This window comes from Vibrio sp. 10N.247.311.13 (assembly GCF_041467595.1).
Taxonomy (GTDB): domain Bacteria; phylum Pseudomonadota; class Gammaproteobacteria; order Enterobacterales; family Vibrionaceae; genus Vibrio; species Vibrio crassostreae_C.
The window spans coordinates 1-42,998 of record NZ_JBFSUX010000041.1; the positions used below are offsets into that span (position 1 = coordinate 1).

At 43.7% G+C, this 42,998-nt stretch carries 39 protein-coding genes, 1 tRNA gene and 1 pseudogene; 17 read left to right on the plus strand and 24 right to left on the minus strand.

Annotation, left to right across the window (positions count from 1 at the left end; translation table 11 throughout):
* Nucleotides 1–334 precede the first annotated feature (334 nt).
* The 5 genes from ychF to lolB form a co-directional block, all read right to left on the minus strand.
* Nucleotides 335–1,426 carry a redox-regulated ATPase YchF gene (gene ychF, locus AB6E52_RS15835; protein ID WP_010439159.1) on the minus strand — a complete coding sequence of 364 codons (1,092 nt, stop codon included), beginning with the start codon at nt 1,424–1,426 and terminating at the stop codon, nt 335–337.
* 10 nt (nt 1,427–1,436) lie between these two features.
* Nucleotides 1,437–2,027, minus strand: coding sequence for an aminoacyl-tRNA hydrolase (gene pth, locus AB6E52_RS15840; protein WP_004739815.1), 591 nt, complete (start codon nt 2,025–2,027; stop codon nt 1,437–1,439).
* Between the two features lie 223 nt (nt 2,028–2,250).
* On the minus strand, nt 2,251–3,195 hold the full coding sequence (locus tag AB6E52_RS15845; protein ID WP_004739814.1) for a ribose-phosphate pyrophosphokinase: 945 nt from the start codon (nt 3,193–3,195) through the stop codon (nt 2,251–2,253).
* Nucleotides 3,196–3,222: 27 nt separating this feature from the next.
* Entirely contained in the window at nt 3,223–4,098 is an 876-nt protein-coding gene (gene ispE / locus AB6E52_RS15850) for a 4-(cytidine 5'-diphospho)-2-C-methyl-D-erythritol kinase (RefSeq protein ID WP_198594335.1), read from the minus strand.
* Entirely contained in the window at nt 4,095–4,742 is a 648-nt protein-coding gene (gene lolB / locus AB6E52_RS15855; RefSeq protein WP_102321513.1) for a lipoprotein insertase outer membrane protein LolB, read from the minus strand. The genes ispE and lolB overlap by 4 nt, the downstream gene beginning before the upstream one ends.
* Nucleotides 4,743–4,902: 160 nt before the next feature.
* Here lolB and hemA point away from each other — a divergent pair, with 160 nt between their 5' ends.
* The 8 genes from hemA (at nt 4,903) to ybaK (ending at nt 13,125) form a co-directional block, all read left to right on the plus strand.
* Nucleotides 4,903–6,162, plus strand: coding sequence for a glutamyl-tRNA reductase (gene hemA, locus AB6E52_RS15860; protein ID WP_017062312.1), 1,260 nt, complete (start codon nt 4,903–4,905; stop codon nt 6,160–6,162).
* A 28-nt stretch (nt 6,163–6,190) separates the two neighbouring features.
* Nucleotides 6,191–7,279, plus strand: a complete 1,089-nt coding sequence (gene prfA, locus AB6E52_RS15865; protein WP_017062313.1) for a peptide chain release factor 1 — start codon at nt 6,191–6,193, stop codon at nt 7,277–7,279.
* Between the two features lie 5 nt (nt 7,280–7,284).
* Entirely contained in the window at nt 7,285–8,145 is an 861-nt protein-coding gene (prmC, locus tag AB6E52_RS15870) for a peptide chain release factor N(5)-glutamine methyltransferase (RefSeq protein WP_017062314.1), read from the plus strand.
* A 194-nt stretch (nt 8,146–8,339) separates the two neighbouring features.
* Nucleotides 8,340–8,723, plus strand: coding sequence for a SirB2 family protein (locus AB6E52_RS15875; RefSeq protein ID WP_009848726.1), 384 nt, complete (start codon nt 8,340–8,342; stop codon nt 8,721–8,723).
* Between the two features lie 6 nt (nt 8,724–8,729).
* Nucleotides 8,730–9,539 (plus strand): SirB1 family protein, encoded by an 810-nt coding sequence (locus tag AB6E52_RS15880; protein ID WP_017064164.1) that lies wholly within the window; start codon nt 8,730–8,732, stop codon nt 9,537–9,539.
* A 22-nt stretch (nt 9,540–9,561) separates the two neighbouring features.
* Nucleotides 9,562–10,416 carry a 3-deoxy-8-phosphooctulonate synthase gene (gene kdsA, locus AB6E52_RS15885; RefSeq protein ID WP_017069619.1) on the plus strand — a complete coding sequence of 285 codons (855 nt, stop codon included), beginning with the start codon at nt 9,562–9,564 and terminating at the stop codon, nt 10,414–10,416.
* 455 nt (nt 10,417–10,871) lie between these two features.
* The gene (gene ushA, locus AB6E52_RS15890; RefSeq protein WP_102321512.1) at nt 10,872–12,533 is read left to right on the plus strand and encodes a bifunctional UDP-sugar hydrolase/5'-nucleotidase UshA; all 1,662 of its coding nucleotides are present in this window, start codon (nt 10,872–10,874) and stop codon (nt 12,531–12,533) included.
* Between the two features lie 118 nt (nt 12,534–12,651).
* Nucleotides 12,652–13,125, plus strand: a complete 474-nt coding sequence (ybaK, locus tag AB6E52_RS15895) for a Cys-tRNA(Pro) deacylase (protein ID WP_102321511.1) — start codon at nt 12,652–12,654, stop codon at nt 13,123–13,125.
* 106 nt (nt 13,126–13,231) lie between these two features.
* Here the strand turns inward: ybaK and rluF are convergent, their stop codons facing one another.
* The 3 genes from rluF to AB6E52_RS15910 all read right to left on the minus strand — a co-directional run bounded on the left by rluF (nt 13,232) and on the right by AB6E52_RS15910 (nt 15,434).
* Nucleotides 13,232–14,365, minus strand: coding sequence for a 23S rRNA pseudouridine(2604) synthase RluF (gene rluF, locus AB6E52_RS15900; RefSeq protein WP_102321510.1), 1,134 nt, complete (start codon nt 14,363–14,365; stop codon nt 13,232–13,234).
* 176 nt (nt 14,366–14,541) lie between these two features.
* Nucleotides 14,542–15,123, minus strand: coding sequence for a DNA endonuclease SmrA (smrA, locus tag AB6E52_RS15905; protein ID WP_102321509.1), 582 nt, complete (start codon nt 15,121–15,123; stop codon nt 14,542–14,544).
* Between the two features lie 170 nt (nt 15,124–15,293).
* Nucleotides 15,294–15,434: a DUF3149 domain-containing protein gene (locus AB6E52_RS15910; protein ID WP_017062321.1), complete on the minus strand. Its 141-nt coding sequence runs from the start codon at nt 15,432–15,434 to the stop codon at nt 15,294–15,296.
* 255 nt (nt 15,435–15,689) lie between these two features.
* Between AB6E52_RS15910 and AB6E52_RS15915 the strand changes: the two genes are divergently transcribed.
* A tRNA-Pro gene (locus tag AB6E52_RS15915) sits at nt 15,690–15,766 on the plus strand.
* A 102-nt stretch (nt 15,767–15,868) separates the two neighbouring features.
* On the opposite strand, the gene AB6E52_RS15920 is transcribed toward AB6E52_RS15915, so the two are convergent.
* The 3 genes from AB6E52_RS15920 to AB6E52_RS15930 form a co-directional block, all read right to left on the minus strand.
* Nucleotides 15,869–16,537, minus strand: coding sequence for a LuxR C-terminal-related transcriptional regulator (locus AB6E52_RS15920; RefSeq protein ID WP_102321508.1), 669 nt, complete (start codon nt 16,535–16,537; stop codon nt 15,869–15,871).
* 494 nt (nt 16,538–17,031) lie between these two features.
* A complete protein-coding gene (locus tag AB6E52_RS15925) occupies nt 17,032–17,889 on the minus strand; it encodes a curlin (protein WP_102321506.1) in 858 nt (285 codons plus the stop codon).
* Nucleotides 17,890–17,974: 85 nt separating this feature from the next.
* Nucleotides 17,975–18,586: a curlin subunit CsgB gene (locus AB6E52_RS15930; RefSeq protein ID WP_102321505.1), complete on the minus strand. Its 612-nt coding sequence runs from the start codon at nt 18,584–18,586 to the stop codon at nt 17,975–17,977.
* 313 nt (nt 18,587–18,899) lie between these two features.
* Here AB6E52_RS15930 and AB6E52_RS15935 point away from each other — a divergent pair, with 313 nt between their 5' ends.
* From AB6E52_RS15935 to AB6E52_RS15945, 3 genes are read left to right on the plus strand one after another with little or no spacing between them, the layout of a single operon-like run.
* The gene (locus AB6E52_RS15935; RefSeq protein WP_017064155.1) at nt 18,900–19,376 is read left to right on the plus strand and encodes a curli production assembly/transport protein CsgE; all 477 of its coding nucleotides are present in this window, start codon (nt 18,900–18,902) and stop codon (nt 19,374–19,376) included.
* A 10-nt stretch (nt 19,377–19,386) separates the two neighbouring features.
* Nucleotides 19,387–19,797: a curli assembly protein CsgF gene (locus AB6E52_RS15940; protein ID WP_102321504.1), complete on the plus strand. Its 411-nt coding sequence runs from the start codon at nt 19,387–19,389 to the stop codon at nt 19,795–19,797.
* A 16-nt stretch (nt 19,798–19,813) separates the two neighbouring features.
* The gene (locus tag AB6E52_RS15945; protein ID WP_050646260.1) at nt 19,814–20,650 is read left to right on the plus strand and encodes a CsgG/HfaB family protein; all 837 of its coding nucleotides are present in this window, start codon (nt 19,814–19,816) and stop codon (nt 20,648–20,650) included.
* A gap of 84 nt (nt 20,651–20,734) precedes the next feature.
* Here the strand turns inward: AB6E52_RS15945 and AB6E52_RS15950 are convergent, their stop codons facing one another.
* Together AB6E52_RS15950 and AB6E52_RS15955 are read right to left on the minus strand one after the other, a co-directional pair.
* Entirely contained in the window at nt 20,735–21,157 is a 423-nt protein-coding gene (locus tag AB6E52_RS15950) for a hypothetical protein (protein WP_102321503.1), read from the minus strand.
* A gap of 131 nt (nt 21,158–21,288) precedes the next feature.
* Nucleotides 21,289–22,167, minus strand: coding sequence for a TraB/GumN family protein (locus AB6E52_RS15955; protein ID WP_102321502.1), 879 nt, complete (start codon nt 22,165–22,167; stop codon nt 21,289–21,291).
* 404 nt (nt 22,168–22,571) lie between these two features.
* Here AB6E52_RS15955 and AB6E52_RS15960 point away from each other — a divergent pair, with 404 nt between their 5' ends.
* Nucleotides 22,572–25,223 carry a beta-N-acetylhexosaminidase gene (locus tag AB6E52_RS15960; protein ID WP_102321501.1) on the plus strand — a complete coding sequence of 884 codons (2,652 nt, stop codon included), beginning with the start codon at nt 22,572–22,574 and terminating at the stop codon, nt 25,221–25,223.
* A gap of 533 nt (nt 25,224–25,756) precedes the next feature.
* On the plus strand, nt 25,757–26,449 hold the full coding sequence (locus AB6E52_RS15965; protein WP_102321500.1) for an oligogalacturonate-specific porin KdgM family protein: 693 nt from the start codon (nt 25,757–25,759) through the stop codon (nt 26,447–26,449).
* A 261-nt stretch (nt 26,450–26,710) separates the two neighbouring features.
* Here AB6E52_RS15965 and AB6E52_RS15970 read toward each other — a convergent pair whose 3' ends face one another.
* Together AB6E52_RS15970 and AB6E52_RS15975 are read right to left on the minus strand one after the other, a co-directional pair.
* On the minus strand, nt 26,711–27,151 hold the full coding sequence (locus tag AB6E52_RS15970) for a DUF411 domain-containing protein (RefSeq protein WP_017060536.1): 441 nt from the start codon (nt 27,149–27,151) through the stop codon (nt 26,711–26,713).
* Nucleotides 27,141–29,945: a heavy metal translocating P-type ATPase gene (locus AB6E52_RS15975; RefSeq protein WP_102321499.1), complete on the minus strand. Its 2,805-nt coding sequence runs from the start codon at nt 29,943–29,945 to the stop codon at nt 27,141–27,143. The genes AB6E52_RS15970 and AB6E52_RS15975 overlap by 11 nt, the downstream gene beginning before the upstream one ends.
* 300 nt (nt 29,946–30,245) lie before the next feature.
* On the opposite strand from AB6E52_RS15975, the gene gltX reads away from it, so the two are divergent.
* Nucleotides 30,246–31,673 carry a glutamate--tRNA ligase gene (gltX, locus tag AB6E52_RS15980; protein ID WP_102321498.1) on the plus strand — a complete coding sequence of 476 codons (1,428 nt, stop codon included), beginning with the start codon at nt 30,246–30,248 and terminating at the stop codon, nt 31,671–31,673.
* A gap of 125 nt (nt 31,674–31,798) precedes the next feature.
* Here gltX and AB6E52_RS15985 read toward each other — a convergent pair whose 3' ends face one another.
* The 5 genes from AB6E52_RS15985 to AB6E52_RS16005 form a co-directional block, all read right to left on the minus strand.
* Nucleotides 31,799–32,338 (minus strand): isochorismatase family cysteine hydrolase, encoded by a 540-nt coding sequence (locus AB6E52_RS15985; RefSeq protein WP_017060533.1) that lies wholly within the window; start codon nt 32,336–32,338, stop codon nt 31,799–31,801.
* A gap of 40 nt (nt 32,339–32,378) precedes the next feature.
* Nucleotides 32,379–33,776, minus strand: coding sequence for an FUSC family protein (locus AB6E52_RS15990; protein ID WP_102321497.1), 1,398 nt, complete (start codon nt 33,774–33,776; stop codon nt 32,379–32,381).
* 269 nt (nt 33,777–34,045) lie between these two features.
* Nucleotides 34,046–35,239, minus strand: a complete 1,194-nt coding sequence (locus AB6E52_RS15995) for an ISL3 family transposase (protein ID WP_372189961.1) — start codon at nt 35,237–35,239, stop codon at nt 34,046–34,048.
* A gap of 195 nt (nt 35,240–35,434) precedes the next feature.
* Nucleotides 35,435–37,117: an alkaline phosphatase family protein gene (locus AB6E52_RS16000; protein ID WP_102319814.1), complete on the minus strand. Its 1,683-nt coding sequence runs from the start codon at nt 37,115–37,117 to the stop codon at nt 35,435–35,437.
* 165 nt (nt 37,118–37,282) lie between these two features.
* The gene (locus tag AB6E52_RS16005; RefSeq protein WP_102319815.1) at nt 37,283–38,071 is read right to left on the minus strand and encodes an SUMF1/EgtB/PvdO family nonheme iron enzyme; all 789 of its coding nucleotides are present in this window, start codon (nt 38,069–38,071) and stop codon (nt 37,283–37,285) included.
* 137 nt (nt 38,072–38,208) lie between these two features.
* Here AB6E52_RS16005 and AB6E52_RS16010 point away from each other — a divergent pair, with 137 nt between their 5' ends.
* Both AB6E52_RS16010 and AB6E52_RS16015 read left to right on the plus strand, forming a co-directional pair.
* Nucleotides 38,209–39,540 carry an anaerobic sulfatase maturase gene (locus tag AB6E52_RS16010; RefSeq protein WP_102319816.1) on the plus strand — a complete coding sequence of 444 codons (1,332 nt, stop codon included), beginning with the start codon at nt 38,209–38,211 and terminating at the stop codon, nt 39,538–39,540.
* 87 nt (nt 39,541–39,627) lie between these two features.
* Complete coding sequence (locus AB6E52_RS16015; protein WP_102319817.1) at nt 39,628–40,686, plus strand: HEAT repeat domain-containing protein; 1,059 nt, start codon at nt 39,628–39,630, stop codon at nt 40,684–40,686.
* A gap of 147 nt (nt 40,687–40,833) precedes the next feature.
* Here AB6E52_RS16015 and AB6E52_RS16020 read toward each other — a convergent pair whose 3' ends face one another.
* From AB6E52_RS16020 to AB6E52_RS16035, 4 genes and pseudogenes are all read right to left on the minus strand, one after another.
* Complete coding sequence (locus tag AB6E52_RS16020; RefSeq protein ID WP_133151358.1) at nt 40,834–41,073, minus strand: hypothetical protein; 240 nt, start codon at nt 41,071–41,073, stop codon at nt 40,834–40,836.
* A pseudogene (locus AB6E52_RS16025) lies at nt 41,042–41,320 on the minus strand (gamma-glutamyltransferase); the annotation flags it as partial. The gene AB6E52_RS16020 and the pseudogene AB6E52_RS16025, both read right to left, overlap by 32 nt.
* Before the next feature lie 253 nt (nt 41,321–41,573).
* Nucleotides 41,574–42,416, minus strand: a complete 843-nt coding sequence (locus tag AB6E52_RS16030; protein ID WP_106427119.1) for an IS3 family transposase — start codon at nt 42,414–42,416, stop codon at nt 41,574–41,576.
* A complete protein-coding gene (locus AB6E52_RS16035; RefSeq protein WP_102319818.1) occupies nt 42,413–42,922 on the minus strand; it encodes a helix-turn-helix domain-containing protein in 510 nt (169 codons plus the stop codon). Before AB6E52_RS16035 ends, AB6E52_RS16030 begins: the two co-directional genes overlap by 4 nt.
* Nucleotides 42,923–42,998: the final 76 nt, after the last annotated feature.

Sequence of the window (42,998 nt, forward strand, 5' to 3'; positions counted from 1 at the left end):
CCTGCGACCCCATCATTATGAGTGATGTGCTCTAACCAACTGAGCTAAGTAGCCATTTCCATATTGTTGCTCATTTCGAAACGTTGCCGCTTCGCTGTGAACGGGGCGCATTATGCGGAGTTGAGTGAAACCCGTCAACTTTTTTTTTGAATAAATCGCGAATAAACATCTGTTCGGTTTCTTTTTAGGCAAAGAGGCGTATTTGTCGACAAAAAACAGGTCTAAAAGGCGATATATATAGGAAGTTAAGTTTCTGGTGAGGGACAATTTAGAAAGGGGAAAAACAAAAAGGCCAGTGAATTCACTGGCCTTTTTTCTAGATGTTTAATCAGAATTATACATTGAAGCGGAAGTGAACAACGTCACCATCTTTAACGATGTATTCTTTACCTTCAAGGCGCCATTTACCTGCGTCTTTCGCACCGCTCTCACCGTTAAATTCGATGAAGTGATCGAATCCAACAACTTCAGCACGGATGAAACCTTTCTCGAAGTCTGTGTGGATCTTACCCGCTGCTTGTGGCGCAGTTGCACCTACAGGGATTGTCCAAGCACGAACTTCTTTAACACCAGCTGTGAAGTAAGTCTGAAGAGTCAGTAGTTCGTAACCAGAGCGGATCACTCGGTTAAGACCTGGTTCTTCGATACCCATATCCGCAAGGAACTCTTCGCGATCTTCGTCATCAAGCTCAGAAAGCTCTGATTCGATTGCTGCACAAACAGCAACAACAACGTTGTTTTCGTTTTCTGCGTATTCACGAACAGCGTCTAGGTATGGGTTATTTTCAAAACCATCTTCTGCAACGTTTGCGATGTACATTGTTGGCTTAAGCGTTAGGAAGTTTAGGTAGCCGATTGCTGCCGCTTCTTCTTTGCCAAGTTCAACAGTACGTGCCATACCACCTTCAGTTAGAACTGGAAGTAGCTTTTCTAGTACAGTGATTTCGAATTTAGCGTCTTTGTCGCCGCCTTTCGCTTTCTTTGCGTTACGTTGAATTGCACGCTCACAGCTGTCTAAGTCAGCCAGTGCAAGTTCTAGGTTGATCACTTCGATATCTTCAATTGGAGATACTTTGCCAGCAACGTGAACAATGTTTTCATTTTCAAAGCAGCGTACAACGTGACCGATAGCGTCAGTTTCACGGATGTTAGCTAGGAATTTGTTACCAAGACCTTCACCTTTAGATGCGCCAGCAACTAGGCCCGCGATATCTACGAATTCCATTGTCGTTGGAAGGATCTTCTGTGGATTAACAATTTTTGCTAATGCATCTAAGCGTAGATCTGGAACCGGAACGATACCTGTGTTTGGTTCGATCGTACAAAATGGAAAGTTTGCTGCTTCGATGCCTGCTTTAGTCAGTGCGTTAAACAGAGTTGACTTACCAACGTTTGGTAGACCAACGATGCCACATTTAAAACCCATGATATAAACCTTATTCTGCTTTGAACGTATGTAAGCGATTTTGTGCTTTTGGTAGGCCATCTTTTAATAAGATGTCTAGGCTGCGAACCGATTCGTCAACGACGGCCTCGATACACTCTTGCTCTTTTTGAGGAGCTTTGCCTAATACATAACCTGCAACTTTATCTTTGTGTCCTGGATGGCCGATGCCTAATCTAAGACGATAGAATTCTTTATTGTTACCCTGCTTGCTGATGATGTCTTTCAGACCATTATGTCCGCCATGACCACCACCTTTTTTAAACTTTCCAATACCAGGAGGCAGATCTAACTCATCGTGAGCGACCATGATCTCTTCTGGTTTAATTTGGTAGAACTTTGCTAAGGCTGCAACTGCTTTGCCTGACAAGTTCATAAAAGTCGTTGGGATCAGCAAACGAAGATCTTCACCGTGAACCATGATACGACCCGTTAGGCCAAAGAACTTTGGTTCGTTCTTTAGTGTCACGTTATGTACACGCGCTAATTCTTCAACTACCCAAGCGCCCGCGTTGTGGCGAGTTTTGGCGTATTCTGGACCTGGATTAGCCAGTCCAACGAGAAGTTTTATTTGTTGGCTCAAGGTATGGATCTCTCTTGGGATTTCAAAAAGCGCCGTATGATATCACAGTTTATGAAAAAGGTGCGAGCTAGCTGATAGCTGCGCGATTATTCCTGTTTGTGATAACTAGCAGTGCAATATTACTCAGACATAAAAAAAGCACTTCATTGACTGAAGTGCTTAATATCTTTCTCTCGCGTGTTTCTAAAACCAAGCTTTTGTAAAAAAAGCTATTGGGCTTTGATTAGTTGAACATCGCTGAGATTGATTCTTCGTTGCTGATACGACGAATCGCTTCAGCAAGCATGCGAGAAAGGCTAAGTGTTGTCACTTTACCCGTCGCAGCCATCTCTGGAGATAGAGAGATAGAATCCGTTACGATAACTTGGTCTAGAACAGAGTTCTTGATGTTGTTCGCAGCAGTACCAGAGAAAACAGCGTGAGTTGCGTAAGCGAATACACGCTTAGCACCGCGCTCTTTTAGCGCTTCAGCTGCTTTACATAGTGTGCCACCCGTATCGATCATGTCATCAACGATCACACAGTCACGGCCTTCAACATCACCGATTAGGTTCATTACTTCAGAAACGTTAGCACGTGGACGACGCTTATCAACGATAGCGATGTCAACATCACCTAGCGCTTTAGCAGTAGCACGAGCACGTACAACACCACCAAGGTCTGGAGAAACCACAACTGGGTTTTCTAAGCCACGGTTCGCCATGTCTTCTAGAAGAACTGGAGTGCCGAAGATGTTATCAACAGGTACATCGAAGAAGCCTTGGATTTGCTCTGCGTGTAGGTCGATAGTAAGAACGCGGTCAACGCCAACGTTAGAAAGGAAATCTGCAACAACTTTTGCAGTAATTGGCACACGAGCAGAACGTACACGACGATCTTGACGGGCATAACCGAAGTAAGGGATTACAGCAGTAATACGGCCAGCAGAAGCACGGCGCATTGCGTCAATCATTACCACCAATTCCATTAGGTTGTCATTGGTTGGTGCACAAGTTGATTGAATCAGGAATACATCGCTACCACGAACGTTTTCATTGATTTGAACAGCGACTTCGCCATCAGAAAAACGGTCTACAGTAGCATCGCCAAGAGAGATGTATAGACGATCAGCAATACGTTGGGCTAGTTCAGGTGTTGCGTTACCAGCAAATAGCTTCATATCAGGCACGGTGGAAACCTCGGGTTGCGTCCAGTTTTAAATAGATTGTGGGTGGGCTGAGTGGTATTCAGCCAAAGTTTCTTTTAAAGGAGAAATGTTTCGTCCTTTCGCTACAAAAGCGGAAACTGTGTCAGGCAGTTGTTCCAACACCAATTCGGCTTCTTTTTTGCTGCTAAATTCAGCAAAAACGCACGAACCAGTGCCAGTCAATCTCGACGGCGCGTATTGTAGCAGCCATGAAAGTTGCTTATCAACCTCTGGGTACAGCATTCGCACAATTTTTTCGCAATCGTTTACGTATTCTTGCTCTAGAAGCGTTGATAGCGCTCGCTTCGGCGTATTTCGAGTTAATTCTGAATGCGTGAATATGTCTACAGTTGCTATGCTCACTTGAGGCTTAACAACAAGATACCATTTTTCATCCGGATTAGCGGGCTGAAGCTGTTCTCCAACCCCTTCCGCAAAGGCGGCATGGCCTCGAACGAACACAGGAACGTCAGCACCAAGCTTCAAACCGATCTCGGCGAGTTGATCGTCTGACAGGTTGAGTTGCCATAAATAATTCAGGGCGACCAACACGGTTGCTGCGTTTGAAGAGCCTCCACCAATACCACCACCCATAGGCAGCACTTTCTTGAGTTCAATATCCGCACCGAAAGATGTCGATGTGTATTGTTGAAGGGCAGTAGCCGCTTTCCAAATAAGGTTGTCTTCTGTAGCAACGCCCGGAATTGCAGGGGTTATTGTGATCGCACTTGTTTTTTTATTTGCAGTGACCGTCAGTTCATCACCAAAATCGACAAACTGAAATAAGGTTTGAAGTTCGTGATAGCCATTGTCACGTCGACCAGTGATATAGAGAAATAAATTCAGTTTAGCCGGAGAGGGCCAATGAGTTGGCGTTGTTATCATTTTTTCAGTGTCCACTTCGAAACTACAATGTTGATTTTGTTCTCGTTTTGCTTGAATGACAATCGAGTAGGGAGTGGGATTGTCTCTACTTTTGCGTTGTCTTCATCCGATAGTTGCTTACTCGGCATTTCTGTATTGCGATAGTTAGCAAAATTCAGTGTCCATAATTGACTGCTGACTTGTTTGGACAGAGATTCAAGAGTGTTGGTACTGCTGAGTTGATAGGAATCGGCTTGGTCTGGAATGCCAAGGAACCATTGTGGCAGGTGATCAATAGGGATCTGTAAACCTGTCAGCTGCTCAACCAAGACTGAAGCGCTCGCATGAGTAAATACTTGATCGCCATAGGTCACGACTTTTGCACCCGATGGATCTATGGTTAGGTTCAGTGCAGTTTGACCGAGAAAAGTAGTGAGCCTTAATTGACTTTGATTTGGTGAATGTTTCCAAATGAAATTTAGGCTTTGGCGCTGCTCTGGAGAAATGTAGGCGAGCTTGCCCGAGGCTTGGTAGTTTTCTATCTGTAGAAGTCGGTTTTGGTGACTTTGCCACTCAACACTGGTCGGTTGTTCAGGTATAGACGAGCAACCCACCATAATTATGGTCATAAAAATAAGAGACGTGATTCTACGAAGTTTGCTCATATTTGCTCACAACTTGTTCAAATTTATCTAAAAAACGCTTCAACTATAGCATTGAATTCACGAACTCAGGAAAACAAATCCCGCTTGCTCTTTAAATAGAGCCATGCATCAAGTAAAATTCGCCCCTTGTTTCCATTCCCTGATCGAGAACTTCTGATACATGTCTTTGCTTGCCGTAGGTATCAATCACAATACAGCGTCGGTTGAATTGCGAGAAAAAGTCGCTTTTGGTCCAGATAAATTATCTGAGGCACTCAAGCAACTTAACGCAAATGCACACGTGAATGGAAGTGTCATACTTTCTACCTGTAATCGAACTGAAGTGTATTGCGACGTTAAAGGCGTGGCTAAAAACAAACTCATCGATTGGTTGTCGGTTTTCCATCAAGTTAGCCCAGAAGAGCTAAAGCCAAGCCTTTATATCCATGAAGAGCAGGCGGCGATTAAACACTTAATGCGCGTTGCTTGTGGTTTGGACTCTTTAGTCTTGGGTGAACCGCAGATCTTAGGTCAGGTGAAGCAAGCGTATACGGACTCGCGAGAGAACAAATCCGTTGATGCTTCAATGGAAAAACTATTCCAGAAATCATTTTCTGTTGCGAAGCGTGTTCGAACTGAAACTGAAATCGGCGGAAGCGCGGTTTCTGTAGCTTACGCAGCCTGTACCTTAGCCAAGCATATTTTTGAATCCATCGCAGATTCAACCGTGTTACTGGTTGGTGCGGGTGAAACCATTGAGCTGGTGGCTAAGCACCTTTCGGCGAATGGCTGTACAAAAATGATTGTGGCGAACCGAACTCGAGAACGTGCTCTAGGGCTAGCAGAAGAATTTGGTGCTGAAGTGATCAGCTTGAATGAGATCCCTGATCATCTTCATCGAGCGGACATCGTAATTAGCTCAACCGCAAGTCCATTGCCTATTATCGGTAAGGGTATGGTTGAGACTGCTCTAAAAACAAGAAAGCATCAGCCGATGTTATTGGTTGATATTGCCGTTCCACGTGATGTGGAATCGCAGGTTGGTGATCTAAATGATGCCTACCTTTATTCGGTTGATGATTTGCAGTCGATTGTTGATGGCAATATCGAACAACGTAAAGTTGAAGCGATTCAAGCTGAAGCGATCGTCAGTGAAGAAAGTGCCGCGTTCATGAGTTGGATGCGCTCTTTACAAGCGGTAGACAGTATTCGAGATTACCGTAAATCGGCTAACGAAATCCGCGAAGAATTATTAAGTAAAAGTTTACAATCGCTTGCCGCTGGCGGTGACCCTGAAAAAGTTTTACTCGAGCTCAGCAATAAGCTCACAAACAAATTGATCCATGCTCCAACGCGCGCACTTCAAAGTGCAGCTGAGCAAGGAGAACCTGCAAAATTAATGGTCATTAGACAGAGTTTGGGCTTAGAAAACCCTCAATAATATTAGACCTCCAACAAGATAAGACATTATGAAAGCCTCGATTCTAGTAAAGCTTGAAACACTTGTTGAACGCTATGAAGAAGTTCAACACCTACTTGGTGATCCAGATGTAATCGGGAATCAAGACAAATTCCGTGCACTTTCGAAAGAATACTCTCAACTTGAAGAAGTGACAGCTTGCTTCCAGTCATACCAGCAAGCGAAAGAAGATCTAGAAGCTGCTGAAGAGATGGCAAACGAAGACGACGCAGAAATGCGTGAAATGGCTCAAGATGAAATCAAAGATGCGAAAGCAGCAATTGAGCGTCTGACTGATGAGCTACAGATTCTTCTTATTCCAAAAGATCCAAACGATGAGCGTAACTGTTTCCTAGAAATCCGCGCAGGTGCGGGTGGTGATGAAGCAGGTATCTTCGCGGGCAACCTGTTCCGTATGTACTCTAAGTTTGCTGAGAAGAAAGGTTGGCGCGTTGAAATTATGAGCAGCAATGCTTCTGAACAAGGCGGCTACAAAGAGATGATCGCTAAGGTTAGTGGCGACGCTGTTTACGGCACCATGAAGTTTGAGTCAGGCGGTCACCGTGTACAACGTGTACCTGAAACCGAATCTCAAGGCCGTGTTCACACGTCAGCATGTACGGTTGCGGTTATGCCTGAGATCCCAGAAGCGGATCTTCCAGAAATCAAAGCGGGCGACCTTAAAATTGATACTTTCCGTGCATCAGGCGCGGGTGGTCAGCACGTTAACACCACGGATTCAGCAATCCGTATTACTCACTTACCAACGGGTACAGTAGTAGAGTGTCAGGACGAGCGTTCTCAGCATAAAAACAAAGCGAAAGCGATGGCTGTTCTTGCTGCTCGTATTGTTCAAGCAGAAGAAGAGCGCCGCGCGGCAGCGGTTTCTGATACACGTCGTAACCTACTAGGTTCGGGTGACCGTAGTGACCGTATTCGTACGTACAACTACCCACAAGGCCGTGTTTCGGATCACCGTATCAACCTTACAATTTACCGTCTTAACGAAGTACTTGAAGGTGACATGCAAAGCTTGCTTGATCCTGTACTTCAAGAGCACCAAGCCGATCAGCTTGCTGCACTTGCAGAGAACAACTAACCAGTATGCAGTCAGCATATACGGTTGAAAGTGCTTTAAAAGCAGCAATCGTAAAGCTTCAAGAGGGTGATAACACATCACCCTCTATTGATGCCGCGGTACTGCTTTGTCACGCCTTAGATAAACCAAGATCTTACCTACTGACTTGGCCTGAGAAGCATCTCACCTCTGAGCAAGAGTCTGAATTCAATGCCCTTCTAAAACGTCGCTTAACCGGTGAGCCTGTGGCTTACATTATCGGTGAGCGTGAGTTTTGGTCACTGCCGTTAAAAGTTTCCCCTTCTACATTAATCCCACGCCCAGATACCGAGCGTTTGGTTGAAGTAGCGTTGGATAAAACCTTTGGCAAGCAAGGCGCGATTCTCGATTTAGGGACAGGTACAGGTGCTATCGCGTTAGCATTGGCGTCTGAGATGCCGAATCGACAGGTGACGGGTATTGATCTTCGCCCTGAAGCGCAGCAGCTTGCGACAGAGAATGCACAGCGTCTCAACATCACCAATGCGACTTTTTTGCATGGTAGTTGGTTTGAGCCTTTGAGCTCTGAAGGCGTTGTGAAATTCTCTCTGATTGTTTCTAACCCGCCATACATTGAGAAGAATGATCCTCATTTGTCTCAAGGCGATGTGCGTTTTGAGCCGATCACAGCACTGGTTGCTGAAGAGAAAGGGCTTGCAGATATTCGATACATTTCTGAAAACGCACGTGGCTTTTTGGAAAATGAAGGTTGGTTAGCATTTGAACACGGCTATGACCAAGGTTTGGCAGTTCGTGAGATTATGCAGGCGCTCGGTTATCTCGATGTTGTCACAGAGAAAGATTACGGTGGTAATGACCGAGTGACATTGGGTCGTTACTGTTCATAGTTAGTGATTGTTAATCGTCTTGTGAGCAATGGATGATGAACTTGCTAAATTGATACCTTTAACTCGACAATACATTTAACCCGATAATGCATTTAACGCAGAAATACAGAGATTTTATGCAGAACTACAGAGCATTAACGGGTATTGTGAGGCTCGTGTTAACGAAAGCACATATAAAAATATAAAGGAATACCATGTACGAAGGTCTAAAACATTTTCACCTATTAACGATTGCTATAAGTGCGCTACTTCTCTCGATTCGTTTCGCTCTTATGATGGCTAACTCACCTAAGCTTAAGCATCCTTTCTTGCAGCGTTTCCCTCATATCAATGACTCGTTGCTATTGCTATCGGGTATTGGTTTGATTTTCATCACTGGCTTTATTCCATTTACACCAGCAGCACCATGGTTAACCGAAAAACTAACTTGTGTTATGGCTTACATCGCATTAGGTTTCTTTGCGCTTAAGCTAGGTAAAAACAAGCTACTGAGAGTATTCTCTTTCTTTGGTGCGCTTGGCTGGTTAGCGATGGCAGGCAAAATCGCAATGACCAAGACACCAACATTTTTCGGTTAACTATCTATGTACGAATTTTTTGATGAAGACTTTGACCAGCTAGAGTTAGCTGAAGGTGCATTGATCTTAAATAAAGCGATTAACCCAGAAACTCAAGACAGTTGGGCAGAGCAAGAGCTGGCGAGATTGTTAAAAGACGCCGAGTTTGCTTTGGTTAATGAAACCGATGAACAGCAGAAGTTTGAATCTTTTATTCGACTATTCTTTTATGAATGGGGTTTTGCTGGCGATAAAGATGCGTATTTCTCTTCGGAAAACGCGTTCATCGATAAAGTGCTTGAGAGAAAGAAAGGCATTCCAGTGAGTCTGGGGGCGATCTTTCTTTTTCTAGGTCGCAAGCTAGGCTTTCCTGTAGAGGGCGTCTCTTTCCCGACTCAATTCTTACTTAAAGTAAGTTGGTACGGGCAAGCTGCAGCCTATATTAACCCTTATAACGGTGAGTATGTTGGCGAACAAACGCTGCGAGCATGGTTAATTGGACATGACGGCCCATTAGCTAAGGTGAAACCTGAGCACCTAGAAGTCGCCGACCACCCAACAATTATTGGTAAGTGGTTAGCCCTGCTCAAGAGTGCACTGCTGCGAGAAGAGCGTTATACGCTTGCATTGAAGTGTACTGACCTTGCTTTGACGTTTGTACCTGATGACCCATATGAAATCCGTGACCGCGGTTTTATCTATCAGCAGCTAGACTGTCACCAAGTAGCCGCAACCGATTATCAATATTTTATCGACCAATGCCCAGATGACCCTGCATCTGAGTTACTGAAATCTCAAGTGAACGTCATGAACGAAAAGACAGTGGTAGTTCACTAATTAATAATTACTTAGAGAGAATATGATGGAACAAAAAACAGTTCACATTGGCGATATGCCAATTGCAAACGACAAGCCATTTACGCTATTTGCAGGCATGAACGTTCTTGAATCTCGCGATCTTGCTATGCAGATCTGTGAGCACTATGTAAAAGTAACCGAAAAGCTAGGCATCCCTTACGTATTTAAGGCGTCTTTTGATAAAGCGAACCGCAGCTCAGTTCATTCATACCGTGGTCCAGGAATGGAAGAAGGTCTTAAAATCTTCCAAGAGCTGAAAGATACTTTCGGCGTGAAGATCATTACTGATATCCACACAGAAGCTCAAGCTCAGCCTGTTGCGGATGTGGTTGATGTAATCCAACTACCTGCATTCCTAGCTCGTCAAACTGATCTTGTTGAAGCAATGGCTAAGACTGGCGCGGTAATCAACGTGAAGAAGCCTCAGTTCATGAGCCCGAATCAAGTTGGCAACATCGTTGATAAGTTCGCTGAGTGCGGTAATGACAACATCATCCTTTGTGAGCGTGGCGCTTGCATGGGTTACGATAACCTTGTTGTGGATATGCTTGGCTTTGGCGTAATGAAGAAGTCTTCAAACGGTAGCCCAATCATCTTCGACGTGACGCACTCTCTACAAATGCGTGACCCATCAGGTGCTGCATCTGGCGGTCGTCGTGAGCAAACGGTTGAACTTGCTAAAGCGGGTCTTGCTACGGGTATTGCGGGTCTGTTCATTGAAGCTCACCCAAACCCAGACCAAGCTCGTTGTGATGGCCCATCTGCGCTACCTCTAGACAAACTAGAGCCGTTCTTGAAGCAGATGAAAGCACTTGATGACCTTATCAAAGGCTTTGAGCATATTGATATTAAATAATTGAGATGGATGTGAAGTAACGGAAACGTTATTTAACAAAGTTGATCTAAGAAAGCCCAGTTCTCTGAATTGGGCTTTTTTTTTATCTCGTAAAATCAGCCGAACATAAACCGTTCATTTAGAGAGTTGTTAACGTGGCGGGTTATTATCTAAGAAACTCTTATATGAGTGTGAGGTCAGTCCTGTTTGCAGTAAATTACTGATATTCATCACACTTTGTAAGTAAACGATTGCTTGTGATGCAGGGGAAGTTTGAGTGTAATCTCATAATTTTGTTACACTTAACTGTTGACCTATGCGTGACCAATTCGACATAAATATGAAATCGTCGTGTTACATCTAGAATGTTAATTTAAGATTAGTCATGTTGAAGTCTTATTGTTCGAACTCCAGGAAAGGGGTCGCAATAGATTATAAAAAGCAGTGGATTCCCTAAAAAGTTCAAAGGTATGACAATGAAGCAACGCCTTATTCTAAAGACAGCACTAAGTGCTGCAATTCTAGCTACTCTAGCTGGGTGTGCGTCTCAATCAGCTCATGATTGGAACCAAGACGAAACTTACAAGCTAACGATTCTTCACACAAACGATAACCATGGTCGTTTCTGGCAGAGTAAATATGGCGAATACGGCATGTCTGCACGTAAAACGCTAGTTGACCAACTTCGTTCAGAAGTTGAAGCAGAAGGCGGTAGCGTGTTGCTTCTATCTGGCGGTGACATCAACACGGGTGTTCCAGAGTCAGACCTTCAGGACGCAGAACCTGATTTTAAAGGTATGAACAAAATTGGTTACGATGCCATGGCATTGGGTAACCACGAGTTTGATAACTCTTTAGACGTATTACAAAAGCAGATCGACTGGGCTAACTTCCCAATGCTATCTGCAAACATCTACGATAAAGCGACAGGTGAACGTAAGTTCCAAGCTTACGAGATGTTCGAAAAGCAAGGCATCAAGATTGCGGTTATTGGTTTAACAACTGAAGATACCCAAAAGATTGGTAACCCTGAATTTATCGCAGGCATCGACTTCCGTGATCCTAAAGAAGAAGCGAAGAAGCTAATCGCTGAACTTAAAGAAACAGAAAAACCGGATCTAATCTTTGCTGTGACTCATATGGGTCACTACGAAAATGGCCAACGTGGTGTTAATGCTCCGGGTGATGTCGCACTTGCTCGTTACCTAAACGAAGGCGATCTAGACATGATCGTTGGTGGTCACTCTCAAGAGCCTGTATGTATGGAAGGCCCTAACGTTGCGAAGAAAAACTTCAAGCCGGGTGATGAGTGTAAGCCTGACGTACAGAACGGTACTTACATCGTTCAAGCTCACGAGTGGGGCAAGTACGTAGGTCGTGCTGATTACGAATTCCGTAATGGCGAGCTAGAGATGGTGAGCTACGACCTGATTCCAGTTAACCTTAAGAAGAAAGTTAAGATCGACGGTAAGAAGCAACGTGTTCTTATTCAAGATGAAATCGCACAAGACCCAGAGCTACTTGAATTCCTACGTCCTTTCCAAGAGCAAGGTCAGGCACAGCTAGAAGTTCAAATCGCTGAGACAAATGGCAAGCTTGAAGGTGACCGTAACGTGGTTCGTTTCCAACAGACTAACCTAGGTCGTTTGATTGCGACTTCTCATATGGAGCGTGCAAAAGCAGACTTCGCTGTGATGAACTCTGGTGGTGTTCGTGACTCAATTGAAGCCGGTAATGTTACTTACAAAGATGTACTGAAGGTACAGCCTTTTGCAAACATCCTGACTTACACAGACATGACGGGTAAAGAAGTTCTGGATTACCTAAATGTAGTGGCGACTAAACCAATCGATTCTGGTGCTTACGCTCAGTTTGCTGGTATCTCTATGACAGTAGCGAATGGTGAAGTATCGAATGTATTCATCGGTGGCAAACAGCTTCGTCTAGACGAAACTTATCGTTTCACAGTACCAAGCTTTAACGCTGCTGGTGGTGACGGTTACCCTAAACTGTCCGATCACCCAGGTTACGTAAATACTGGTTTTGTTGATGCTGAAGTACTGAAAGAGTACCTAGAAGCAAACAGCCCGGTTGACGTGAACAAGTACGCGCCTTCAGGCCAAATGGTTTACAAGTAATTGAATCCAAGCAATTGTATCAATAGGTGCTAAATTAGATTGACTCTAGCACCATGATAAATTTAACTAAAGCGACGCCTCGGCGTCGCTTTTTGTTTATCTATCGTTTGGATTTGTTATGACCCCTGCAATCAATCTCGCCAAGAAAAAGAAAATCGCTCATAGTGTGCACCAGTATCATCATGATGCGAATAATACGAACTATGGTTTAGAAGCCGTTGAAGCGCTTGGTCAAGATCCCAAACGTGTATTCAAAACGCTGTTGTTCTGCTTGAATGGTGTGGCGAAAGATTTGGCGGTTGCCGTTATTCCTGTCGACCAGAAGCTAAATCTAAAGCTTGCCGCTAAAGCAGCGAAAGGCAAAAAAGCAGAGATGGCCAATCCTGAGATTGCTCAGAAAACCACGGGCTATGTTGTTGGTGGCATTAGTCCGCTTGGACAGAAGAAAGCACTGCCTACCTTCGTTCATTCCAGTGCGACAGATTTTGACACGATATGTGTGAGTGCAGGTAAGCGTGGGCTAGAGATTGAGTTAGATCCAAAAGACTTAGCATTGCTCACTCGCGGCCAGTTTGCCGATCTATGTTTATAGATTGTCGTTGTCATGATGATAAAACTATCGAATGACAAACAAAAACGCCCGCTAGACTAATCTAGCGGGCGTTTTTATATCGAGTGTCTCGTCTTACTGATTCTGACTACTTCTTCAGACCTAAAGTACCACCAACACGCTTTGGTGCAGGTTTATTCGGTCTGTTTGAATCTTGGCTGCGGTTTGCCGGTTTACCGCTTCTACGATCATTATTGTCGCGATCGGTACGATTACGATCCGAACGGTTTCTATCTGAATTAGAACGCTCTGAACGAGAGTTCGATTTCCAGTTTTCGGTATTACCACCGCTTTCACTGTTCGATGAATTGCGGCCACGCTTTGAGTTAGGTGCATGACGGAATTCATCCGCATTGTTACCGCGGTAAGTGCGAGTACGGTTCTCGTTTTGATTACGGCGCGCTGTTGAAGCTTGGTTCTCTTCACGGCTATCAAAAAGTTTCGCGTCAGTCGCTTTACGAATGCGTTGACCTTTCGCGTTCATTTTTGACGCATCTTCCGTACTTACTGAGCCTTCACACATCGCTAAGATCTCAGTGATCTCTTCTTCGCTCAGGTAGCGCCATTTTCCGTTAGGAATACCGTCTAATGAGATGTTCATAATACGAACACGGCGTAGCTTAAATACTTCATAACCGAGTGCTTCACACATACGGCGAATTTGGCGGTTAAGGCCTTGTGTTAGCGTAATTCGGAATGAGAATTTTGTCTCTTTCTCTACTTTACATGGCAAAGTGACTGTATCGAGAATGTGAACGCCAGCGCCCATTTGCTTCAAGAATTCCGTCGTAATCGGCTTATCTACACGCACCACGTATTCTTTCTCGTGGTTGTTACCTGCACGTAGGATTTTGTTTACGATATCGCCGTCATTGGTTAGGAAGATAAGGCCATCAGAAGGCTTATCTAGACGACCAATCGGGAAAATACGTTTGTGGTGGCCGATAAAGTCGACGATGTTGCCAGGAATATCACGCTCAGTCGTACAGGTGATACCTGTTGGTTTATTAAGAGCAATGTAAATCGGCTTCTCTTTTGAGCGAACAGGCTTATTGTCGATCTCAACATCATCACCTGGCAAGACTTTAGTACCCATTTCAGGGATCTTACCGTTAATAGTAACTCGGCCTGCATCAATGAGCTTATCGGCTTCGCGGCGTGAGCAAAAACCAGTTTCACTGATGTATTTATTAAGGCGTTTAGCTTGGGATTCTTGTGACATGATATTCTCTTAGCGTTTCACAACGGAAATATAGATAAACAAAAAGCAACCTTTGGATAGTTGCTTTGAGTTGGAATTCGTTAACTGACGCAATTTTAGCACTTGGTGTGAGTCTAGGCACGAAATATCGATCTTGATGCAAAATCGTTACTAGCTCATTTATCTATCTCAACCGATTAACTGGTGCGCTTTTGATGGCGCTCTCTGTTCTCTAGCTTTTTCTCATTACTCTTTCTGAGCATGACATAGACTGCGCCCGTACCGCCATGAAATTGCTGAGCAGAATGAACACATTGAACATCGTTGATTTGCGTAAGCCAATTTGCCAAGTAACTTTTCATCATTGCAGGTGGATTCGAACGCTCACCCTTACCGTGAACAATGATGACGGTACGAACATCCATTCTTAAACATTGACGCAAAAATGAAAGCACTTCGTTACGTGCGTCTTTCAGTGTTTTCCTATGAAGGTCGAGCTTGGCTTGAATAGGGTATTTTCCTAGGCGCAGCTTTTTGTATACGCCTTCTTGTACACCGTCTTTTTTATAAGCAACAACATCGTCTGGCTTGATCATTGGCGAATAGTCTAATGATAAGTAGTCTTTCTCGTCGTCAGACAGCCACATAGCGGCTTCACGCTTAGCAAGGTGAGATTCGGTGACTCGGTGTACTTTCTGGTGTTCAGCGGTGTCATGGTCGATACGTTTAACATCGCCCATCATTTCTTGGAATAGATCTAAGTCATCATCATGAGACATAGTGTGTATCTCAAGTTGGAGAAGGATAGGGTAAGTATACCTAAGTTGAGGTTAGGTTTAAAAATGAAAAAACCGGAGAAGACAATAAGTCTGCTCCGGTGCAAAGCGTTTTGACATTTACTTATAAAGTAAAAGAATACTTAAAAGTAAATGATTTAGGCAGAGCGATTCTAGTGAGGAGATTTTTCAGTCATAACTTTGTATATGAAGAAGCCTCCATAAAACATCATGAGACCCAGAGCCCCGAAGATTACTATCATTGAAGATAGTCCCACCGCATTACCAAATAGGAGATCTAGCCAAAAGTCCATGTGTATACCTCAAAGTTATATGACATGGCTTAGTGTATTAACAAGCATTATCAATTCACTGATCTGGATCAATTATGTTTCATAAGTTAAATACTTGTTGGTAACTGTGTGTTTTTCGTCACATCATGCTCGTTGTTGTATGTCTTTTGTTCGAACGATTCAAAATCGCAATAAATATGAGAAAAAGCCCTTGCGGATAAATTCAGAACCCGTATTATACGCTCCATCGACAGGCAATGAGCCAGTTAGATATCTCGGTGAATAGCGCAGCTTGGTAGCGCATCTGGTTTGGGACCAGAGGGTCGGGGGTTCGAATCCCTCTTCACCGACCACATTAGAAAAAGCCGTAGCAGAAATGCTACGGCTTTTTTGTATTTGGGATTTCTACATTCTAACTGCATTGACTGTTTATGGTTGAGGGCAGAGAGTTAGGTCTATTGGACAAACTCATTTGTCGCAACGTTGTTCTTAACCCAGATCAAAGCTTGTAAGCGATTCTTCACCTTGATTTTTTTAAACGTGTTGTGAAGGTGTGCTTTGACCGTATTCTCACTGACATAGAGGGTATCTGCTATCTGAGTGTTAGATGCTCCATCACCGAGTAACTTAATGATCTGCTGCTCGCGTTTGGTCAGCTTGAGGTAATAAGGACTGGTTTTCGCGCACTGCCTCTCTCTGTAGAAGCTAATGTACTGGTAAATGAGCTTTCTACTCATCCACATCTCGCCTTGCAAAATGCAGTTAAAGCCGGCCACGAGCTTTTCAAGCGTGTCCGACGTATAAAAAATGCCGACAAGATACTGCCATTTAAGCATTTCAGAGTGCGGGAAATCGCCTGGTGTATTGAGTAGCACTTCATGGACATCACTTGCTACGTCATCTCTGAGCTCCTGGTATTTCTCAATGTATTGCTTACTCATTGTCGGGAAATCAATAATAATCAGAACTAAGTCATCGTTTTTTAGGGATTTAGCACTGAGCCTTTCCGGTGATATGAGTTTTATGTTCAGGTTAACTTTCTGTTCTATAGACTCTTTTAGTAGTATCGATTGTAAATTGTTCTCCGCAAGTAAAATGGTGTTATGAGCCTCCAGTTTAGCCATGTGGAACTCCTTTTCTTAACTCATTACTTGAACTTTAGGTGTTTTAGTTTAAAGCACGTATTGTTATTTTGCTAATTTTTAAAGCTAATTATTCATCAAATTTATGAAATTAATTTAATAGTATTGTCGAAGGTAAAATAATACTTAAGTAGAAAGAGGGAATTACCGAGATTTATGGTTTTATTTTATTGATTGTACAGTCTTTATGAATTTTCCAGATCCCCTTGTTTGGGTGAAGTTTTATAGTGGCAGGAAACTGATTTATATTAATAATCAACGTTGTAATACCACTATTCGTATTCTGGTTGAAATTAGAGTTGGTGTTCGTACTCAACGTTAATGAAGATGCCACACTGTTATTTATGGTCAGAATAAGACTTTTATTTTTTATCAGGCACTGTACTGAATTTAAATCAGAAGAAAATCCATTAAAATGGAAAGAAATAAATAAAACGGCGATCAACGCCGTTTTAATATATGCACTCTTTATCATATTAATTCTGATAAATTATACCGACATTACCAATTGCGCCATTACCTGAAACGAGAGCAGTATCATAAGAGGTTTGTTCAATCATAAATTGGTTTGAACTGCTGTTTGTTAAGCTAACAATGGCATCTGAATGAGATCCTGTTTGTAACGTGAATACTCGGTTATCGCTACTGCTCACGAGATCGATATCGACATAGTTATCGTCGCCACCACCAACATCGGTGTTGACTATCGTTTGAACATAGTTATTATCGCCGCTGATATCGATGTCTACATCATTATTATCAACACTCGCGTTACTAAACTCGGTATAGGTTGTATTGGAGTTACCAGAGACATTCACATCAGCTTCATTGTAGTCAGCACCACCTAGAGCATTGACGACAGAGATGTTCTCGTTACCCACTTGTGTAACTCGTAAATCATTGCTTCGACCATAAGGTTGAACTGTAATTTGGGCTTGGTTACTAACACCATCTTGATCAACCCAGGCGTTGTTGTTTACATAGCGTAACTTAACGTGAGCTTCATTGAGATTGCCATCTTGTTGAACCACTACGTCAGAGTTATAGCTAGCATGTGTGTCAACTAGTGCAACATGCCCATCAGTAACACCAGACGTGTTCTGGTTAATGGTGACATTGGCATTATCGCCACTACCCATTTGCCAAACGGCAGTATTATCCATCGCTAAAGGTTGAATACCGGCTACTGTCGATGATATGCCAAGATCGGTTGTTCCTTCTATTGTCCCCAACGCTGGCTCAGAGGCTGGAAAAGGAGCAGGTAAATTATCTGCGTATGCTGCATTAAAGCTCAGAATAGCACCGACTATAATTCCAATTTGTGTAACTTTCATAAGTTGTATCCTTATACATTTCCATGTCGACTATGTTGTTACTTCATCGAGAAGCAACGGTGAATCAAGCTTTCCATACTGCGCGCTAATTGGCTTGATTGATGTGAATTCTCATTGAGCTAGACGCTTTCACTAAAGCAAAGTCGTTGCCGTCTTGAGAAATTCCTAAATTACTTCTTCCAGAACCAACCAAATAAGCAGTATTGCCATTGCCTTTTTGGTCAATGCTCAGCTGACTACTCTGTCTTGAGAAGTTAGCTTGTCCGATAACTGCTAAATTGTTATTCCCGTCTTGGGAAATAAGCGCTTCAGAATTTACTCCGAGTTGCCCAATTGCGGCATCGTTATTTGAACCATTCTGGTCTATTAAGGCGGTATTATTGCGCCCTGTTTGACCAATGTATGCGGAGTTAGAACTTCCGCTTTGCGTTATCTTCGCTCTGTTGTTCGCGGTAATACCAGGACTGCGTTGCTTTATTATTGCTATTGAATCAGTAGCATTAGATATATTTAATTCTGAATAATTATCTAAATCTCCAGAAGAGAAGCTTTCTAAATAATTATAATCATTGACTATATCTTGATTAACATTATGTAAAAAATCCCCTTCTATATCTGACGCGATAGCATTATTAAAACCTCCTGATAAAAAATATAAACAAGTTAAGCTGATAAGTGATGTTTTCCCAATTACCATCATCTTTACCTTAAAGTGTTCGTGATTATGATCCCTACGAAAATAAACTGCGTAGGGAATGAGTGAACCTTTGTCTTATCGAAATCCTAGGCCTTGAATTTACGAACAGCTATAAACTTAAAGTTGAAAATATTTAGTTGTTCATATGAAATTTAATTAGTATTTGACCGAATCCTACCAACCTTAGTTAATCAATTCCCTTCAGTAATTAATTCGAAAGTTTATATATGCCACTGTAAGCATGAATTACGCTTTATTCAGTTTCAACGAATCACATTCTCATTTTGTAAATAGACTTTGAATGGGAGCACATATGAAAATCAAGCTGCTTACAATAACTCTGCTTTCCTTTGCTCTTCATGCAGAAGAAAAGAGTCATGGTCTTGAAAATGCTGCTCCTTTAGAAAATGGACAAAAACTTGAGGACTCGACAAATAATCTTAAGGAAAAATTCAATGACTTCAGTGAAGTCGATGGAATCATTGTGGACAGAACCATTACGCGGTTGGGAGAGGATTTCTATTTTTTCTTCTCGCAATCGCTCAATGATAGTTATCCCGACCTTAAGGAAAATTTGACGGTAAAAGAAAGGCCAACGGCGTTATCAGGAAGCATCATAGAGGTTCAACACTCTAGAAAACCGATCTTCCGTACGGCGTTGTCCCCTGGTCGTAGACAAGCGAAAGAACGCGCTGCCGATGCAACACGAGTGGTTGGGAATTACATCATCCGATGGCAAGCGGAACGGATCTTTCAGGACACTTACGATCTAGACCATGATGAATTTTAAGGAGCCAAGGATGTCGATATGTTTCAGAAAGGCTGTGCTTATTGTGTTGCTCGCTTCGCCTTCGGTTTACTCGAGCGAGTTAGTTTACACGCCCGTAAACCCAAGTTTTGGCGGAAATGCTTTAAACAGCTCTCACCTTTTTAATCACGCTAATGCCATCAATGATTTTGAAGACCCTAATGCTAGGGATATTTTTGATGAACAAGAGTCTGCGTTAGATCGCCTAGCTTCGAGTTTAGAGTCCCGTTTAATTAGCCAATTGCTTGCTGACGTGGGTAATGGAAATACAGGGCAGTTAGAAACAGATGACTTTTTCCTCAATATTGTTGACGACTCCGGGACCTTACTCGTTCAAATCGTCGATAAAGCGACAGGGGAATCAACAGAAATCAGTGTTTCGGGACTAAACCCAGACCTCTAATCACAAGGATTGTGTTATGAAATCGATCATTATCGTCTTCTTGACCTTTGTGTTGGGAGGGTGCACTTACTCTATGCAAATTCCAGAGACTTCTGAAACGCCAAAACTGATGCCGAGAGGATCGACTTATACCGATCTCATCTCATTACCTCAGCCTCGCGGCAAAATATTGGTCTCAGTTTATGACTTTAGAGATCAAACAGGCCAATACAAGCCTCAGCCAAACAGTAACTTTTCCACAGCAGTGCCACAGGGTGGGACGTCTTTATTGACGACAGCACTTATCGACTCTCAGTGGTTTGTACCTCTGGAGCGTGAAGGGCTCCAAAACTTATTGACTGAACGTAAGATCATTCGAGCGGCTCAGAAAAAAGATAAGGTCGTAAATAATCATGGGGCAGACTTGTCGTCTTTGAGTTCCGCTAACATCGTCATCGAAGGCGGGATTGTGGCTTATGACTCGAATATCGTGACAGGCGGTGCGGGTGCTAAGTATCTTGGGATCGGTGGTTCTGGACAATATAGAACGGATCAAGTCACTGTGAATTTAAGAGCGGTTGACGTTAGAACCGGGCAAGTTCTATTGAGTGTCACCACCACTAAAACTATCTCTTCACACGAGATTGGGTTCGGCGCATTTCGATTTGTTGATTACAAAGAACTGTTGGAAGTTGAAATGGGCTATAGCCAAAATGAACCGGTCAATATTGCTGTGATGTCTGCTATTGATGCCGCGGTGATTCATTTGATTGTGAAAGGAATGAAGCGTGGAATGTGGTCGCCGGGCGATCCGAATGCATTAGAAAATCCGATTATCGCACGTTATTCCGAAGCGAGTACAGACATACTTTAAGCTACCGAGTAAGCAGCAAAATAGGGCTATGCGGAAAACGGACCTTTCCCTTAGCCCTGTTTTTTTCTTCAAGCAACTCAATGATCAATTCACATCACACGTAATATCTTTTATCGGTGTTTCCGAGGTAACAAAACAAACATACGCTTCCGCTGGCTTATTCGGGCCTATTCGAATGTAACCTGCCTTTATTTCATCTTCATCAAACGTCACCGAGTGAGAGCTTCCCGTTTGGTTGTCGTAAAAGTTTGCTTCAAAATTGTTGTTCATTTGGCTTGCGATACGGTTTCGTGTTGTAGATGTTGTGAACGTAATATTGGCGCAGCGCATCGGTGGTTTCTCTGTAATCAAAAACTGTCCGCTTTCTTTATCTAATACACCGCCTTTGGTATCCGGTTGTATGTCTATCGCCTGAAACTGTTCGATGGTGCATGTTTCTTTGGCTGAGGCTATTGAGGGCATCAGCATCGTGAGGGCTAAAGGGAAAGCAAAAAGTACTGGTTTCATTAGAACAACGCCATAGGTAAAAAGAGCGAAAGATAATAGCACTGCAATGGTGCTATTAAATGTAAAGATTCTGTTATTAAGGAAATGCTTTTATAACGAAAACAAAATGAGGTTGAGCATCGTTAGCTTTTTTAGCTAGTCTCAAATTGACATTGGGCTGATTGGCTTTGTGATTGCTGAATGACACTGAAGCCTTTCTTTTCTAATAACTGTATAAGGTTACCTTCTCCAATTAGGTGCAAGGTACCAACTACTATCATGTAGTTCCCTTTAGTCTTAAGCTTCCAATCATTGGAGGATAGTTTGTTTGCCCAGTCTATGTTGCGATCGGTTAAGAATGCTTTCTCAAGTTCAGGCGACATCTCTGACAGTTCTGAGAAGGCTTCCAGCTTCGCTAAATCACCCGCTTTCCAGCTTTCAATGAGGCAATGTACAACACGGTCCGTTTGGTCAAATTCTTCTAGGCTACTGACTAACCATTCCTTACCGTCGTCCTTTTGTTTTGTCATCAGGTCTATTTGGAATTGCAGAGGCTCCAAACTGATAACCGGAACATCTTGGGTAGTCGCTTTGTTCGCTAGCGTCGCATCAACGCCGCTGGCGGAGCCATAACCAAGGTTTTTTAACTGCTGCATTTGTATGGAGAGAGAAGTTGCCCAAGGCGGTGAACTAAGCAGCTGTTGCGTCGGCATGCCCAATGATTTTGATATGTCGGTTAATAATTGCAGCTGTTCTGTATTGAGTACATCGGCAGTCGTTAGTTTGTTGCGGGGATATAAAACGCCATCAGACTTTCTGATATCCGTTTCGATAATTAAGCCATCACTGTTTTTTAGCGCGTCGGTGATCGCCGAAGGAAGGGGGTACATACTCTCGTCTCCAACGTGCACTGAACCTAAGATAGTGAGTGTCAGATCATCCTTTTGTGCTTGCCAATAAAGGGGCTCGGCGACCGCTTGCCTAGCTGAAAAAGCGAGAACGAATAAAACCATGTACCAGAGTGGACGCAAAGGGAGCTCCTTAAGGAAGTATTAAACTCGTTAAAATCGATTTTGACGGTGTTTTTTAACGGTTTTTTTTGAGAACAATGTCACGTTGTTTGTACGAAAAGTATAATAATACGCTGAAACTCTAAATCCTTTCTGACTACCAATGACACGATTTTATGAAATCGGTAAAAAAGATTGTGATTCATTTCTCAAATTTTACGTCAAAATTAAAATGACGGAAGTGCCGTTGCTTGTAACTTGATGATTTTATTTAAATTAAATTTATAAAAATTTTTGAGATTTGAAGCCGATCACTTTATTAGCTCGATTTAATTCACGGTAAAAAATAAGCCCATATAGTTTATCTAACTTTCGAAGCGCTCCATTTTGCTTCTTACTCAATTTTTAATTTATGGGTGAATACGATGTTGAAGAGAAACTTACTATCTGTAGCGGTATTGGCTGGCCTAACAGGTTGTGCAGTAACGCAAGCACCAGAACAAAAAGTAGTGAATGCACTGGCTGATAATCTTGATGTTCAGTACGAAATTCTAACTAATCATGGTGCGAATGAAGGCTTGGCTTGTCAGGACCTAGGTGCTGAATGGGCGTCATGTAATAAAGTGAACATGACGCTAACCAATGACGGTGAAGCGATTGACTCTAAAGATTGGAGCATCTACTTCCACAGTATTCGTCTTATTTTAGATGTTGATAATGAGCAATTTAAGATCACTCGCGTTACTGGTGACCTTCACAAGCTAGAACCTACTGAAAAATTTGACGGCTTTGCGGCTGGTGAAGAAGTGGTTCTTCCGTTAACGAGTGAATACTGGCAACTGTTTGAAACTGACTTTATGCCAGGTGCATTCGTGACGGCGCCAAACGCAGAACCTAAGATGATTGCATCATTGAATACAGAAGATGTTGCATCGTTCGTAACTGGTCTAAAGGGTAATAACCTTAAGCGTACGCCTGATGATAATAACGTAATGGCGACAGCGGTGACGCGTTTTGAAAAGAATGCTGATCTAGCAACGCAAGACGTATCAACTACTTTACTACCAACGCCAATGTCGGTAGAAGCCGGTGAAGGTTCAGTTAGCATTGCTGGTGGTATTGCCCTACCTAAAGACGCATTCGACGCTGAGCAATTCGCAGCAATTGAAGAACGTGCAGATGTGGTAAACGTAGATGTGAGTGGCGACCTACCTGTGAGTGTCGCTGTTGTTCCTACTCAGTTTACGGGTGATTTAGCGAAATCTGGCGCTTATGAACTAAGCATCTCGGAAGAGGGGATTGCAATTAAAGCGTTTGATAAAACGGGTGCTTTCTACGCAGTTCAGTCTATTTTTGGCCTAATAGATAGTCAGAACGCTGAATCATTACCACAACTGTCAATTAAAGATGCGCCGCGCTTTGATTATCGTGGTGTGATGGTGGACGTTGCTCGAAACTTCCACTCAAAAGATGCCATCCTAGCAACGCTAGATCAAATGGCGGCATACAAGATGAATAAACTGCACCTTCACCTAACGGATGATGAAGGTTGGCGTTTAGAAATTCCAGGTTTACCAGAGCTAACGGATGTAGGGTCTAATCGTTGTTTTGATTTGGATGAACAAAGCTGCTTACTGCCTCAGCTAGGTTCTGGTCCAACAACAGACAACTTTGGCTCTGGTTTCTTTAGTAAAGCGGATTACGTCGAGATCCTAAGCTACGCTAAAGCGCGCAGCATCGAAGTTATCCCTGAAATTGATATGCCAGCACACGCTCGTTCAGCTGTGGTATCAATGGAAGCGCGTTACACTCGTCTCATGGCGGAAGGCAAAGAAGCAGAAGCGAACGAATACCGCTTGATGGATCCGCAAGATACATCGAATGTAACCACGGTTCAGTTCTACGATAAGCAAAGCTTCATTAACCCATGTATGGAGTCATCAACTCACTTCGTCGATAAAGTAATCTCTGAAGTGGCGGCAATGCACCAAGAAGCGGGCGTACCGCTAACGACTTGGCACTTCGGCGGCGATGAAGCGAAAAACATCAAGTTAGGCGCAGGCTTACAAGATATTAATGCAGAAGATAAAGTGGCTTGGAAAGGCAACATCGATTTGTCTAAGCAAGATAAGCCGTTCCAACAATCACCACAATGTCAGTCATTGATCGCTGATGGTACTGTAAGCGATTTCGGTCATCTACCAAGCCACTTCGCAGAACAGGTTTCTAAGATTGTTGCTGAGAAGGGTATTCCCCACTTCCAAGCATGGCAAGATGGTCTGAAATACAGCGAAGGCGAGGAAGCATTTGCGACCGAAAGTACACGCGTGAACTTCTGGGACGTTCTTTACTGGGGCGGAACTTCATCAGTATACGATTGGTCAGCAAAAGGGTATGACGTGATTGTCTCTAACCCAGACTACGTATACATGGATATGCCATACGAAGTTGATGCAGCTGAGCGTGGTTACTACTGGGCAACACGTGCAACCGATACTCGTAAGATGTTTGGCTTCGCACCAGAAAACATGCCACAAAACGCAGAAACATCATTAGACCGTGATGGCAATGGTTTTACTGGTAAAGGTGAGGTTGAAGCGAAACCTTTCTACGGTCTGTCAGCTCAACTTTGGTCAGAAACAGTACGTACTGACGAGCAATATGAATACATGGTGTTCCCTCGCGTATTGGCAGCAGCAGAGCGCGCATGGCACCGAGCAGATTGGGAAAACGACTACAAGGTTGGTGTTGAATACTCTCAAGAAACTAACTTAGTGAATAAGCAAGCGTTGAACAGCGACTTTAATCGCTTCGCGAATATTCTTGGTCAACGTGAGCTAGCTAAGCTAGAAAAAGCGGGTATTGATTACCGACTACCAGTTCCAGGTGCGAAGGTTGTTGACGGTAAGCTAGCGATGAACGTTCAATTCCCAGGTGTAGAGCTGCAATACTCTGCTGATGGCGAAAACTGGCTAACATACGATGAGCAACAACGTCCATCAGTTTCTGGTGAGACTTACATCCGCTCTATTTCAGAAAGTGGTGAGAAAGTAAGTCGAGTGACCTCAGTTAAATAATCGATAAGCACTATTAGTAGAAGAGCTCCTGACCTTTATCTTATTCAAGATAAAACGGGAGCTCTTTTTGTTTACTGCGAATTAGGTGCATATCCAAAACTGAAACATATAGAAATCGCCTTTGGTCATATCATCAACAATGCACATAAGGTGACTTTAATCCCAAAAGTGACGCGCTTCTCATTATTCTCTTCAAAAAAAAAGCCCCCTGTAAAAAACTCTAAATCAGATGTGATTCAACTATCTAGATTTAATTTTTCTTCGTGAAATAACGTGATCCCGATCTGTATATTTTTCCATCTTAAGTTTTTTATCAATTTTTATGTTTTTAAGTTGTTGATTTTAAGGTTTTAAATAACTTGTCTTTTTTTGATAGTGAGAGGGATCACTCTGCTGTCCCTTTTATTTTTAAACGCGAATTAATTCGAGCAACATAGATTTCATGCCAGGGAGGCTACCAACTACTCAAGCGGTGAAGGTGAATGATGTACCGAAGATGTGCCGCTGAAAAAATTAAACTAAGGCAGTTTACTATGAAAAAAATTATCGCTCTAAGTGCTCTTTCTCTTGCTTTCGCTTCTAGTGCTTTTGCTGGTTCTTCTTACGTAACGGGTAACATCCAAATTCATGACGATGGCCGTATCCACGGTTCTGACATGACTTCTACGCTAGAAGCTGGTCACACGTTTGATAACACTCTAGGCGGTTTCACGGTTTATTCTGAGTTTGATGGTATCCAACTGGGCAAACTTGAATCTGAAAATGGCGGTGCAGGTAATACTACTCCAGGCATCACTGTAGGTGGTGAGCAATCTTTCAACATCACTGACAACCTATGGGTTGCTGCGGGTTACCAACATCTATTCTCTGCGGGTGAAAGCATTCAGTTCCGTCCACTAGTTAAGATCGGTTACAACTTCGACAACGGCATCTCTATTAGTAACCGTACTCGTGCACACATCGATGATACTTCAGCTAATGCTGACACAGACTACCGCATGGATAACCGCATTGCTTACACAGTGAATGCTGACCTAGCGCTTAGCTACAACAACGTATACATGATTGATGCTGAAGCGATGGACCACGAGTTACGTGCAACATGGACTCGTCAAGGTGTTCAACCTTACTTTGAATTCCGTAGCCAAGCTAACGGTGTAGATTTCGCAAACGGCGATTCTAAGCAGAACAACGCATTCGTATTCGGTGCTTCTTACGGCTTCTAAGCTGATTCGCTTGGTTGCTTAGTCTATTAGATTATTAGCCGAGTGAGCTTCTTCGCTAAATAGCTTTTTGCTAAATAGCTTGCTAGCTAATTAGCGAGGGGAACATAGCGGTACTAACAGCCCGGTTGGTGCCGCGACAAGATTTGCTTTACTGTCCAAAAGCAAAGAGCCTAGCAAGTAAACCACAGTCTTGGGTTTACTGAATGCTAGGCTCTATTTTTATGACTTCTTTTTATTGCTGTGTGTTGGTCTGTTTAGGTTCTATTTTCCGTTGTAGTGACGGTATTCAAACACCTGACCTTTTTCATTAAACGCATACACAGAATACTCGTCTTTCTTATCGCCATACTCCATGCCTGGCGAACCCATTGGCATACCCGGAACCGCTAAACCAATCGCATTACGTGGTGGGTTTTCTAGAAAGGCTTTAATGTCATCTGCTGGAATGTGTCCTTCAAATACGTAACCGTCGATCTCTGCAGTGTGGCAAGAGGCTAACTCCTGTGTTACCCCTAACTTCTGCTTGATTGGGTTCATATCATCGTGGAGCTTCTCAGTAACATCGAACCCAGCATCTCGCATATGTTCTGTCCATTCAGTGCAGCAGCCGCAATATGGAGATTTATGGTTTAGCACATCAGTAGCCAAAGCCTGTCCTGAAATTGCAGCGAGTGCAGTAAGAGTCATAATTTTACGAATCATGGTTAACCTCATGAATATGGTTTTTGTTGATATTAGAATGAGTGGGTTTGAACAGTCTTAATCTGTTGGCATTGCTGACTACGGTGATTGATGACATCGCCATCGCAGCGCCTGCAACGACAGGGCTAAGTAAAAATCCAAAGAATGGGTAGAGCACACCAGCCGCAATTGGAATACCAAGTGAATTATAGATAAAGGCACCAAACAGGTTTTGCTTCATGTTTCTCACGGTCGCTTGGGAAAGCTCAATCGCGTTACTGACAGACAGTGGCGACGAGTTGAGTAGCGTCATTTGCGCACTTTCAATCGCGACATCACTGCCACTGCCCATTGCTATGCCTATATCTGCTTGAGCAAGTGCAGGCGCGTCGTTAATACCGTCTCCGACCATGGCAACACTCTTATATTGCTGTTGCAGCTGAACAATGTGTTGAGCTTTCTGCTCTGGAAGCACTTCTGAAATCACTTCGTCGATACCGACGTTTTTACCTATCGCTTGAGCTACAGAGTCGTTGTCGCCCGTTAATAGCACAGTGTGAATTCCGGCGGATTTTAGTTGAGCAATAGCTTGTTTGCTATCTATTTTTAATGCGTCTGAAATGCCTAATATGCCTTCCAGTTTTTGGTCGATGACGACGAAGATTGGCGTCCATGCTTGTGCGCGGCAAAGTTCAATAAAGTCACTACCTATTTGAGTATCAACACCGAGTTGGGTTAGGTATTTAAGAGAGCCGACTTGGATGTGTTTTCCGTTAATGTTGGCTTGTACGCCAAGGCCGCGGCGGTTTTCAAATTCGCTGTGTGGGAGTACTGAAACTTCCAAGCTCTCTGCATATTGGCAAACGGCTTTGGCGAGTGGGTGCTCAGATCCTACTTCCACTGAATAAGCGTAAGCCAGTAATTCCCGTTCCGTTAGATTAGGGTAAAAGGCCTGTTGAACGGTTGGTTTTCCTTGGGTCAATGTGCCTGTTTTATCAAACACAACAGCATCGATTTTGCTAGCTGATTGCAATACATCGGCGTCTTTGATTAGAACGCCAAACTCAGCCGCTTTACCGACACCGACAGTAATAGAGAGTGGGGTCGCGAGACCTAATGCACATGGGCAAGCGATGATCAGCACGGTCGTCGATACGACAAGCATGTAGCTTGCACTTGGTTGTGGGCCAACAAAAAACCAAACTAAGGCGGCAATGGCAGCGATCGCGACTACAACAGGAACGAAAACAGCAGAGATAGAGTCGGCAAGCTTGGCAATTGCAGGTTTACTGCTTTGTGCTTGGCGAACCATCTGGATAATGCGAGCCAACATAGTGCTTGAGCCAATTCCTGTCGCTTCAATAATTAAGCTGCCGTCACCATTAATGGTACCTGCAGAAACGCCATCATTAACTGATTTTACGTTGGGAAGCGGCTCACCAGTCAGCATCGATTCATCGATATAAGATTCACCCGAAACCACGACACCATCGACAGGGACTTTTTCTCCCGGCTTTACTCGAACTTGCATGCCAACTTGGATGGCCTCTACGGCGATGGTTTGCTCTTTGCCATCGACGATAACCATCGCTTTTTGAGGCTGTAAATTAATCAGTGCCTGTAGCGATTTTGTAGTGCGAGCTTTGGCTTTGGCCTCGATGTAGTGACCCAAAGAAATAAGGCCAATGATCATCGCGCTCGCCTCAAAGTAGACGTGGCGAGAAGCTTCAGGGAACCATGATGGAATGAGCACAACCAACATTGAGTAGAACCATGCTGCGCCTGTACCCAAAGCTACTAGCGTGTCCATGGTCGCGCGTTTATGCATCAAGGATTGCCAAGCATTGGTGAAGAAGCTGCGTCCAGAAGTGGCTAACAACACTAAACAAACCACACCAATGAATCCCCAAGCCAGTTGGTCGTTAAATGTAGTAATGGTCATGCTGCCGCCGAACACGCCCCATGCCATTAGCGGTGCACCGATTACCAACGCGCTTACTGAGTTTCTAAGGAAGGCTTGTTGAGTACGAAGTTGTTGCTCTTGCTGTTTTTGTTGTTGTGTTGCCGCATCATCAACAAACTCGGCGCCATACCCCGCAGCTTTGACTGATTCGATGAGCTTGTTTTCAATGAGATCACGTGTTTTGGAGGTGAAAACCAAGGCAGTTTGTTCGGCAAGGTTGATCTGAGCTTGGTCGACAAACTCATTCTTTTTCAGTGCTTTCTCTACCGAAGAGACACAACTCGCACAAGTCATCCCCTCAAGAACAAGGTGATAGGTATATTGGCTAGCTGCGGTTTTATCTTCACTCTTTTTATCTGCTTGTTCGTCTTCTAAATCTGAACTCGATGAAAGGTCATTCGTTTCTGAGTAGGGAGCTGCGTGGTAACCCAGGCTTTCGACCAGCTTAATCACCTCAGACTCAGAAAGCAGAGTAACCAGTGATAATTCCTGTTTGCTGACTTCTAGGTTTAAGGCTTGCTCAGTTTGTTCAAGCGCTTTAGTCAGTTTGCTCACACACTTGCCGCAACTCAGACCGGATAGCGAAAGGTGCAGCTGATTACCCATAGAATAGCCAAGCGTTGCTAACTGTTCGTTGAGCTGAATGTAACTAAATGGAGTCGAAATATCGATGTAGGTCGGCGATATGTCATTAATCATCGTGCTGTCGAGATCGCTAAACAGTGTGCGAACTTTCTTCGCGCAACCCATGCAATTTAGGCCGTTGAGCGCCGTTGTGTAGTAGTTCATATCGATACTCCAATTCTCATCTACGCCTAACATAAACCTTCCCGTAAGGGTAAGGTCAAACATAAATTCAAGAATTTGATCTTGGTGGAGTGCTAGCTGGTGGTTTCAGTTTGGAATGGAAGAGGGAAATTAAGAATGTGCGGCTATAATCTACTTGCTAAGACTATCTATTTACGACTTTAAGGGCGTAATTGGCCTTTCAATAACGGCTTTCGTACAACAACAGCGCATTAATCATTCACTACTGATTGTAGATTTAAGCGGTGGTGATAAAATAGCGCCCAAAATTTAGTGATGTTTGACTATTGCAGGCCTTGTAATGGCGAGCACTAAAAGAATCACCTACATAATCAAGGTATTTAAATGACGGTTAAAACTCGTTTTGCTCCTAGCCCAACTGGCTATCTTCACGTTGGTGGTGCACGTACTGCACTTTACTCTTGGCTATTCGCTAAAAACCAAGGCGGTGAATTCGTTCTACGTATCGAAGACACAGACCTTGAGCGTAACTCTCAAGAAGCGGTTGATGCAATTCTAGAAGGCATGCAATGGATGGGTATGGAATGGGACGAAGGTCCTTACTACCAATCTAAGCGTTTTGACCGTTACAACGAAATGGTTGATAAGCTACTTGCTGAAGACAAAGCATTCAAATGCTACGCGTCTAAAGAACTGCTTGATGAAATTCGTGCAGAGCAAGAAGAAAACAAAGAGATGGCTCGTTACGATGCTAACCACCCTAAAATTGTTGCAGCAAACGAAGCAGCAAAAGAAGGTGATGCATGCGTTATCCGTTTCCGTAACCCTAAAGAAGGCAGCGTAGTATTTGATGACCAAATCCGTGGTCGCATTGAAATTTCTAACAGCCAACTTGATGACCTAATCATTCGTCGTACAGACGGCGCTCCAACTTACAACTTCGTAGTTGTAGTGGATGACTGGGATATGGGTATCACACACGTTGTTCGTGGTGAAGACCACATCAACAACACACCTCGTCAAATCAACATCTATGAAGCACTAGGCGCGCCAGTTCCAACGTTCGCTCACTGTGCAATGATTCTTGGTGATGACGGTGCGAAACTTTCTAAGCGTCACGGTGCTGTTTCTGTAATGCAATACCGCGATGAAGGTTACCTACCAAATGCATTAAACAACTATCTAGTTCGTTTAGGCTGGTCTCACGGTGACCAAGAGATCTTCTCTCAAGAAGAGATGATTGAATTCTTCAGCCTGAAGGCTATCAGCAAGTCTGCTTCTGCATTCAACACTGATAAGCTACTTTGGTTGAACAACCACTACATCAAGACATCTGAGCCTGAGTACGTTGCAAAATACCTGCAATGGCACCTAGACGCACAGAAGATCGATACAACAAACGGTCCAGCTATCACTGAAGTGATCAAGCTAGTTGGCGAGCGTTGTAACACGCTTATCGAACTTGCTGAGCAATCTCGTTACTTCTACGAAGATTTCTCTGAGTTTGAAGCTGGCGCAGCGAAGAAGCACCTACGTGGTGTTGCTAAAGGCCCACTAGAGCTTGCGCTTGCTAAGGTTGAAGCGCTTGAAGATTTCACGACTGCAAACATCAAAGACGGTGTTATCGCAGCAGTATGTGAAGAGCTAGAGATCGGCATGGGTAAAATCGGTATGCCACTTCGCGTAGCAGTAACAGGCGGCGGTCAGTCTCCTTCTGTTGATGCAGTGATGGAGCTTGTTGGTAAAGAGCGCGTAATCGCTCGCATCAAGATGGCTCTTGAGTTCATTGCTGAGCGTGAAGCTAACGCTTAATCCTATTTCTCTTGTTTGAGATAGAATGTACTTGAGATAGAACGATCATCAGCCGACAGCTTAATTCGCTGTCGGCTTTTTATTGTTTAATGAAAATACGGTCAACGTATTTTAGGACGAGACAGTTATAGCAAGTCTTGAGCTTTTGCTAAAACACTGAGTTTTGGGAATATATTTTGGCAGCTGTGCTGGTGGTTCATCGGGTTCATATCTGCAATCGCATCTTCGACAATCACCACGTTATAACCCAGTTCAAATGCTTGTCTAGCCGTTGATTCGACCCCAATACTTGTTGCTACCCCGGTCAGATAAATATCCGTAATACCTTGCTCACAAAGCTGCTTCTGCAAATCTGTGTTGGTAAATGCACCCCAGGAATATTTGGTTAGATAGCGATAATTAGGGTTTAGGCGCAGGCTTTCGATGACCTCTCCCCATACGATCTTTGATGCGTCAGGCTGAGCCGCTTTATTTTGCAGTTCCGTTCGGCCTTGTGGACGACCGGCTACATTAACAATAATTACGGGTAAATCAGCATCATCAAATGCATCGCAGAGAGCAAGGCTGTTCTCTATGATCGGTCGGGACACGGTTTCCGGTAATTGATCAACGATACCTTGTTGCAGGTCGATAACGACAAGCGCAGAGCATTTACTCATTTTCATTACTTTATGCCTTAGTGGTCTTTGTGTGAGGTTATAGTGGTTAACTTTTACGGTGTATTAAGCGGGTGTAAAAGCGGATGAAAGCCAGTGCAACCATCATATAAATGAGTAGGTTCAAAGGGGTAGTGACGTCATAAACAGGCACAAGTTGCGTTGCGCTCATGGTAATCATTACTAATAGGTTGCCCCCGAGAACTCGATAGACCATCCACTGATTACCAGCGAACAGGCGATACACCGTAAAGACATTAACAAAGTAAAATGCCATTAATTGCCATACTTCGGTCATCGAAGGTAACAGCATAACATACTGAATGAGGAACAGTGACCCAAAGGCTAAGTAGCCAATGGTCCAGTGCTTTATCATTTGCCTAGGCATGTTGCTTAATATCAAGGCGCAAATGGCACTGTTAATGATGAACAGACTTCCCGATGATATTGGTAGATATATCCAGACTAGAATTGCTGAGATGAAGCTCATTGTGCCGACTAACGTATTGCTTAATCGTTGCTGGCTGTTGTCAAGTAATCGGGCAAATAAGCGCTTTTTCTTAAAGTTACCCTGGTAGAATTGTTTGACTGTCTCTGGAAAAGGGGGCTTGTAATCGACATTAACCGATGATGCTTCAATAAAAGCCATAGCCTGGTTAAGTATCGAAAAATCATTGTGATCAACCCCTTGATCATGGGCGTTTTGCAGTAACTGTTTGGCAACCCAGATTGCTTGAGTTTGCTGTTGATGCTTCCACTGCTTTCTGGCAGGCATACGGCCATGCAAATCGGGCAGGCGCATCAGATCGTTTAGCGCTTTGAAGGTCGGGCTTTCAATATTTAACTCGCAGCTCGTGTGTAACTGGAAACGCTGCGCTGAGTCATTGTAAGCGAGTGAATGAATGAGGGGAGACATCGCCTCTAAAACAACACTGACTTCGTTGTTAAAGCGTGTGTCATCATCCTCAGGCCAAACCACGCTATAGATGGTCGTATAGACCACGAAGCCAAGCAGGGTTTCTTGCAGCCTTAGTACCGCAATATTAAATGTAGCTACACCATCAAAGCTGCCAGATATCGCCAGCAGGATGCAGACAATAAATGCCGTAATGTAAGCATAGCCGATGACCGGATCGGAACCCATGTATATACAAATTGCGAGTAACAGTGCGATGTTTGCTAAAAAATAATATCGATCTTGCCCAAAAACAGCGATTAACCAAAGCCCGACAAACGCGCCACAAAGCGTCCCCAACAATCTGAGAATGCCTTTTTTCTTGCCAGCAGTAATAGTATCAGTGATGGCCAATATATTGACCACGATAGCCGCCCAGTAAGGCTTCTCAAGGTTAAAATACAACGCAAGGTAGATAGCTAAACAAAATGCTAGGGCAACCTTTATGGCATTCTTGGCTGGAGTGCTCAGTGACTTTATAATGAGTAGCATAGTGGGGTTTAGCGGCAGAGGGATCGAATACGAGGATATTGCCTGATCTTTTGGTCAGCCTAAACTCTAGTTTGAAGGCCTTGATCCATCAAATATAGCAACTCTATTGCATCGTTTAACATTCAGGGGGAGGGGGGCGATCAGTCACTCTACTTATACGATATTGTTCGATGCTGATAATGATCGATAGATCTTCTAATAGTTAATAGCGATAGAACATCAGGTTTATCGTTCTTCTAAGCTGGCTAGTTGTTCCGATTATTTTAGGTTCATCGCGGCTTTCCGGGGAAAGCCGCTTTTATCTTCAAGAAGAAGTAGTCGGTATCTCGATACCCATACCCCATTCGCTTGATTAGCTTTATCTTGTTGTTTATCCCTTCTAGGGTGCAGGTGTTTAGCGGATAACTTGCCGATGCGATAATACCGTGAAGATAAGGACTCAGTTTTCGTGCGAACTCTTTCAATGGCTTAATTCCACTCTCTTGTACTTGTGCCCACCACGCCTCCCAGAGCCCTTTAGCATGTGCTTCTGATTCACAATACCAAAGCTCTTTGAGCTGTGCCCCGAGTATATAAGTGGTCATTAAGTCCTTATTGATATTCAATATTTCTGTAAGATAGCTGTCTTGCCGTGGATTTAAGTTGCCTCTATTTTTCAACAACCCCCAGCGTGAGCGCTTGACCCATTGCCTCGCTTTTTTATCTTGCTTGAGCTTGTTGGCTTGGTCGACTCTGACTCTATCCATGACCTCACGACCGAACTTAGCTACAACATGGAATAAGTCGTAAACGATTTTTGCATTCGGGCAGTGCGCTTGAACTTCAAGGTCAAAAGCCGTATTCATGTCCATTGCGACCGCTTCGATATTGTTGCCATGCTTGCCTAACAGCTCGAAGAACGGTCGTATGTCCTTGCGGCTACGGCCTAACCCTATCCAAATGACTTGGTGAGTCTTAGCGTCAGCAATGACCGTGGCATACCGATGTCCTTTAAAGATAGCGAACTCGTCCATGACGAGTTGCCTTAGCCCCTCCCATTTCACTGACGGCACCACTTGTCGAAGTCGGCGTTTATCTATCTCTTTAATGGTGTGCCAATGTACGCTCGTTAACTGGGAGATATGCTTAATGGGAAGAAGAGGCAGCAGTTGTTCTATATAACTTTTTAGGCGCTTCGTTATACGAGCATAAGGCTCTAACCAAGATAGAGACTCTGTTTTTATGCCGCATTCACGACACTTAATTCTTCGAGTTTGAACGGAAAGTTCAACAGGAACACCGAGCAACATGGCTTCTTTCACATGACGCCATTGATACTCATGGATAGCTTCGGCTTCAAGACCACAAAGGCACTTAGCCTCAGAGTTAGGTTTAAGAGTCAGGGTAATAAGTGATGCTGTCTGGTGAGACTTTACTATTTGAAAGCCTTCCCAGAATGAAGATAGGAAAGTATGATTCGGCATGAAAACGGTAGTTTGTGTATGATTTTTGTTTGGCGACTAAACCATATCACTTACTACCGTTTTTGTTTTTAGTTCCCGCTAATCCGCGATGAACCTTATTTGTTTCGACCTAGTGAGTCAGAAACAGATAAACGGCTCTTTTATTGAGTGGGTGCTGGATTCGAAATCTAGCTCACGAAACCTTAGAGATTGAGTCTACTCAGTGATCTCTTGCAGCACTTCTCCGATTGACCCGCTTGGTTGGGTGATACCCAGTTTGTTCGAAAGCGTTGGCGCAATGTCATATGGCGTCACTGCTCGCGATACCTTCTTAGCTTCAACGTCGTAGCCTGCAAAGATCACAGGCACATGAGTGTCGTATTTCCACGGAGAACCATGTGTAGAGGCAATTTGGAGGCCTTCCATGTCGTTAATGTAGCTGCGCGGTGCAAATACTACGTACACGTCGCCAGAACGAGCAGGGTGGTAGTTGTTTTTAATTAGCTGCATCACATGCGTATCCGGTACTCGGTTAGCCGCAATGTCACTACTTGATACAGCAAACGCAACACCTTTCACTTTTGCAATTTCATCCGCAATAGCTTCTTGGACCTTAGCCAGATCAAGCTTCTTCTCAGCGATCAGATCATGATTCAGATAGATGTAAGGTTGTGCGTACAAGCGAATCGCGTCTTTGGTTAAACCAAATTCATCCTTCAATCGTTTCTCAACACCACTCGAGAGTAGTGTGTCTTTATTGAAGTATTGAGCTTGATTGAAACCAAGCGCATTTGCCGCAGGTGAAGATTCAGGTACACCGTGGTCGGCAGACAGCACAATCAATGTGTTTTCTAGCCCGACTTGGTTATCCACGGTTTTGAAAAGCTTAGCGAGAGTCTTATCAAGTCGGATAAGGTTGTCTTCTGTTTCTAGGCTTTCAGGGCCGTAAAGGTGCACCACGTAGTCATTTGATGAGAAACTCACTGACAGATAATCGGTTACGTCGCCTTGGCCAAGCTTCTCTTGCATCAACAAGGTGCTAGCGAAGTTTTCCGTGATTTCGTCACCAGCAGGGCTGACGGTTAGCGTTGTGCTGTAGTACTTGTAACTTGCCGGGCCATAAGGATGAGGGAAGGTGCGTTGGAAGTCACCGAGTTTCACTTTGTGTTCGGTATCGTGTTCTTGCAACGTGTACTTATCACGCGGTAATGAGAGCTCCCATTTCTGTTTGGAATACTGAGCAGCAATCGCTTTCTCGTTCCAGCGTGATACCCAATCTGGATTCTCGTCATAGTAATAGTTACTGGTGACAAACTCCGATTGTGCTTTGGAGAACCAGAAGGCTTTACCACTGTGTCCTGCCAATGAGATTGCGCCGCGGTCTTTCACTGATACACCGAATACTTTTGATTTGCCACTATTGGAAATCGTCAGTTCGTCACCAAACGTGGTGGAGAGTATTGGCTCTGGAGAGCGGCCATCGCCTTGTGCTGTCTTCTGCGTTGGGTCGATCTCTGTTGCTTTATCGACACCTGCACCAGAGGTCAGCATTTGGTAGTTACCGTCTTCTACGTTATACACCAAACGTTCTTCGCTACGGTCATACCAAACATTACCTACCATGCCGTGTACGCTCGGTGGAGCACCTGTTGCAAGCGACACATGGCCCACGATCGTTTCCGTGTTGCCATGTTGGTAGTTTGCGTTGGTGTAGTAGGTACCATCATCCATTAAGTACCGGAAACCGCCTTCACCGAAGTTGTGCTTATATCGTTCGATTAGATCTGCGCGCAGGCCATCTACCGTGATTTGAAGGACTAGATTTGGCTTTTCCTCAGCTGAAGCTGGGAGAGCGCAGAGTAACGCGAGGGTTAGTCCTGAAAGCTTGGTGTATTGCATAGAGTTTCCTTATTCACTGTTGCCGCTGAGTTCTAATGTTTGGTCAGGTTTCCAACGTTTGGCCAGATTTGTAACGTGTGTGCATTGCGAATCGTATTTTTAGTATTGTTGGTGACGATTAGTGAACCATAACCTTCGGCATCTTTAGTTAGTTCGCTTCGTTAGCTAGTTCACATCCTTAACTAAACGCAGCCCCATATCTGACATAGTGATCGATTGGCTTGCGAAGTCACGACGGTAACTTTCAGATTCATTTTCGTCATAAGCAAAGCTGCCACCGCGAACCGATTTGTGTGATAAACCGACGTCGCTGTGTTTTGCGTTGTTAGGGTTGTCTGTTGGACCGAATCGGTAGAAGGTGTCATCGAAGGCATCGATAACAAACTCGCCCACGTTTCCTGTCATGTCATATAAGCCTAGTTCATTTGGTTTCTTTAGCCCGACTGGATGTGCGCTATTTTTAGAATTTGCTGAGTACCACGCAACATCATCTAAGTTATTGGAACCACTGTAAGTATAGCCTTTACTGTTATTGCCACCTTTGGCTGCAAATTCCCATTCAGCTTCAGTAGGCAGACGGTATTCTTCACCCGTTAATTCATTCAACTGCTCAACAAAATAGTTTGCTTGCTGCCAACTAAGGTTATTGACCGGAACTTGTGGGTTTTGGAAATAACTGAGAGATGAACCCATCACCGATTCGAACAATTCTTGAGTCACCTCAAACTTCGCAATATAGAAACTATCTACAGTTACATTACGTGCAGGACGCTCTGCTTTGGTCGCTTCTGGACCGTTCGACCCCATGGTGAATGTGCCGCCTTCAACCAACACCATCTCTTGGTCAATTTGTTGGGCGATGGGGTGTGTAGGCACGCTTGCACAGCCACTCAGAAGGATAGTCATGGTGACGCTGCTAATTGTTGCTAACTGTTTGTAATTAAGAAATTTCATCACGTGCCTCAGATGTTCGAAATAGGGTCTAATTCTAACGTTTAAGGTCATTCCTATTGGTTATAAAGGGTATAACATGTCACCTGATCGAATAGGAATTATGATGGGTCCAGAATACTAAAATAGGTAGGTAAATCATGCATATTACTCAAGGTCCACAATATAACGGTAAAGCGTCTAAGCGCTTGCATGTCATGGCTAAGCCGATTGGCGCAGCATGCAACATTGACTGTAAATATTGTTACTACCTAAGTAAGCAAGATTTGTTGAAGTACAAGAAAGGCAGTTCTCCAAGAATGGATGATGAGACGTTAGAAACCTACATCCGACAATACATCGAAGGTCAAAACACGCCAGAAATTATCTTCTCATGGCAGGGTGGTGAACCTACCATGCTTGGTTTGGCCTATTTTGAACGTGTGGTTGAACTACAGAAGAAGTACCAACCTGAAGGTGTATTGATTTCAAACGACTTACAAACCAATGGCACGTTACTGAATGACGATTGGGGACAGTTCTTAGCAAAGAATAACTTCTTGGTCGGCTTAAGTATTGATGGCCCAGAGATGCTGCATAACGCCTACCGTACTAACCGAGCCGGTCGTGGTACGTTCAAACAAGTGATGGCGGCTGTTGAGCTGTTGCACAAGCACCAAGTGAAATTCGCGACGTTAACCTGCGTGAACAACCTGACCAGTCAAAATGCACTAGAAGTGTACCGATTCTTACGTGATGTGGTGAAGTCGCCACAAATGCAGTTTATCCCTATCGTTGAGCAAAAAACCTTTAGAACGGTTGCACCACAAACATCCCAAGTAAGCGAGCAGCTTAAACAAGGCGACAAACGCCTGATCCCCGGCCATAAAGATTCAATCATGGAATCGTGGTGTGTGTCGGACTTGGCTTGGGGTAACTTCTTGATTTCTGTGTTTGACGAGTGGGCCAAGAACGACATCGGCAAGGTGTTTGTTCAGTATTATGAAGCAAGTTTAGAAACATGGATTGGGCGTCCGAACCCACTGTGTACCTTGAATGAGATATGCGGAAAGGGCTTGGCAATGGAGCCAAATGGCGACGTATTTTCATGCGACCATTATGTTTACCCTGAATACAAGATTGGCAATATTCATCACGAGAAACTTGATGATTTGGCGTACAGCGCACCACAGCAAAAGTTTGGTTTTGCTAAATCCCGTACACTGACCAGTCAATGTCAGCAGTGTGATTACAAGTTCGCTTGTCATGGTGAGTGCCCTAAGAACCGCTTTATCAAAACTCGTGTAGGTGAACCGGGTTTGAATTACTTATGTGCTGGTTGGCATAAGTTCTTTTCTCATGTCGATAAGTCGATGGCGTACATCGCTCGCGCGATGGGGCATCCGGTTGCTCATGGTAAATTCAGCGACTCAGTATTGATGGCGCATCGAGCAAAACAGGCGCAACAAGCTACGTTCGAGACCAAGTTTTAACTCGTTCTTTGGATCAACAGGTCCAAGAAAAATTTAATCAGATACGAGTCTAAGGACAGGCTAAGTTCTCCAGTTTAAGGTAATACTATGATGAAGAAGAGTTTAGCGACGGCTGTTGCTTTATTGATTTCAACGTCCGCATTAATTTCAACGTCTGCGATGGCTGCGAATAGCGTTCAACAAACGGTTGACGCGCCAGCACAAAATATCAATCAAGTGCTTGAAATGACGGACACTCAAACCCGCATTCAACAGTTGTCTTACATGGCACAAGATCAGAATCAATCTGTTGAAAATCGTACTGGTGCACTGCAAGAGCTTGCTTCATATCCAAGCCAAAATGCGCTGGTGGCGGTGGCAAGAGGCTTAAAAGATCAAAACCCTGAAGTTCGTGAAGCGGCGGTTATCGGTTCTGAACCTTACCAACTTGAACATCGCTGGGCGTTAGTTTCACCCTTGCTAAAAGACAGCGATACCATGGTTCGCCATACGGCAACGTCAAACCTAGTCCGTGACTTCAATGCATTGGATGACGAGCAGAAAGCACAAATTGAACCACCAGTCACAGAGCTTATTAGCTTCTTGGAAACGCAAGAATCTGAAAAGTACCAATTACTGTTTGCTGATGTGCTTCGTTGGCACAATGACTGGGATAAGGCGGAAACGGTTTATCTAGAGCTGATCAATACGCATCCAAAAGAAGCGCAAGTTTGGTTGAGCTACGCAGATAATTTTCGAGCTCAGAACAAAGATAAGCAAGCAGTCGAAGTATTAGATCGTGGTTTGGAGAGCGTGCCAAACAACGCCGCTCTGCATTATTCGAAATCGTTGACTCTGGTTCGCCTTGAAGACAAAACTGCGGCAGCCAAAGAGATTGAAGTGGCTGCGAAGCTAGCGAAAGATAACAGCTACTACTGGTACCTAAATGGGGTATTACAAGAAGAGTTGGATATCGACAAGTCGACTAAATCGTTCGAGAAAGCATATTTGATCTCTGGTTCTCCAGAGCAGCTATACGCGGTATGCGATATCTATGTGCGCTACGGAAATGAAAAGACCGATGATTGCTTAGGTGAGCTAGGTAAAGTAGCTCCTGACTATGTTATTGATCAGTTGAAAGACAAACGAGTAGCGCCAAGCTCATAATATCCTAATGAGTAATTAGCGAAGCCTATAATGAAAAGCCAGTCGACACGTTCGACTGGCTTTTTCGCATCCATAAACTGCTTAGACGAGGTTCAAGTAACTAAAGACAAAATAAGGGCAAGCCTGTTACTTGCCCATTTCGTTTTATTATTCACCCATAGAGCTTGATGCACGGCGTCTGTAGGTCGCGCCATAGATCTTGCCATCTTTGACTTCAATGGCATTCAAGCCACTGACGACTGGAATGACATGCACCGGATAACCGAGCTGCATGAACTCTGGTACTAACATTTCGGCGTAGGTTTTCTTTTCGACGAGCAAACCCGTTGGGTCATAAGGTTTGGTGCGATCAATCTTGGTCTTTGTCTTTTTGGTAAAACAGCGCAAAAGTAACGCCGCCAATCCCAGTCATATCCGGTTCAACCACCGACATTGTCATCTGCATCGCCACCATCGCATCGACCGCATTACCGCCTTGCTTGAGTACCGAATACCCAGTGCTGCTTACATATGGATTCGTTGCACTTACCATAAACTCTTCGCCAGTTTCGTCTGGCGTAATTGGAAAAGGATTTGGCTTAGCCGCGAAACCGACCGCTGAAACCAAACTTAAAGATAAAGTCGCTATTCGCATGCGTTCTCCGTTTAAGGTATCTGTTTATTCGCTCTTAGGTTGACCAAATTAAGGTAGTGAAGTTCTTTAGTTTGCAGCCTTCTTACACAATATTGACGGCTCTGACATTAATCGCCAAACAAACTAAATGTTTTTCTATTAAAGGATAGTTAAGACCAATGTTATGGCTTGTTAAGCATGACAATTCAAAGACATTAAAAAGCCCAAGGTTATTTGATTACCTGAAGTGACCCCGTAAAGTTGGACATTTCTGTTAAGCGGCTTTCAAGGCCTGAGTTCGATATTCTATCGGAGTCAGGCCTTTTAGTTTCACTTTTATACGTTTGGTATTGTAGTACTCGATGTATTCTTTAATTTGCTCTATCAGAGCATCTGCATCTTCAAAGCTTTGGTTGTGATACATCTCTGTTTTGAGTAAAGCAAAAAAGTTTTCAGCAACCGCATTATCCAAGCAGTTACCTTTTCTCGACATGCTTTGCGTTAACCCACTCTCCGCTACCTTTTTTTGATACTGTCGATGGCGATATTGCCAACCTTGATCGCTATGTATAATTGGCTTTGAGTTGGGTTTAAGCTTTGATATGGCTTCCGTCAGCATATCCGTGACAAGCGGCAAGCAGGCATTTTTAGCCACTCTATAAGCAACCACTTCCTGAGTAAACAAGTCGACAACGGGAGACAAGTATACTTTCTGCTCTTTTACTTTGAACTCCGTGACATCAGTTACCCATTTTTCATCGGGTTGAGTCGCACTAAAATCTCTTTCAAGCACGTTAGGAGCTGCTGTTCCAGACTCTCCTCGATATGAACGATACTTTTTAATCCTGACCGTCGATTTAAGGTTGAGCTGAGCCATAAGCCTTTGAACCGTTTTGTGATTAAGCTCAAACCCCTGATTTTTTAGTTCCAAGTGAATTCGGCGGTAGCCGTATCGCCCCTTATGCTCATGATAAATTGACTTTATCAACCGCAGCTCACGTTCGTAGCTATTTGGGCGCTTGCTCGTTTGAGCCTGATAATAAAAGACACTTTTTGCCAGCTGTAGAGTGTGCAGTAAGTGCTTTAACGGGTATTTGCTTTTAAGAGTTAGAGCTATGACCGCTTTTTCTTTGTTCGACGGTTTTTTTCCTGCTCCAACTCTTCCAACTTTTTTAGAACGGCATTCTCGGTTCGTAAATAGACCAACTCCTCTTTTAGCTCCTCAAGTGTCATTTCATCATCAGGCTTAGTGGTACGTTGAGGTTGCTGTTTCATTGAGGGTCTTCCTTTCTGGCGCATTTTGAGCCCTTTGATACCGTGCTCATTAAATCGTTTGAGCCAGACAGAGAGTATCCCAGGGGATGAGAGGTTTAATACTGCGCTAGTGTGCGTGAGAGACCATTCATTCGTCCACATTAAATTCAATGCTTTTCGTTTTGTCTGAGCAGTAGCCGCTTGGTTAGTTGGTAAAAATGAATCAGTACCATGGATGGCAAAGACTTGAGCCCAATACCGTATCTGTCTTGAAGAAATTGAATATTGTTTTGCTAAGTAGAGAGATGACGTGCCATCTAAGTATTGCCTAGCAATGATACATTTTAGCTCTCGGCTATATTTGGACATAAAAAGACCCCCAATAATTGGTTAATGCCGATCAGTTAAAGCCAAAGCGATCGGTTGAAGGATCCTTCAGAGCTGT

Excerpts from the sequence above, each read along its gene's own strand:
- AB6E52_RS15970 (WP_017060536.1), bottom strand. The coding sequence starts at position 27,151 with ATGATTCGTAAAATTATGACTCTTACTGCACTCGCTGCAATTTCAGGA.
- hemA (WP_017062312.1), top strand. The coding sequence starts at position 4,903 with ATGTCTTTGCTTGCCGTAGGTATCAATCACAATACAGCGTCGGTTGAA.
- AB6E52_RS15935 (WP_017064155.1), top strand. The coding sequence starts at position 18,900 with ATGAAAATCAAGCTGCTTACAATAACTCTGCTTTCCTTTGCTCTTCAT.
- smrA (WP_102321509.1), bottom strand. The coding sequence starts at position 15,123 with ATGTCTCATGATGATGACTTAGATCTATTCCAAGAAATGATGGGCGAT.
- AB6E52_RS15960 (WP_102321501.1), top strand. The coding sequence starts at position 22,572 with ATGTTGAAGAGAAACTTACTATCTGTAGCGGTATTGGCTGGCCTAACA.
- AB6E52_RS16005 (WP_102319815.1), bottom strand. The coding sequence starts at position 38,071 with ATGAAATTTCTTAATTACAAACAGTTAGCAACAATTAGCAGCGTCACC.
- AB6E52_RS15985 (WP_017060533.1), bottom strand. The coding sequence starts at position 32,338 with ATGAAAATGAGTAAATGCTCTGCGCTTGTCGTTATCGACCTGCAACAA.
- ispE (WP_198594335.1), bottom strand. The coding sequence starts at position 4,098 with ATGATAACAACGCCAACTCATTGGCCCTCTCCGGCTAAACTGAATTTA.
- AB6E52_RS15920 (WP_102321508.1), bottom strand. The coding sequence starts at position 16,537 with ATGGCTAAACTGGAGGCTCATAACACCATTTTACTTGCGGAGAACAAT.
- AB6E52_RS15975 (WP_102321499.1), bottom strand. The coding sequence starts at position 29,945 with ATGTTTGACCTTACCCTTACGGGAAGGTTTATGTTAGGCGTAGATGAG.
- AB6E52_RS16010 (WP_102319816.1), top strand. The coding sequence starts at position 38,209 with ATGCATATTACTCAAGGTCCACAATATAACGGTAAAGCGTCTAAGCGC.
- lolB (WP_102321513.1), bottom strand. The coding sequence starts at position 4,742 with ATGAGCAAACTTCGTAGAATCACGTCTCTTATTTTTATGACCATAATT.
- prfA (WP_017062313.1), top strand. The coding sequence starts at position 6,191 with ATGAAAGCCTCGATTCTAGTAAAGCTTGAAACACTTGTTGAACGCTAT.
- AB6E52_RS15990 (WP_102321497.1), bottom strand. The coding sequence starts at position 33,776 with ATGCTACTCATTATAAAGTCACTGAGCACTCCAGCCAAGAATGCCATA.
- rluF (WP_102321510.1), bottom strand. The coding sequence starts at position 14,365 with ATGTCACAAGAATCCCAAGCTAAACGCCTTAATAAATACATCAGTGAA.
- ushA (WP_102321512.1), top strand. The coding sequence starts at position 10,872 with ATGAAGCAACGCCTTATTCTAAAGACAGCACTAAGTGCTGCAATTCTA.
- AB6E52_RS15930 (WP_102321505.1), bottom strand. The coding sequence starts at position 18,586 with ATGGTAATTGGGAAAACATCACTTATCAGCTTAACTTGTTTATATTTT.
- AB6E52_RS15880 (WP_017064164.1), top strand. The coding sequence starts at position 8,730 with ATGTACGAATTTTTTGATGAAGACTTTGACCAGCTAGAGTTAGCTGAA.
- AB6E52_RS15965 (WP_102321500.1), top strand. The coding sequence starts at position 25,757 with ATGAAAAAAATTATCGCTCTAAGTGCTCTTTCTCTTGCTTTCGCTTCT.
- AB6E52_RS16035 (WP_102319818.1), bottom strand. The coding sequence starts at position 42,922 with ATGTCCAAATATAGCCGAGAGCTAAAATGTATCATTGCTAGGCAATAC.
- AB6E52_RS15875 (WP_009848726.1), top strand. The coding sequence starts at position 8,340 with ATGTACGAAGGTCTAAAACATTTTCACCTATTAACGATTGCTATAAGT.
- AB6E52_RS15995 (WP_372189961.1), bottom strand. The coding sequence starts at position 35,239 with ATGCCGAATCATACTTTCCTATCTTCATTCTGGGAAGGCTTTCAAATA.
- kdsA (WP_017069619.1), top strand. The coding sequence starts at position 9,562 with ATGATGGAACAAAAAACAGTTCACATTGGCGATATGCCAATTGCAAAC.
- ybaK (WP_102321511.1), top strand. The coding sequence starts at position 12,652 with ATGACCCCTGCAATCAATCTCGCCAAGAAAAAGAAAATCGCTCATAGT.
- AB6E52_RS16000 (WP_102319814.1), bottom strand. The coding sequence starts at position 37,117 with ATGCAATACACCAAGCTTTCAGGACTAACCCTCGCGTTACTCTGCGCT.
- AB6E52_RS16015 (WP_102319817.1), top strand. The coding sequence starts at position 39,628 with ATGATGAAGAAGAGTTTAGCGACGGCTGTTGCTTTATTGATTTCAACG.
- AB6E52_RS15950 (WP_102321503.1), bottom strand. The coding sequence starts at position 21,157 with ATGAAACCAGTACTTTTTGCTTTCCCTTTAGCCCTCACGATGCTGATG.
- gltX (WP_102321498.1), top strand. The coding sequence starts at position 30,246 with ATGACGGTTAAAACTCGTTTTGCTCCTAGCCCAACTGGCTATCTTCAC.
- prmC (WP_017062314.1), top strand. The coding sequence starts at position 7,285 with ATGCAGTCAGCATATACGGTTGAAAGTGCTTTAAAAGCAGCAATCGTA.
- AB6E52_RS15910 (WP_017062321.1), bottom strand. The coding sequence starts at position 15,434 with ATGGACTTTTGGCTAGATCTCCTATTTGGTAATGCGGTGGGACTATCT.
- AB6E52_RS15925 (WP_102321506.1), bottom strand. The coding sequence starts at position 17,889 with ATGAAAGTTACACAAATTGGAATTATAGTCGGTGCTATTCTGAGCTTT.
- AB6E52_RS15940 (WP_102321504.1), top strand. The coding sequence starts at position 19,387 with ATGTCGATATGTTTCAGAAAGGCTGTGCTTATTGTGTTGCTCGCTTCG.
- AB6E52_RS15945 (WP_050646260.1), top strand. The coding sequence starts at position 19,814 with ATGAAATCGATCATTATCGTCTTCTTGACCTTTGTGTTGGGAGGGTGC.
- ychF (WP_010439159.1), bottom strand. The coding sequence starts at position 1,426 with ATGGGTTTTAAATGTGGCATCGTTGGTCTACCAAACGTTGGTAAGTCA.